A 57180-nucleotide genomic window follows, 5' to 3' on the forward strand; every position below is an offset into this window, starting at 1 on the left:
ACTCATTGACCATCAGAACGGTAATGGGCTCGCCTAACACTTCGCCCCTCCCAGATTCAGGTAATCAGGCATCCACCGGATTACCAGTCTGTTGAGACTGAGGTTTGCGCAAACTGGCACCAGTTGCAAGACCAGACCCCGGCAAAATGGCGTTGGTGATCCGCCAAAGCGTGATGTCTGCCCGTTGCTGGCCGAGAATGTGGATTTCGCTTTCTTCAAGGCAGAGCTCTCCCTTGGTTTTGCTGGAACGCATGACAACCGGGCCGGTCACGCCGGTGACGGATCGGGCGATGACCGGAGTTCCGCCATCAGCCGCAGGATGTCGGCGAAGAGTTGCCTTGGGATAGCGACCTCCGCCATGGTATTGCTCGCAGGTGCCGCGCTGGTTGTAGAAGGCGACAACGTTCTCAGGCGGTCTCGACAGGTTGGTGACGATGAAGCCGATGCTGGGAACAAGCTCGCCCGGATGCCACTCGACCCTGGCGACGACGCGGTGTGGTGTCGTCCAGCTTGCCGCCTGATAACGGAAGTTGGCGTAATACCGGCGCACATAAAGAGGAGGACGTCCGACCGGACGGGGCAGCAGATGGCCGATCCAACCCTGCGGGATGCGCGGCAGCGGATACCCGCTCCGGTTGCCCCCTCCTGTATTTGTTGACTCTTAAAATTATGTAGAGCTAATATGAATGTGCTACTGTCTAGGGCAAGTCCCCTAGCTTCATCTGCTAGACTTGCTCGCTTCAGATTTAGTTGAAATTCTGCAACTAGCAGAACCAAACCCCATAAGCTCATGAGGATAGATGGGAGATGCAAGTCCTCTCCTTTACTGTGTTGAGCGCAGGATTGTTAAGAGTGCTGCTGATCCCTGACCAGCCTGTTCACGGCAGTTCTTATACGAACGATCTTTGCCCTTGTGAAATTCGTGAAAAGCTTCCTCTCGAGGACCCAACCGCCGAAGTCGATGTCGCGATCGTCCTTGCGGTCGATATGTCGGGCTCCATCAACCAGATAGAGGCCACGCTACAACGCGAGAGCTATGCGGCTGCTTTGGAGTCACCGACCGTGTTGAAGGTGATCAAAGAGGGTATGCACGGCAAGATCGCTGTCACTTTTGTCGAATGGTCGAGCCGCGGCTCCTTAAAAACGCGGGTGGATTGGACCGTTCTTTCTGAGGCGAATGATGCGTCGGTTGTCGCGGAAGCAATTCGGAAAAGGTCGGAAGGCCTACACCGAGATCCGCACGGTGCAAAAACATCGATCTCATACGCCATTGATGTGTCTGTTGATGCCTTTGACAAACTTCCTGTCCCGACGTTGCGCAGGGTCATCGATATCTCAGGCGACGGAACAAACAATGACGGATCTTCACTTGAAGAAAGCCGCCTGAGAGCGCTTCAGAAGGCCATCGTCATCAACGGTCTCCCGATGGGCGCGGAAATGGAAAATGGCGAGACCACCGCGGAATATTACGAGCGGCACGTTATCGGGGGGCCCGGCTCGTTTATCATTCCAGCCGACAGCTCGGCTGAATTTCAATGGGCCATAATCAACAAGCTAATTCGAGAAGTAAGTTCCATCTCCGGAGAGAAACGCTCTTAGAACGATCGCACCGATACGCGCGGGAAGGCTCCCTATAAATCTGTCGAAGAAATCTTCGGTGACGAGGCCGGAGTTGGAATGATGGACAGAGTGTTAGAAGGACCTAGGCGGCACGTATAGGCAGATCATGGCGGGCAAGACACGTGCGAACGTCAAGACCGACAAACTGCGTGGGCGCGCTATCGTCCGCGGTGGTGCCGGCACAGCTGCCCGGACGATAGGTCTCTTCGGTGGCATTCTCACCTATGCGGTCGAACTCGGTATCATCGAGCAGAACCCGGTGCATGGCGTTCGCAAGCCGACGGACCAGGTCAACGCCCGCCGTCTCAGCGAACAGGAGTATCGCATACTCGGCGATATTCTGCGGAAGGCGGTCGAGGACCGGCAATACGAGACCACTGCAGAAATCATCCGGGTGATCGCGCTGACTGGGTGCCGGCGCAGCGAGATCATTGGTTTGCAGTGTGGCGAAGTCGATCCTGAAGGAAGTTGCCTGCGTCTGACCGACAGCAAGGAGGGCGCGTCGGTGCGTCCAATCGGTCTGCCTGTGCTGGAGTATCTCGAGAGCCGCCGCAACGAGGAACAAGATGCCGAGGACTATGTCTTTCCCGGCTGGGAGGATGACACGCCATTCGGAGCCTTCCCCAGACAGTGGACGAAGCTGTTCAAAGCTACCGATCTAGCCGGCATTACGCCGCATGTCCTGCGGCACAGCTTCGCCAGCATCGGCAACGACCTTGGGTTCACCGAAGCAACCATTGCAGCCTTGGTTGGGCATTCACGCGGGACGATAACGAGCCGCTACATCCATACCGTGGACACCGCGCTCATCATGGCGGCCGACAGCATCGCTGGCTACATTCAGGGCCTGCTGGACGGCGTCGCATTCACCCACACCGTCTATGCGCTCGATCGGGACTCGAGGAAATCGGCCCTTGCTCACTTCCTGGGACAGAGCAACCCCGCGATGTCCAATGTGACGCCACTTTCAACTGCCGTGACCGACGGCAGCAGCGCGCTGCAAGGTTGACCAGCGTTAACCCAACCAACGCCACAGCGGCAGATCAGCTTGACGGGGGCCCTCACAAGTCGATGTCCCCTTCTGGCGCCAGCTTTGTCGCCTAGCTGGAGGGCCAACTAGGGAATGAGAGGCTGTTGATCCGAGGCGTTCCACGACTAGATCGATCCTCTCTGATGTCCTCGTATTCTCGACTTACTATCAGGTTCATTCGCGGCATGATCGATGACGCCATTGCGGGCGCTGATCATCCCTCCCACTTGCACCTTTTCCGCTGTAGGTGAGCAACGGCGATCCCCGCCTCGGCGTTGGGTCAGGCGCGGTTCTTAACACGCGCCGTACCGCTCTTGCGGTTCTTGGTGTCGGATGAGCGTCGCTAGGTTCACGCCACGACGACTTCCCCTTCGAGGGAAGTTCCGCGGCGGCACACCTTTCGGGCTCGGAATACCGGACAAGGCCTTCCTCGTCGACGTGTCGTCGACCGAGGAGCCAAAGCTATTGTCGAGGCTATGGAAGATCAAGGCCAATGCCGAGCGACGTCAAATGGAGTCGAGTAGCCTGGTACGCGACCGTCATTGCCAACTGGACGAAGCTCCGGGAAGGCGCAGTTCGCTCATTTCCGAGTTGCAGCCGGAACGGCTCTCTCGTCCGTCTAGCAAGCTGACGAACTGAACTGCGCGTTGTCGCCAACGAACGCACTTCGCTGCCTCCTGGACGGGTAAGTCAGTGCGATCTCGTCAACATGCCAGGACCCGCTCCCCGACCGCTCCGACCAGGCCTCAAGACCGTCTTTGGCAACAGTTGGGCGACATTGGATCCGCGCCGCAATAATAATCGGACACATACTTGCGCACTGTTGTACAACGGTGCTGTAGCAATCGTATTGCTGTCATCGACGGAGGGGTGCTGGAAGATGGTGGTGAAAGTTCTTGCCCTTGTGGCGGCGTCGTTATTTTCGACGGCAGTTGAGGCTGGCGAGCACCGGCTTGGCAACTGGAATGTGCAGACACTGGTGCATTCGGCCGATACGGCGACGGTGTTTCCAGATGATTACCACCGGACGGCCGCCGACTTCGCGGACCTGCGCAAATGGCGTGATCTCATTGCGGCGGATGTGATGTTCCTGCAGGAGGTGACCAGCCCCGCCGCCATCAATGAAGTCTTCCCGGTAGCCGATGGATGGACGCATTGTATCAGCGGGCAATACGCCGTGCTCGAGCACATGAACCAGTCGGGGCCGGTCTGTACGCGAGTGGGCGAAACGCCGCACATGCCGGTCGCCGCCGAACGGCAGCAGTTCACGGCGATTGCGCTGAAGGAGAGTGCGGGTCTAGTCCTCGACATGGTCGCCGATTTGCCAGAATTGAATGTCAAATCCGACGACAACGGAACTATCCGTGACGTGCGGTGGGGCCTCGATGTCATCCTGCGGGACGGTGCCAGCCGCTTGCGCGTGCTGGTCGTGCATTTGAAGTCGGGCTGTTTCGATGACCGGGTCGACCGGAAATTCTTCACCAGGGATCCTGCGCTGGACCCGCCCGCCAAGTTCGCCTGTGACACGCTAGGGCGGCAGATGTTTCCCCTGCACAAGTGGATCAGGGCGCGCGAGGATGCCGGCGAGGCTTGGATGATTGTCGGCGACTTCAACCGTCGCCTTGATTTAGGTGGAGGCAGGACGCAGGACGAAGTGTGGACCGCTCTGACGGCATTCGCGCCGAATAGAGACGGTCTCGATCAGGACAATCGGCCCGATACGTTGATGATGCGTCAGCCGTACAAGGAAGCATCGCTGTGCTGGCTGGAGAAGCGCAACGCCATGCCGGCCAGCCTGGCCGAGCAGGACGAGTACTTCTTCGCGCCGATCGAGTTTTTCCTATATGGGGCAAAGGTCGGCGCCTTGGTGACGCCGGCAAGCGGCGGACAAGTGCCGTGGCCGAATGCGCAGCCGAAAGATAACGTCCGGCTGTCCGATCATTGCCCGGACGTGTTGAATCTCAAGCTGGAATAACAGGATCCACATGCAGATTCTGTCGTGCCAGAGCCCACTTGTGATGTCGCGACGCCAGCCAAGCGGCGCGTCCAGCTTGCGACGTCGCGTCCCCTCGGGCTTGACTAGATAGATGAATGCGTACCGAGGGGATGGATACGCTGGCGCCGGTCAGACATTCTAACTCAGGAGACCGCGCTTCTCCTGCTGCACGATCCACGAACCGACCCGGAGCGCATTGGCTACCACTGTCAACATCGGATTCAATCCAAAGCCTGTGGGCATGAAGCTAGAGTCCACGACGAAAACGTTGCGCGCCTCATGCAGGCGACAATGCGAGTCGAGGACGGACCGCTCGGATTTCACGTCGTCGTCAGGCCCCATTCGGCAGGTCCCCATCTGGTGGTCACCGATGAGATCGACGATCGCGGGCGAGGCCCCGAACGTCTCAATGATCTTCTTGTTGCCGTTGCTCCTGAACTTCGCGACGGATTTCTCGAACATCGGGAGGGCCAATTCGTACATCCTCCACTCATTGGGGCCAAGATCCCGCGTGACTCGGGCGGTGGGGATGCCGTACTCGTCGACGTGCTTGGGATCGAGGTCAACGCGGTTGCGAGGCATGGGTAAATCGTCGGCCGTTAGCCTCAGCTCCATGGACCGCGCGTATGTCTCGATTTCCTTGAGCGGCTGGAGCGCCGCGCCTCGTTGCGAGTCGAAGTAGGCGGCGGCGTTTTCGAGCGGGTTCTTCTTGGCCGTGCTCGTTAGAGTCCCGGCCTTGATCCAGTTCTTGGTAACGGGCTCTTGGAGGAAATAGGGCTCATAGCTGGTCACGTTGCCGGTTGCTCCGAATTCACCGTGGACCATGCCCTGAAACGCTTTGTCGAGGGTGATCTTTACGCCAAGCCCGAAGAGGTGGAAGGTGGCGTTCCTCCCCAGTTGATCGCCCCGGTTGCCCAACCCTTCGGGTGGACCCGACAAGCGCAGCAGGCGCGCGGTCTGGATCGCCCCGCACGACACGATCACGTTGTCAGCCAACTGCTCTTTGAGCACTGGGTTGTCGGGGTCGCTGATGTCGAGATAGCGCACTCCCGTTCCCCGGCCAGCCGCCTTGTCGAACATGACCTCAATGGCCTTGGCGTTGCAGTGAATCTGCACCTTGCCCTCAGACCGAAGCGCGTCCAGTTCCCTGAGCGTTGTGACGCGGGTGCCGAACTTCGGCGCCTCCTCCTTGCCCCAGCAGATGTACTCGCCACAGAAGCCGCACATGTTGCATGCGTTTCGCTTGGCTTCGCTCCAGATCTGGTCCGCCTTCTGCTGCCAGAATTCAGGCCGGTCGTTGGAGGTCCATGTCGCCAGTGCCGCGGCAATCTTCTCGCGGGTCTGGTAGGGGGCGCTGCCGGGTTGAACGATGGCGCAGGGCAGGGGCACAGGCCACATGCCAGCGTGATGCATGCCCAGCTTGGCGAAGTGTCCGACCGGCGTGATCGGGTAGGCTCCGCAGGGCAGTGGCGTCGTGTCGAACCAATGTTGCTTGTCGCCGAAATATGCCGGGTGATTAAAACCCTTGTACCAAGCGCTCTGCTCAACCGCGTTGTTCATCTCGCCCCGGTCGCCGCTGACGCCCATCAGCGCCTCTGCGACCCTGTAATACGGCAGCATGTCGCCGTACCCGATGGGCCAGTCCGGCACCGCGTAGCCCTCTTGCGCGAGCTGCGCCAGTTGCTTCGTTTCCGAGAAGTGCGTGTTCAGCAGGAAGTCCAGGGGCATTGGGCGGTAGGACCAAGTGCCCCAGATCGTGGACCCTCCACCAAGAACCGAGCCCGTCCAGCCGTTGACGAACGGCTTGGCAGTATCCTTCTCGAAACGGCGAAAGGTTGTGTAGTCGCCGCGCAACCTTCGCTTCGGGTCGGGCTTGCGAAGGCGAAAGTACTCCTCTATATGGGCCGACGAGTTGAACCCAGGCTCATCCTGCGGATGACCTGGCATAGCCTCAAACTCCTTCGTGATGTCACGTCCCTGTTCTAGCAGTGTGACACTGTAGCCCGCCTTGGCGAGGAGCCACGCGATGGTTCCGCCGCCGCCGCCGGACCCCACCACCACGAAGTTCGGTTTCTCGGTCATTGCTGTCTCCGTTAGAGCAGAGCGGTTACCTTGGCGTCGAACTGAGCGACAGCTTCCTGAACCTGTTCGGGATTGTAGACGTTGTGCCGATGACGGTGCTCTCCTGCCTCGATCAGCACCGCGCGCTGCCACAATTCTCCTTGCTCATCGACAGGCAAGAACGGACTTTCCAAGTCGAGCAGACAGATCGCAATGTCCTTGGCGAAGCGCTTGATGAAGTCAGACGATTTAACAGCTTCCGTGGGTGGCCAGGCCGCTAGTTCATCGGCGAGCAGATTCTTCGCGAACTGGAGCCAGCTCGCGTCGTCGGGAAACACGCGCTGGGTCTGCGCCTTCATTAGCAGTGGCCAGCACGCCGCGTAGAATTCCGATCTCGCGCGCGGCAGCTTGAGCTTAGTCTTCGGATCTACCGTCGCGATCACGAAGTTCTCGGAATCGACAGGCGCGAAGGCAGCCGCTTCATCGAGCTTGTGCTGCGCCCGCCAGTCTGCAGGATGGTGGAGGCTCGGTTCAAACCAGAGGGGAGCAGTCGCGATCTTGTTCCATCGGACACGCAGGGCCTCGTTTGAATCAGACTCTATAAGGAGATCGAGGCGCTCAACAGCGCGAAGCGACTCGATCGACAGCGTCGGCCCGGACCCGCGCCAAGGAAGATCCGGCGCATTGGGCGGAACGTATTTCTGACCATCTTTGACCCAGCTTTCCAGCGGGAACAGCTGCCGCGCGAGTTTGGTAAGAGTGTCACGAACTTCTGCGTCGGAAATCATTCCCATAGAATGTTCACCTTGGCACGATATGCCTATCCGAGGTTGATTGGAATATATGCTCTTGCAAACTCGGGATATCGATGGGGTCATCCCCGGCGCGAATATTGACCGTACTAATGCAAGATTGTGGTCAACAAATCAATGCGTTACCCTCTACTCGTGCGGGGTCAGGCTTCGGTGCTGACTCACAGTCATACGATGCACGATCCCGCTCCTTCGATCTGATTGCGACCCCAGAGAACCGGAAAGTATATTAGCTGTCTACCCGAAAGATTTGTCATCCACAGTGCAATCAACGCTCTGGGGCTGTTGACTGGATAAGACTGACCCGTTTAATCGCATTCGCGGCGCCTTTTCGCACCGCACGTTGCGTGCTCGGATCTAACGAAGTGGCCGCCTCCCTCAAACGATGCGCCTGAATTCTCGCGCGGGAATCCGTCCCACCTGATCCTCGAACTCCACAGGCGCTGTCTTTTGACGCTCTGTTCTCGCGCTCAGTATGTCAGAGAAAAGCGTGCAAAACGTCAGAGTGCCGATAGTCTCGCCCCATTACGTTAGTGCGGGCCCGGCATGTCTCGCGATAGTCTTCCGTCAAGTTACTATGGAAGGCATAGCTCATGAGTTCAATGATTTAAGATGTCAGGATAGCTGGCGTTTCATCAGTTCCAGGCTAACATAGAGGAAGTTTCCGGTTCCACGGGCCAGGTCGAGGACGCGCGTCGTGCAGAGCTTATGGTGATAAGTCTTCACTGCAGCCAACGCTGCCGGATGATTTCCGGCATCCCGCAGTTCCTTCACCTGTCCTTGCACAGCCTCCCAATCGGCACGTAGGGGCTCAATCAATTCACTTACCGCGCGCTTTTGCCTTGAGTTCTGGCGAGCTTTCGGACGGGTTTGCAGCCAATTTTGCAGATCGCCGATCTGTTACCCACAGGGACTTTTTCCTCGCCACCAAATCGTCACGATCGCCCTCAGCGGTCGCTCGGCTATGCATGGCAGCTATGGCGTAGTCGGCTCTGTTGGTTCGATAGTCTTCTTTTTGGACAGTCATCGTTTTCTCCCAGTTTCATAGCCCCTCTTTTTGCCCTGGCGGGGAGATTAACTGCCGGTGCATTACGCGAGTCAATCGATGAAACGACCACTCCGCAGTCGCGAGGGCGGGAAGCAAGCCGACAATTTTAACGTTGGAGCGGCTTACAGAGTGCAACACAGCCGCCCTTCGTCGGGCTGCGTTGATCGCGTCCATGTTGCCCTTCAGCTCGCCGATCTTGGCTTCACCTGCCTTGATGTCTGTGTTGTCCATCATGCTGCCAACCGGCAAGCCAAGCCAAAACACGCCATCCACGTCATGGCGGGCCGTCCTGTGTTGTACGGCCATTATCGGGCCAGGTCGGAACTCGTTCGGAAAAGTTCGGCTTCCAAATGGCTGCAGGACGTGCCCGCTTATACGCTGGACGAAACCAGCACGGGCTTGATGTCGGCTGGGCGAGTAGCGCAGCCCGACAAAACGCTGATGGCTACAAACGCACATAACTTGATTTTCATGCTTCCCCAAAATGCGCGCGGCGAGCATGCGTTGAGGGCGGGACGAAGTCTATGTGCCTTGACGGGATGCCGAATATATTCCTATTTTGCGGGATGCCGCACCGTCGCCGCCATGAACAGATTTCCGAGTATCATCTTGCCAAGATCGAACGGCAGGCTTGGCTACTGACGAAGGAACTGCGGGTCGCGCAGTTGTCCCTAAGGCCGTTCTGTCCGCACTACGACGCCATCGACAATTTGCATCGGGCCCTAAAGCGGGCGCTCAACTTGCTGCATGACCGCCCGGCGGATTACGAAGAACCGCATTTCGCGCCCATGTCGCGAGGGTGAAGAACTAGCCTGTCAGTTTAGTGAAGTCGTGGCGCCGCGCGCGAACATGTGCCAGCAAATTCGTTTCGTTTACGACCCCTGATTGAAAGAGATTCAGCGTGGTCGAGGCCAGAATCTGACCGTCTATCGGGGTGCTGTACCATTTGGCGTCGGCAGTTACCTGGTCGACAACTCGCTGGCAGATCGCCCGATCTTTAGGTCTAAGAAACTGACTGTTCAGTGCTCGTAGCATCTCGAAGCCTTGAAACGGGGAGTCACCTGTCTCCCGCGCGATACCCATGCGTGGTCTCCGAGCATGGACCCTAAACGCATTCAGACAGAAAATTGCCATTCGTTTGAGTGGTACCGATGTCGCGTGGATAAGCGGCGGTCCGCGAGCTAATCCACCATGTCGCGCAGCGGCTTCTTGCGCTTTGGCGTCCTGTACTTCTCGACCAGCCTGACCTTGTCGATCTCGATCGTCACCAGCGGTCCCAGATCGACGGTCACCCTGCCGCCTTCCTCGTCTATGCGCGTGATCTGTCCGGTAAGCTCGATCTGCTGCCCCTTCTTCGCCTTGGTATGATCGATGATCGAATGCGGAAAGCTATAGCTCGGAATCGAGACGTTTACGCAGCGCTGAGTGACCCGTTTGCGAAGGCGGCCGGGATCGGCACCTCGTCACGAATGGAAATTCCGCGCGCCGTTCCATGAGTCTGGTGCGCTCGGCGCCTTACTCAAGATATTGCTAATTATGAATGAGCCCGCTTCCTCCAATCGATGGATGAAGCCGTTCGTGGGCCGGTGCTACTTTGATGCATCGCGCGACTTACCCGACAAGAGCTGGCTCCAGAGGCAAAATATGAGCAAGACGACTCTCATTGCTATCGCAATCCTCGCGATCAGTGTCGGCTGTGCCGAAGCCAAGGACCGTAAGGTCGAAACCGCGCCCCTCGGCACGTACGCCAATTCGAAGAACCTGCCGGTTTGTACCGCGGCAAGCTCACTCTTCGAAGTCCTCGGTGATAAATGTTTTCTCGTCACAGGTTCGATGATCTATGGCGACATCGCTGAACTCTCCCGGACAATTACTTTGAGTTGGTAGCCTAAGCAACAACCTCCCAGCGCGGCCTCCAGTCTCCGGTATGAAGTTGCGTCGCAGGGGCTGCCTTCGCCCGGATATCGACCCGGTCTTCGCGCGTCGCCAATACCGGCGCAATCCCCAGTCACGACGGGCCTCTCCAAAATTCCCGTCCGCACCTGCGGTCGAGCGTGTCGCGCCAACACAGCAGCGCCTCTGCATCGTTTGGGCAACCCAACGCATAGCTTCCGGTCCGGAAACTCGCTTACGCGTCTCATCGTCCATTCGGCAGTGGAAAATTAGGCCGATTTGGCAGTGCTCAGAATCGCGTAGCTGTCCTGCGATCCGCTCGGAGAAGATGGCGAGTGGTTGCGGGCAACTGCGCCTCAAGCTGGCTGGCGACCGCCGTCTGCAGCCCGCTGCTGCGGAGCAGCGCTGACGCTGCGTTCGTCCGGACCCGTCGCAAGACCGCTTGATTGTATCCGGCCTGGAGACAGACAAACGCCGGCGCAACCTCACCCTGAAACCAAAAGACAATATCGATGACCTCCAACAGCTATGCTCCCAAGGGTTCAAGCGCCTGCAAACATTCACCATGCCAATTTCGCCATCGCCGCTTCGATAATGACGGCGCCATCAATTTCATGGAGCAAGCTTTGCCGCCAAGGGGGGTTCTGCCCGATGGCGGCGACCAAGCTCGTGCATACCTCGATCACCACACCAAGACCCTGTACCTCCTACTCAGGGGAGAGATACACGTTGGCCTCCTTGGCAGCCGCCTCAAAGGCTTCACGCACCTCTTGGGGGGAGGCGCTGCCCTGGAACGCATCGACGCAGGATTGGACCGCCTTGGTCCACTTCGGGCCCTTTGTGTCCCACCCCATGAGTTCCTCGGCGGCTCCCTCGACGTGGCTGACCCCATTGCGAATGCCCGGACGTTTCGTCTTCACGTAGACCGGTGGAGAGAACCAGGGAGGACCCATAAGGGGGAACTTAGAGCGCCAAGAGCCCGCCGACCAACCCCGCTTTAGCCGCAGCTAAGGGAACGATGTAGGCCCTCGCGGGTTTAGAGGTGGCAGCGGGATTCTTCGTGGATGTGCAGCCGCTGTGGGGGGTCCGTCGCCTCTCCCTCACCGGCGGCGGGCTCCTTTCGCGAAGGCGGTGTTGGTCAGAGAACCTTTACCGCAGTTCAAGTTAGCTACTTGTCATTGGGGGAGTAATGTCCCCTCCTCTTTTGCAGCAGCCAGGAATGCCTTGCGGGCCTCCTCGGGTTCCATCTCATCGAAAATCACGGCCATGCAAACGCGCACCGCGAGATCCCAGCAAGGGCCACGCTTGGTCCACTTCATCAGCTCCTCGCCGGCTGTCTCGGCGTTGTTGACATTGTGGATGATCCCGGGACGCTCGGTCTTGACGGGGACCGGAGGGTTGAACCAGTGGCGAGCCAGGGTTTCCTCTCTATAAACCGGCTCAGCGATTAGGACGGCTAACCATTTGTTAGGGATGGTCTGAGTCCGTGACGGGTGTTTCCAAACGTTCATCGACGTTTATCCGAGCGGTCGGTACGAAGCCGGTATGCATCATCTTCCGGTGGGTGTCGCCCTAGTCATTTCGCTTGTTGTCGGTCTAGCCATTGCGGCGATCGCCTCAAAGGACCATTCGGAAATCTGCGGCATCCGATGCTTATTCGTCCTCGGCGAGAGCGTTAATGTGAGGGCTGTCACGCCAAGGCGGGAATATCGAGAATGAATGGCAGCACACGGTCGCCATTGCCAGGTCACGACAAGCGAAGTTGGCTGACAGCTATTCGCGACCGTCGAAAGGCACGTAGAGGCCCATGGCAGTTGCTGCCTCGAGGATCGCCTTGGTTAGTTCTTCGTCGGAGGCCACCAAACAAGGCGCAGCCTCCCGAGCTTCGCGTAGTGCCGCTTTGATCGAGACCGTGTCGCGACGGTCCGCCCTGTTGAGGAGTACAGTGATTGCTTGCTCTAGAAGCGGACCGACCCTTTGCGCGACGCTCATCCGGCCCTCCCCAGGGACACGCCGAAGGGGAATCTACTCACTTCCTGACCGACATCAACGCCATGTACGAATCGTACGAATTGGCACGGTGCTAGGCCGCAACAGTCAGCAATTTTTAGCTCGAGTTTCTGATCGGTGATCGGATAATTGGCTCGCGCGCAGACCCCCTCCGACCATAGAGCGCGCTTCGATCCGCCTTTCGTCCACAACCTTGGGTCGAATCGTCCCCGACGTATACCGGAGGGAAGAACCTGCCATCAGGCTATTCGCGAAGGTCGAACGCGACGAACATGCCAAAGGTTGGGGCAAGATCGACAATAAGCTCCACCAGCTCGCAGTCACTTTCCGCCAGATGTAGCCCGTCTCGGCGCACCGCTGCGATAGTCTCTTTGACGGAGATGATGATTTGGCCGCGCCGGGCTCGTAAAATCAGCTCTTCAACAAGCTCATTGGCAGTCACTTTGATAGGTCGGCAGTTCGTCCAAACGTTCATACCAGGCCTCCCACCTCAGCGAAACATTCATGACCCTCTGTCGAGAAAAATCAAGAAGAATGTTTGATAAGTTCTGAGTGAGAATCAGGGGAGAAGCCACGAAGCGAGCCTCTATACTCTTTGACCTGACGCTCAGCCAGCCGGCTAGGGACCTTCTTCCGTCGGGCCCTGTTTGGCCCGATCAATAGCCGCAAGTAATGACTGCAGGGTTGGCGGCAGTTCTGGTTCGACCTCCAGATTTAAGAATGTTTGTACGTGATGACGATAGCCTTCGGAACGGATCAGTTTCCGAAACGCTTCGGAGACAGACTGATGGTCTGCTTTGTTGCTCGTTGTCATGTTCGGGAAGTCCGTCCCAATGAGCCGCAACTCGCCCGCAACGAATGGGTTCCATCAGGAGGTCGGAATATTTGGTAGAAATTTCTGAGCGGGAGATCGGATAACTGGCTCGCGCGAAGACCCCCCGTTGCTCGAGCGCATTACCTTCACCAACTACTTCGCGCGCGAGATTGCGTTGCCGGTCCGTGTCGACTTCGATGCCGATTTCCGAGACATGTTCGCGGTGCGCGGCACCACGCGTAGCCATCACGGTCGTGCCCATGACGCGCTGATTGGTGAGGCAAGCGTCACATTTCGGTACGAAGGGCTTGATAATGTGGCGCGCCAGTCGGTCATTGCGGAGCCGGATCAGGTGCATTCCAGTTACGCCGAGTTCCGCATTGTCGTGCCGAGCCGTGACCGCAGGATCCTCCATCTGGATGGTCGGTCACGGCGAAGAGATTCCGTCCAGTGACCGGTTTCGCGCCGCCGCTGGGCGAGCGCGATGTGCGATTTCGCTCAAAGCGCCGGCAAGGCGCCACCGTTTTCAGTTCCGGACGCGTGTTCAATGACTGGCTGGCCCGCACACGTGCCGACATCGCGCTCCTGACAACCGACCTCGCGACGGGACCATACCCGTATGCCGGCATTCCATGGTTCTCAACCGCCTTTGGTCGCGACGGAGTCATTTCCGCCTTGCAGATGCTCTGGCTCAATCCCGAGCTTGCCCGTGGCGTGCTGGCGTTTCTCGCCCGCTGCCAATCGACCGAGACGTCCGTCTTCGGAGACGCGGACCCAGGCAAGATCATGCACGAAACGCGCAAGGGCGAGATGGCCGTGCTTCGCGAGTTGCCGTTCGGCCGACAGGACCGGAGATGAGGACTTTGTCGATCGCATTTGGGAATCACTGGGTGCTGCCACGGCTTGGATGGAAAAAGTCGGAGCCCGCAATGGGGAGGGGTTCGTTACCTACAGCAGGGCAGCGGATACGGGCCTCTTCAATCAGGGCTGGAAGGACAGTGCCGATGCGATCTTTCCATACCGACGGCACTGTTCCCAAGGGACCGATCGCCTTAGTCGAGGTGCAAGGTTACGTCTTCGCAGCATACCAACCGCGCTGAACGCTCGCACCTACCAAGCCGGACAGCGCTACTGGTCGCTGCATGTTGCACAGGAGCGGAAGAAGCTCGAACGCCGAGGCTTTACCCCACCAGATCGACGCCGAGATCAGCCGCTATGCGACGGCGATCAGCCGCATCCTTCGCTCTCAAAAGCAATATGGCTCAACACCGGATAGTGCCACATGAGCAAGGGAGCGAGCATATCCGTCCGCGAAGCGGAACGGAGTGGGGGTGTGGGGCCTCAGGCCCCGCGTTTTCCTTCTGTTGGCGCTAACGCCGCGCGCGCGATGGCATTTCGAGGCAGTGGAGCGCATGCCGGATGACGGGTTCCTCGCGAGCACCAGGCCGCGCACCATGAGCCGCGCTCGCCGTCTGTCGACCTGGTTGCCGCCGTGCTTGAGCGCGAGTGGTGGCGGTGGCCTGAAGGTCGCGACGAATGAACCGCCGGCCCAGTTCAATCCGCGCGACGTCCTTCAAAGCTGGGGGGATCGATCTTCACCAAGCGGTCTGCGGCCTCGACCGCAGTTAGTATCCTCCTGCACAGCGCGAGATTTTCGGCCAGCATTTCTTCGGTGCGTTGAAGCGCGAGCTCGGTCCGGTGGATGCGCTGCCTGGCATTGGCAACTTCCGATGTCAAAAGATCGGCCGCCATCCCGTGGCCGTGGGGTTCCATAGTGTCCATGGGTTTCTAATACATGGGGGGCGATATCGTTCCCTGATGTCGGGCGAAACGGCGGGCCGCAGAAAAGCGCGATGGGCCGAATGACCAATGCGCTCCCTGTCAAAACAGCGGACGCTGAGGAAGATCACAAGGGAAGCACTAAGGCGCAACTCAACCTCAAAGCGAACGGTCCGTTTTTTTGGAACTTTGTGGGCTGGTCGACAAATTGCACGAGGTTCCCTGATATGACAGGCACTCTGACCCCGTCCTTCCCAGTCAGGCGAATGTCGCTGTCGTCTCGACGGACCAAAACCATCACCTTTCGGACCGATCACGTGACGATTCGCGACGGCATGAAAAAGATGACGGCGGCACCCGCTACCGAGTGCCGTGTCGGTGCTGCAGGCCCCAGGCCGAAGCAAGGGGAAGGCCGGTTTTCTGCTTGTGGGGGAAAAGCGCCCTTTATTCCCCTGCCCAATACCGAGCAGGTGCGCGACAAACGCAGGCGTAATGAATGCGAGCAGTTCCACACGAGCAGACCGACCCCACCAGCGCCGCATCCTCGCGACGACTCGGACCGTCTCGAAATGCACGAGCACTGTTTAAACCATCAGGACGGTGGAGAGGGCGAGAGCAGTAGCTATTCTGAAATCTCCAACGATGGTCGGCAAACCGATAATGGAAGCGAGCAGTCAGTCGGCGCCAGAATGGTTGTCGCCCACCTAAGTCGAAGAAATTCTGGAGGAGGAACAAGGCGTCCAAAGGATGGGGTCAATCACCGCCCAGCATACGGCTACGAGGTGTGGTTCAGGGGATTTAGCCGTAGTGCCAGTGCGGCTTTGGCTCGGTGCCGGTGAACATGACGCCGATGCGGTCTTCGCGACGCCAACGAACCACCGCCTTGTAGGCGATGCCGTCGGTCGGCACATAGAGCAGGAATTCGTCGGGGACGCGAGCGTCGATCGAGGCCTTCAGTTCGGCGCCGCCGGCATGCATGTTGCGCACCGTGCACGTGACCTCGGAATGGGTCATGCCGGTCAGGATTGTTGCGCCCTTGAAGACGCGCTGCCTGCGTTGGCGCCTCTGTTCGTCTTCAGCCATTTCGCCTAATTCCCGGCGTCTGTTGCTTCGTGTAGCTTTTGGTCTGCCAGATAATTGAGCTTGGCTGATGAACATAGCGTTATCGTCAGAGGCGGCGTGACATGCGGGATCGGTTGTGGAAGTACGTTTCAGGAGCATGCCGGCCTCCTACCAAAGGGCTTGCCAAAGCGGCCGGCGACCCCAATGGGTCAAGCCGGGGATCAGAGCCCGCGTGAAGCACCTTGCGGCAAGGAAGAGCTTCGCTGCAGGCTTTTTATGGAGAACTAGCTGCGGCGTCCGACTAGAATGAGCCTTATGTTCCAATCAACGGAACCGTGACGGTTGTCGCATAATTAATCGGATACCGGTCGAAATACGGGAACTCGATCACGAACGCATATTTGGCGGTCAGATGTGCCATTCGAAAGCCGCCGCTGGGGGCGTCGATTGCTATTGTTACGTCGACGTCGCTCAATCCCAAACTCAGCAATTTTGCCGTGGCTATCGCTTTTATCTCTGCTTCGGTCAGCGAATTCTTCATTTGCAGCGCACGTGAGGACGTTTCCAGCGTGTAGCGAACACTCGACATGGCATTCAGAGCCCAGCCGAATGCGAAGATGCCGATCAAAAGCGTTATCAGAATAGGCGCGATCAGCGCGAACTCCAATGCGGCTCCGCCTGATGCCCCACGTATGAAGGCTCTCGCTTTAGCGGACACGAATCACCTGTTTGTGGCTGAGCTCGCGCGAGAAGGAAAAATCGCCAAAACTGAAGGGCGGGAACCAGATGGCTGTCGCCTGTATTTCGACGAAAACCGCGGGAGCTTTCAAACTGTCGCACAGGACAGATGGATCGACCACGGTGATCCCCCACATATATTTCCGGCTCAGCGTCACCTGCGCGTCATCGGGATGATTTTCCCAGCTCGAAAGGGCGACGGCTTTGGTGGCCGCGTCGTCGGCTGCGCCTTGCATCACGAGGTTCGCCGCCGTTTTGACGCCTGCACGCATCGACAGCGCGCTTGACACGAAAGACCAGCCGTTAATGACGCCAAGAAGTACCAGGCAAAGGATCGGCACAATCAGCGCAAACTCTACCGCAGCAACACCCGAATCGCTCCGGAAGATCCGGACGGATCGCCGTTCCACGAAGATTACTCCACAAGCCGAACGGATTGCGTCGCCGGAATGTCGCGCATTCCGAGGCTCGTGCAATCCTGGCTGATGCTCGTGTTGCCGGACCACTGCAAGGTACCGGCGACGACCTGCGTGCAACCACCCTTGCCAGAAAAATTGCCGAGATAGTTGACGTCCTGTGTTGGAAAATACAGAGCGCCGGTCAAAAGCGAGTCCGCCGTGCCATTGAACGTGTTCGATCCCGTCAGGTTACCTCTGTCGCCGTAAAACAGGACACCGGAATACGTGCCCGACGTCGGTGCGCTAAGCTTGATGGTGGCGTTGCCGTTCATGCTGACGCCCGCGCTGCCGGCCAGATAGATGATGACTCCGTCGCCGGAAACATTGGCGTTCGCGTTCGCTTTGAAATCACCGCCTTGAATGACGTACACGCCGGGCGCGAGCGCAACATTGCCGCTCAAGCTCAGCCCGCTGCAGTATGTCCCGGGGTTCAGGGTCGACAATTTCGAGTTTTGACAGGGAGTTGTGGCTGGTGGCGCCGGCAGGTCGGCAAAGGGATCACCAGCGGGTAAGGCCTGGGTTATCGGGCTGGCGCAAACAGTCGTCACGGGGTTGTTCAACGAAACACCGCCGGCCGATATCAGGCAGTCGGCCTGAAGGTTTGCCGATCCCTGAAGCTTGATCGCATCGGCGGCAATGGAATTGGACATCACGGAGCAGCCCGTCATTTTTATGGTCGAACTGCCGGAAAACAGTGCCGCTCTCGGGGCGGAGCGATTGAGCGACAAAGCGCAGGCCTTTGAGGCGTCAGTGATAAAAGCCACCGCTCTTGCCCGTGCGCCGATCGCGTTTTGCGTGAATATCGATGTAAAAAACCGATCGAGGGTCTGATGGACGATGACCTCGACGGCCTTTTGGGCGACATTCGGGCCAGAGGACGGTGGCGTGAAGATTTCGATTGTGCCTGTTGACGGGTCCCAGCCGTTGGTCGTCGCTGACAGTGTCGCGGCGGAGACAATCGTTGGCTTGTCAGATCCCGAAACCTTTTCCAAAGCGCCAGCATAGGCTGCCGCATCCGCCACCGCCTGTAATTTCAGGCTGCTAAAATACCAGTAGGAGGTCTCGATACCGAGACCCGCTGCGCCGACGACAATCGGCAAAGATAGGGCAAAAATAGTAGCAACGTTGCCGCTCGTCCCGACGCCTCGTCGCAAACACCGAACCAACCGCCTCGATATAATGCGCCCCATTTCCATGGGGTATTTAACGAAAAGATGGATGAAGGAATGGCTAAGAATTTCGCTCCATTTGATATATCCGCTCCTTGGCGCGGCCGGCACAAGCTCCCGCGGCCGCACTCGGCGACCACGCTGCTGGTCGCTGGCCCTATCTTCAACCGGCGGCGCCAGTCGCGTATCGGGTTAGCGTTTCCAGTCTCAATGATTGACTTTGCGAGTGTTTCGCCCTCGTGGGTAGGCTAACGGCCATAGCCGCGACAAATGAAATCAGATTTGCGCCAGCGCAAAGCGTGCACGGCAAGCAGGCCTCACCTGCACGCGCTCCACTTTGACAAGCCTAGGCGCCAATTGCACGGCGCTTCCAGGAGTTCCACCTGGAGCTATGTGCGCTCTCGCGCGAAACAGCGCGCCCCCTTGCCAGGCCTTCGAAGCAATCCGTCGCTGAGAACACGCGCGACTCACGAGCGTTTCAATGGAGGGAGCTGCTTGCCGCGCTCGATGTTGGAGATACTTTCCAGTTGCGGCCGATGCGATCGGCCATTGGTTTGGACGCGTACATGCCGTTCGCAGGCGGCTTGTGGGCGCGACGTGAACGGAAAAGAAACGTTTCCAACATTAGATTCCGCGATTCGAATGAATCTCGCTTGTTCGGCATAGTCGCAACGCGGTGCTGGGCTAGTCGTGCCAACAAATCAATTAGCGCCCTGGCGGAACTGAGCCCGATGAACAGCTTGACGATACGCCGCCGCATACTCGCCAGTTTCGCGGCCGTTCTGGTTGTCATGTCGGTTATGGCCATCATTACATACGTTTGGTTTCTCCAGACGGAGCAAGAAGCGACCAGCGTGGAAAAGGAAACTCTTCCGGACCTCTATCACAGCACCCAGATCATGATGGGACAGATGGATGCCCATAGTCTTCTCCAGGAATATGCTCTTCAGGACAATCCTGCCGACAAGCGGGCTTTCGAGGCTACCATCAAGGCGAACCGCGACGCCCTGCAACGGTCGATGGACGAGTATGAAGAGACCATTGAGTCCGATTTGGACAAGCAGAACTACGCTGTCGTCAAGGACCTCGCCGATCAATTCCGCCAAGCCGAAGCCGCCGTACTGGATGCCAGTCGTGCCGCGTTGGCGAAGGGAGAGATCCCCAACGAGCGCCCGGCCATCAAGAACAATGTGGAGCCGATCTTTCGGAAATTGCAATCGGCTCTGCAAGCCATGGTCGAGGACCATAGAGGAGAGGCAAACAGCTCGACCCAAAAGATAGGTTCGATCGTCCGCACAGCGAAGTTGGGCCTGATTGCCGGGTTCCTCGTAGCACTCGGTTTGGCCCTTTTGTGCGGCTATCTTCTATTCCGTGCCGTTAGTGTCCCGCTTGGCCGATTGGTCGATCTCGTCCGTGTAATGCGCCTGGGCGACTTCAGCGGGCGCCTCGATTTGAAGCGCAAGGACGAGTTTGACACGCTGGCTGAGGGCTTCAACACCATGGCCGATGATCTCACCACGCTGATAGGCCAGGTTCAGAAATCCAGCATTCAAGTCAACACATCGATAACCGAGGTGGCCGCCACTTCAAAGGAACAGCAGGCAACCGCAAATGAGATCGCGGCCACTACGACCGAAATCCGAGCGACCGCCAAGGAAATCTCGGCAACCTCCAATGAGCTCGTACGAACGATGAGCGAAGTTTCTGCGGTCGCCGAGCAAACTGCCACGCTCGCCACCGGCGGACAAGCAGGGCTGGCACGCATGGAGGCAACCATGCAGCACGTCATGGAAGCCGCCACCGCGATTAATTCCAAACTTGCGATTCTGAGCGAGAAGGCCGGCAATATCAATCAGGTGGTGACCACGATCACCAAGGTTGCCGACCAGACCAACCTTCTTTCGCTAAACGCCGCAATCGAGGCTGAGAAGGCGGGGCAATATGGGCGAGGCTTTGCGGTCGTGGCAACGGAGATCCGGCGGCTTGCCGACCAAACCGCCGTCTCGACATACGACATCGAGCAGATGGTCAAGGAAATTCAATCCGCCGTCGCAGCCGGTGTCATGGGCATGGACAAATTCTCCGAGGAGGTCCGACGTGGCATGCAAGATGTGCAGCAGGTCGGCGGCCAACTCTACGAGATTATTCAGCAGGTCCAGGGCTTGGTGCCACGCTTCGAAGTCGCCAATGAAGGAATGCAGGCCCAGGCAACGGGCGCAGCGCAGATCAGTGAGACGCTGACACAATTGAGCGAAGCCGCTCAGCAAACGGTTGAATCCCTCCAGCAATCCACGCTCGCGATCGACGAACTCAATCAGGTTTCGGGCGGGTTACGCAGCAGCATTTCCCGTTTCAAACTGCGGGCGCTACGAGAGGTGCCTGCGAGCTAGGACGACAATGCTATTCCTCGGGTTCTGTATAGGTAGCGACCGGTATGTGCTGGACATGGAGCAGGTTGAAGAGATCCTGCCTTACATCGGCGTGAGAACGCTGCCGGGCGCGCCGAACGGCGTAGTAGGCCTAATCAACTGCCGGGGCTTACCCGTTCCCATGATCGATCTCAGCCTGCTTGCGCTTGGCCGCCCCTCGGTGCTGGTGCTGAGCACACGAATCGTTCTGATACGCTATCCAACCAAGGATGGTGAGAACCACCTGTTTGCGCTTGTTGCTGAACGAGCGACCGATATGCTCGAGCGGGATCCTTCTGACTTCGCGCCGTCCGGGATGGAGGCGGGAACTCCGCCCTACTTGGGCCCCGTGGCGTCCGACGATAGAGGACTTGTCCAGTGGGTCAGGGCCGAAGCGCTGCTATCGGACGACATTCGCGAAACGTTGTTCCGTCAGGTCGCGATGAGTTCATGATGTTTGGTGCGGTCGAACAGCTACTGAGGGAAACGATTGGACTGGACAGCGGCACTGTCGGTCTGTCGGTGATCCGTCACGCGCTCCGGGAGCGGATGTCAGCCTGCCAGATCAGTGAGCTTCAAGATTATTGGCAATTGCTGGCTGGCTGCCCATCCGAGCTCCAGGAACTGATCAACGCGGTTGTCGTACCGGAGACATGGTTCTTCCGAGATCGTGAAGCTTTCACTGCAATGACGCGTCATGCACGGGCGCGCATGCGGCCGGGTCAACCCGTAATGCTCTTGAGCCTACCATGTTCGACAGGCGAAGAGCCCTATTCGATGGCGATGGCCATGTTCGATGCTGGTTTCGGAGCACAGGATTTCAAGATTGACGCAGTCGACGTGAGCACGGGCAACCTCACGGCCGCGGAGCGCGCCGTCTACGGGCGCAACTCATTTCGCGGCGATTTTCTCGAATTCAGAGGACGCTATCTCGAAGCGGCCGAAGGCGGACTACGGCCTGAGGTGCGGGTCCTGAAGCAAGTCCGGTTCAGGCTTGGCAACCTGTTTGATCCTGCGGCCTCGTATGGGCCGGCACCGTACGACATTATTTTTTGCCGCAACCTGCTGATCTATTTCAACCGAAACCTGCAAGACCGCGCGCTGGTTTGTCTGAAGACCCTCCTCGCGCCAGATGGCCTGCTGCTCGTCGGTCCAGCGGAATCAGGCCTTCCGATTCTGCACGGCTTTGCTTCAGCGCGATTACCCATGGCATTTGCGTTCACGAACGTGGAGCCGGCTAAGGCGCCCCAGACGGTTGCACCCTCCAAGTCGCGCTTCGGTCCGGCCACCCCTGCTCCTATCTCTGACGTCAGCAAAGTGCTGAGCCCGATCCGGCCGGCCTCCAGTAATGCAGCGAAAGTGGAGCGCTCCGTCCACCCGTCCGAGCGGGCGGCCCAAAGCCTCGCTTCTGTAGAACGCACCGCCAATGCCGGACGAGTTGCGGAAGCAAAGGAACTCGCGCTGACGCATCTCGGGGAATACGGTCCCTCGCCGGAAATCTTCTATCTGCTCGGGCTAGCTCAGGATGCAGAAGATGCGCGTTCCGAGGCGATCCAGAACTATCGCAAGGCCCTCTATCTCGAACCCCGCCATCAAGAAGCCCTCGCGCATCTTGCGCTGCTGCTTCGCAAGCAGGGTGACATCGCCGGTGCCGAGGCCCTCACCGGGCGGCTCGGTCGGATTGGGAAAAGGAGCGGCACTTGACGTCAGCTGAGCCCGGTAGCGTATCATCGGTGCCGGACATCGCCATCGGCGACTGCTGGCGGCAAATAGGCGTTCGTGGTGACAGATCGTGCCCTGAACTGGAGCAGCATCTCCACTGCCGGAACTGCCCGACCTATAAGGAAATCGCACGGAACCTCCTGAACCGTCCGCTGCCGCCCGGCTATCGCGACGAGTGGGCCCGACATTTTGCCCAGGCAAGGACCGATGAAGCAGTCGGGAATGCCGAGGGCAGTGCATTTCAGACGGTCGTTGTCTTTCGTCTCGGCGAGGAATGGCTGGCGCTTCCGGTTGGCTGCTTCCAAGAAGTGGCCGAGCTGCGTAGCATTCATTCGCTGCCACATCGCAGGAACAGTGCGGTTCTCGGCATTGTCAATGTTCGAGGCGAATTGCTGGTTTGCGTTTCGTTGACCAAACTGCTCGGAGTAGACGACCGCAAAACGCGGGTACAGGACACGCGGACCAAGGCATTTCCGCGTCTTATCGTCGTCGGCAACAGCGACAAGCGCGTTGCTTTTGCTGTGGACGAAATGCACGGCATTTATCGATTCAAACAGAGCGACCAGCTTGCCGTGCCTGCTACCGTTGGCAAGGCGTCCTCGACCATGACGGCAGCCATGGTCTCGTGGCGAAGGGGCGCGGTCGGTTGTCTGGACGAGGCGCTGCTGCTGGCCATGCTCGATCGAGCTATCGCATGAGCGGCGCGGACTACAGCCAATTTTCGATGCTCGACCTCTTTCGGGCCGAATTGGAGACGCAGTCGCAGGCCCTGACGTCCGGTCTGCTAGCGCTCGAACGCGATCCCGTGTCCGCCCAGAGTCTCGACGCTTGCATGCGGGCTGCCCATTCGCTGAAGGGGGCGGCCCGGATCGTCGATCTGACGCCGGCGGTGGAAGTTGCGCACGCGATGGAAGAGTGCCTGGTCGCCGCACAGCGGGGTCGTCTCAGCCTGAGTCGCGAGCACATCGATACACTTTTGAAAGGCGTCGATCTCCTCGGATCCATATCCAGTGAGCCTGCCTCGGCCGATGAGAGCGCCAAACTGGAAATAGCCGGTTTTCTGCTGGCGCTTGAGCAGGCATCCTCCCCATCGACAGCCAAGGTGCTTACAGTATCAGAGACGGAGCTCGCCGGCTCAAATGCTGCCCCGCAGGAGGCGCCGTGGGCCTCTTCGGCGAAGGAAACGGGCGTCCTCGCTCGATCGGAACCACTTCTTCAACCTTATGGCGGCGTCGGTTCCGACCGTATGGTGCGGGTGACGGCCGATAGTCTGAACCGCTTACTAGGGCTTGCCGGTGAGTCCCTGATGGAGGCTCGTCGCCTCAGGCCGTTTACGGGCGGCCTACTTCGACTGAAACGGATTCAGTCGGATCTGGCCATTGCCTTCGACGTGCTAGGCGACGCACTGGCCGAGATTCCTAAGGACGATCGGGCGGTGCAAGCACTGGCAGAGGCGCTGCAAAAACTTCGGCTGAGCCAGACGTTCCTCGCAGAGCGCCTTAACGAATTGGACTCGATTGACCGCAGAGCCACTGACCTTGCGAATCGACTCTATGACGAAACGCTGGCGAGCCGGATGCGCCCCTTCGAGGATGGCGTCCGGCACTACTCAAGGACGGTGCGCGACCTTGGCCGAACCTTGGGGAAGAACGTGCGGTTAGACATCGTCGGGGGCTCAACTGGCATCGATCGCGACATCCTGGACCAACTCGAGGCACCACTCGGCCATCTCCTCCGCAATGCTGTCGACCATGGGCTCGAAACGACCGACGAACGTATAGCAGCCGGCAAATCTGAAGAAGGTGTCATCAGGCTCGAAGCACGGCACAATGCGGGCCTGCTGCAGATAATCGTAGCGGACGACGGAAGGGGAATCGATCTGAACAAGCTGCGCGAGACGATCGTGGCGCGCGGCCTGACGACAGAGGAGACCGTCGGCAGACTTGCCGAAGCGGAATTGCTCGAATTTCTGTTTCTGCCAGGCTTTTCGATGAAAGCGACGGTTAGCAACATCTCCGGACGCGGCGTGGGGCTCGATGCCGTACAGGCGATGGCCAAGCAGGTCCGAGGCCTCGCAACCGTCTCCTCAGAGTTCGGCTTCGGAACCCGATTTCAACTACAGCTGCCGTTGACCTTGTCGGTGCTCCGCACGCTGCTCGTCGACATTGACGGAGAGCCATACGCCTTCCCGCTCGCAGGCATCGCCAGCACGATAAAGTTGCCGCGCACGCGCATCGAACTGCTCGAAGGCCGGCCGCATTTCCGCTTCGAGGATCGACAGATCGGACTAGTCACCGCGCACCAGGTTCTTGACCGCGCTGAGCCGCAAGCAGACGCCGATGAACTTTCAGTCGTTCTGATTAATGGTAATCGCGGTGAAACCCACGGGTTGATTGTCGATCGCTTCCTGGGCGAGCGCGAGTTGGTGGTCCGGCCGCTAGATCCTCGCTTTGCCAAGGTCAAGGACATCAGCGCGGCGGCGTTGATGGAAGATGGTTCGCCCGTGCTTATCGTTGATGTCGACGATCTGATCCGATCAGTAGACAAGCTCGCGTCATCCGGCGGCCTACGCACCTTGCGGCGTGGTACTACCAGCCCCGATCTTAGGAGGCGCAAGCGCGTTCTGGTGGTCGACGATTCTTTGACGGTACGTGAGCTCGAACGCAAGCTGCTGGACAATAACGGCTATGAGGTCGAGGTGGCGATTGATGGTATGGATGGATGGAACGCCATACGGTCTGAACCATTCGATCTTGTTATCACCGATGTTGATATGCCGCGCATGGACGGCATCGAACTGGTGACCTTGATGAAGAAGGACAGCCGGCTCGGGAACACCCCGATCATGATCGTGTCGTACAAAGATCGCGAAGACGATCGCAGGCGAGGTCTGGACGCCGGCGCGGACTACTACCTGACTAAAGGAAGTTTCCACGACGAGACACTGCTCCATGCAGTCGTCGACCTGATCGGCCAGGCGACAGAATGAGGCGCAGCGTGTGTATCCATCAATGAGGATCGCTATCGTCAACGATATGCCTCTTGCGGTCGAGCTTCTGCGGCGATTGGTTGTATCAACCCCGGAACATCAGGTGGCCTGGATCGCCGTTAACGGGCGTGAGGCAGTAGAGGCCTGCCAACGAGACCTCCCGGACCTGATCCTCATGGACCTGGTGATGCCGGAAATGGATGGCGTCGAGGCTACGCGCAGGATCATGGCGAAGACGCCATGCCTGATTCTGCTGGTCACGGCGAGCATTGAGGCCAACATTCCTGGTGTCTATGAAGCAATGGGGTATGGTGCGCTTGACGCGGTCGACATCCCCTCGATCGGCTCTGACGGCCCGGGGTCCGGACGGTCCGCACAGCTTATTATCAAGAAGATAACGACGATCAGCAAACTCGTACGTGACGCGCCGTCTTCAAATTGGGGCACACGGACATTGCCCCCGTCTGTGTCATCGGCACAGCACCTTATCGCCATCGGCGCGTCTGCGGGCGGGCCGGCAGCTGTTGCCGCGATCCTCGGCGCATTTCCGAGCAATTTCACGGCCGCAATAGTTCTCGTACAGCATCTCGATGCGCAGTTCGTACCCGGTCTTGCAAACTGGCTCGGCCAGCATGCGGCACTTCCAATCCGTCCTGCACGCGAAGGAGATGAGCCCGAGGCCGGCACCGTTCTAATTGCGGCCACGGCTGATCATCTCGTCTTCAAGTCAGCCCACAAGCTCGGCTATACCCCGAAGCCGCACGACAACGTCTACCGTCCCTCCGTAGATGTATTCCTTGAGAGCGCCGCGCAGTGGTGGCCGGGTGTCGTGATCGGTGTCTTGCTCACGGGCATGGGTAGAGATGGTGCCCAAGGGCTCAAGCTGCTACGCGACAAAGGGCATTTGACAATCGCTCAAGACAGCGCGTCGAGTGCGGTCTATGGGATGCCCAAAGCCGCCGCTGCCATCGGTGCCGCTGTCGAGATCCTACCACTTGACTCAATCGCCCCGCGCCTAATCGAGGCGTGCGGCCGATCTTGCTGAAAGGTTATTCTATGACGGGCAAATCCAATCTCGTCTCACCCCTGGCAGACAATTACTCGTCAATGGTTCTGCTGGTGGATGACCAGATAATGATCTGTGAAGCGGTCCGGCGCGCGCTCGCAAACCAGCCGGACATAGATTTCCACTTCTGCACTGATCCGCTCAAAGCGACTACAGTTGCCGACGAAGTGAAGCCAACGGTCATCCTGCAGGATCTTGTCATGCCGGGCGTTGATGGGCTGGACCTGGTACGGCAATACCGAAAGAATTCCTCGACGCATTCTGTCCCCGTCATCGTGCTGTCAAGTAAAGAAGATCCGGCCATCAAGGGCGAGGCATTCGAGGCCGGAGCGAACGACTATTTGGTCAAACTGCCGGACCGTATCGAGTTGGTCGCTCGTGTCCGTTATCACTCCCGGGCCTATCTTGACCACGTTCAGCGAGAGGAGGCATACAGGGCCCTGCGAGAAAGCCAGCGGCAATTAATGCGCGCGAATCTCGAGCTGGAACGTCTCACACGGATTGACGGTCTCACAGGTCTGGGAAACCGGCGCTACTTCGATGAATATCTCGCGGCGGAATGGAAGCGCGCGGTCCGCACGAAGAGCCCGCTGTCGTTGTTTATGATCGATGCCGATCACTTCAAGCGCTACAACGACACCTATGGCCACATGGCAGGCGACGAGGTGCTGAAGCAGGTCGCCAGTGTAATCCAAAGCAGTTGCAACCGCTCGACCGATCTCGCGGCGCGCTACGGCGGCGAAGAGTTCGTCGTGGTGGTGGTCGATATTTTGCAGGCGCAGTCGGGCGCTATGGCCGAGCGGCTCGTGCAGAGCGTGCGAGCCTTGAGCATTCCCCACGGTTCTGAGCGGGTCACAATCAGCGTCGGTGTTGCAACCATGGTGCCTGATGAGAACCACACGCCAAATGACCTCATCAAGGCGGCCGATCTGGCGCTCTTCCGCGCCAAGTCGGAAGGACGGGACCGTGTCGTGTATTACGACTAAAGGTAAGGGTGCTTTACGGACGGGCTTACAGCTCGTGGAGTTTAAAGGCTTGGTGATTGCCGAACGGGACCCCTCGATTGTCAACCGGGCAAGCGAAACCGTTCAAAGTCAGTTCCATTTCTGGATAACTGCTGTTCCGCGGACCGGAACCTCAAACACGAGTTCGTTTTCGACGGCTACGCCTCCGACGCTTATGCGCCTGCTCCAGTCTAATCTAGGACATCCCTCGCCCCTTTTGGCGCGAAATAGACTTGCGCAACGCGCCCGCCCGGATTACGCCCACCGATCTCCTTGCGTGAAGGTGATCCTCACGTCAGGGTATCGGACGCCGCAGCCGATGCGGGAGGCTGGTGCGATGGAGGACCACTGCTGGCGAACCCTTACGATCACACGCTGCTTGTCAATTGATCAACCGCCTGCTCAGCACGCGGGAGCGTCTTCGAGATAGGGGAGCCGCTTGAGAGCAGTGACTAACGAGCCGGAGGAGTGTGCCCGGCACGAGTAGGGGGTCGGGCGGAGCATCGTGCCGGGCCTGGGCAATCCCCAGCAAGCGCCGGCTCCATGCGCCTATCTCAAAAGGTGACCGTCACAACGACAGTATCCTTATAGGTGCCGGACGGCGGCGTCGACCATCCGCACCGCTATTTGAGACTGTAGTGCACCCTGCCAGAGATATGCTCGATATCAAAAGCCCGATGGCCAATGCGTTGCTTGCGAATGATCGCTGAATGCCAACCTGATTCTGTTTCATACCCGTCACCTCAACTGACAATAGTGCAGGCTAGATGGGGATACGGCGCGAAACAAGGGAGCGCCTCTTCTTTGGTTCGGCCGATCGCTTCTAGTCAGCAGCCGCGGGCCAGCCGCATCGCCTGCAAAGCCAAATCGTACGTGATAGGCTGATCGCGCAGCCATGGTCCGAACTCGCCATGAGGCACTGACGCCTTGACCGCGAGCATCCTCTTGCCGAGTGCGATCAGTTCCTCGCGGCTGCGCTGGCGCTTGGTGAAGCCCTGCCGGCCTTTTTCAGCCTCGCTGGCGTCCGCCTTGGCCATCCCAGGACCGAATAGTCTCCTTTGCGTTAGCGAGCTCTCCCGGAGGCGCCGGTAAGGATCCCAGCTAGCGCATGCCCCTGATGAAGGCGGCCGCGCAGCTCATTGACGATCGCCATGTATGCGCCGAGCGGGATCGCGTCGAAAACCTCGAGCACGGCGGCCATGCCCTGCTCCACTAGGTCCGGACCGGCCAGCAGCAAGTCAGAGACGGCCGTCAGGCTGCTTTCTTCGGTGAGCGCGTGGTTCGCCGCGGCCCTCAGCCAGGACACACAGGACCAACCGTGCATGCTCAGCGCCATGATTGTCGATCAGCCGGCGGATGGAGCCGACGGCGCGCGTCTGGCCTTCTTTCGGATAGCGGCCCTTGGGGACGATCTCTACGTGGAATTCGCCACAAATATGCGGGGTTGATGGTTCGACCTGGTGGATGGCAGAGATCAACTTCGGCCTCGCTAAGCGAAGTCGTGGGGTTCATGCGACAGCGGAATCAGGATATGCGACGAGCACCCCGTGCCGGGTCAACCTCGCCGTCGGGAAGTACCGATCGGTGCGGAACCAAGCGGATTCGCGCTTGTCGGCAGCGGACGCCGGCGGTGGCGATCAGCACCCGAGCAGGCTCCTCATTAGCGAGACAAACGTCCAGAGCGGAGGCCAATCTTGGCACGCGACTTCGCCAGCCTGAACGACCGCTCTCCTCGGCTTAGTCAAGCATACCTGCGGAATGAAGCGCCTGGCCTGTGACAAATGAATCTCTGCTGGACCGCCGATGATATGGGGAGGCGCTCGCAAATCGCGCCCTACGCGCGGGTTGATCGGTTGATTAACATCAAAGCTTGAATATGAGAAATGCGCCAACTGTGACGGCGGTGGTCACCGTGGCTCGAGTGTCAGCAGATGTGGTAAGGTTGAGTGTCGGCGAGTAGCAGAGGTCCAGCAACAATGACTTTGAGGCGAACCAGAGCTTACGGCGCATCCGGCTTGGTTCTAGCGGTTTGCACTGTGTTTGCTTGGCAGAACGCCACTGCTGCTCACAATTGCGACGCAGCCGCGACGCCTGGCGTCAATTGGCACGAGTGTGACAAGAAGCTTCTCATCCTAGAAGGACAAGACCTGAGCGGGGCGAACCTGTTCGGTGTTGATTTCACTTCGACCGACCTCAGGAACAGCAATCTCGTTGCCGCAAATCTTGAGAAGGCAACGCTTGTGCGTGCTTCCCTGGCCGACTCGACCGCCAAAGGCGCCCGGTTCGACAGAATCGAGGCCTACAGGACCGACTTCAGCCGTATGGACGCGCAGGGCGCTGTGTTTGCGAGCGCGGAAATACAGCGCTCGAATTTCCAGGACGCCAATCTGACCAATGTTGATTTCACAAAGGCAGAATTGGGGCGTGCGCAGTTCCATGACGCCGATATCAGCGGCAGCCGCTTCTCGTTTGCCAATCTCGCACGGGCGGACTTCCGGGGAGCGACGTTCACCGCGCCGATAGACTTTGACCGCGCCTTTTTCTTTCTGACCCGTATCGAGGGCGTCGACCTTTCCAATTCGGTGGGTCTGTCCCAGTGGCAGCTCAACATGGCTTGCGGAGACGCCCGGACCGAGTTGCCTTCTGGCTTGACGAGGCCTGAAGATTGGCCCTGTCAATTCCAGCAGGAATAGTTGTCGGCAAGCGAACTGCGGCAATGCTGCGCCCGACAGGATGAAACTGAGAACCCCTATGTCATCGTTTGCGCTATATAACTTTTGCGACAGCCGGGAGCGGATGAATGGAATCGGGCCGTATTTCTCCCACTACCCACGCGGTCCGAGGCGGCAGAAATGGGGCCGAGCAGACCGTCCGCTGCCAGGGTACCCAGCACGCGAGCGGACATGTGAGAGCTCGGTGCGAAGGTCCGGGATCAGGCCCATTGCGGACGTACGTGTTGGTTCGCCTGTTGGCGCTGAAGCGCCCATTTGGGCCGCTAGCCGCACATGTGCGGCGGCTCAAAAAAGCCGATTGCGCCCTGAAGCAATGTCAGTCCGACCCAGACCAGCGTCCACACCGTTAGCGGAAGTGGATTCGACAGCGGATCTCGGCTGCCGAGAATTCCCGCCGCCACGAGTATGGCGAGAACCGCGAAGGCGAGCATGCTGATCCAAATGCGCGCGGCGCCGCCGAATTGACCAATTGGCAGGCGGGATGCCGAAATGCGTTCGAGCAGCCTGGGCGGGAGGACAGCCAGAACCAGAAAACTCGCGGCTACGGCCACCGCCCCGCCCACGACATAATATCCGGTCGGCAGGAGCATGACATAGCCGCGCTCGGAAGCATGGGCAAAGGCTGGGGTTGTGAAATGCGGCACGAGGGCAGCAGCTGATAATGCGATGCCCAACGCTCTCGCAGAGATGCTTTTATGTTCGCTGTCCGCCGCCATCCATCCGTCTTGCCACATGGCATTTGCGAAGGAAAGCGGACTACTGCTCGCGCAAGTGGAGGTGCCAAAGTGGGTGCCCGACTTCGTGCTAGCCCCCAAAGCCCGCTTGGTGAACAGGCCATATGATGCAGCTACGACTTCGAGTCGAGAGTTGCGTTGTGGACGACGTTCTCGTCCTCTGCCGTCTGCTGCAATACGTGGCAGCTGTGCCTGCGCCGGCCGGCGGCGCATTATCTTCGAGCGCCCACCGCCAGGCGCCCGGATCGTCGACGTGCAGAAGTTGTGGGCCGAACATCTAGCAATGGCCGGAACTCGCGGCGCTGTCGATTCTGTTTCGCGAACGCCTGGTGTATTTCTTCGAGAGTCGGCCGCGCTTATTTCGACATTATCTCGCGCAGCATCGAAGGCGTCGCCGGCCTGATCCTGGCCGGCGTCGCGGTCTGGCAGGTCGCTGCGCGCTGACCAGCGCCCGGATGGATTTCTGATTTGCGTCTGCCCATCCGGCCGGCGCATGGGCTGGCGGGAGAGGTTCGCTAGTTCAGGATCTGGGCAAGAAACAGTTTGCTGCGCTGGTGACGCGGATGTGAGAAGAATTCGGAGGGCGTGTTCATCTCGACGATCTCGCCCTGGTCCATGAAGACGACGCGGTCGGCGACCTGGCGGGCAAATCCCATCTCATGGGTGACGCACAGCATCGTCATGCCATCGTCGGCCAGCGCGACCATGGTGTCGAGCACTTCCTTGACCATTTCAGGATCGAGGGCGGAGGTCGGTTCGTCGAAGAGCATGATCTTCGGGCTCATGCAGAGCGCACGGGCGACGGCGACGCGCTGCTGCTGGCCGCCGGACAACTGGCCGGGATATTTATGCGCCTGGTCCGGGATCTTCACCCGCTCCAGATAGTGCATGGCGGTCTGCTCGGCTTGCCCGCGCCGCATCCTGCGCACCCAGATCGGCGCCAGTGTCAGGTTTTCCAGAATGGTCAAATGCGGGAACAGGTTGAAGTGCTGGAACACCATGCCGATGTCACTGCGGATTACGTCGATCTTCTTCAAATCGTTGCTGAGTTCGACACCTTCGACGACGATCTGTCCCTGCTGATGCTCCTCCAGCCGGTTGATGCAGCGGATCATCGTCGACTTGCCCGAGCCGGACGGACCGCAGATCACCAGCTTCTCGCCGCGATGGACGGTCAGGTTGATATTCTTCAGCACATGGAAGTTTCCGTACCACTTATTCATGCCGGTCATTTGGATAGCGGGCGGAGCGCTGCGATCGGGCATGGACGGAACGCGCGTTGGGGCGGACGATAACATCAAGGCATTTCCTACTGAGCGGTCGGGCCGCGCCGCTCCAGGAAGTCGGCGAAGCGGGCGAATGAGAAGGAGAGCGCGAAGAAGAGCGCCCCGATAAACAGGAACGTCTCGGCCGCCGGCGACGGCCAGTCCGGGTCTGCCAGCGCCGCCTTACCGGAGCTGATCAGGTCGAACAGGCCGACGACCAGGACCAGGCTGGTGTTCTTGATCATGACGATGATGGTGTTGGCCAGCGCCGGGATCGCCACCCGGATCGCCTGCGGCAGGATCACCAGATATTGCGTGCGCCAGAAGGGCAGGCCGAGCGCCGCCGCGGCCTCGTGTTGGCCATTCGGGATGGCCTGCAGGCCGCCGCGGATCACCTCGGCGAGATAGGCCGCCGCGAAGATGGTGAGGGCGACCAGCGCACGCACGAATTTGTCGGGCAACAAGGCTTCGGGCAGGAACAGCGGCATCATGATCGATGCCACGAACAGGATGGACAAGAGCGGCAGTCCGCGCACCGATTCTATCAGGACCACGGCGCCGATGCGTATCGCGGGCATGGTCGAGCGCCTGGCAAGCGCCAACAGGATGCCGACGGGGAAGGCGACGCCGATCGCAACGACGGTGAGGATGAGTGTCACCGGCAGGCCGCCCCAGGACGAGGTCGGAACCTCGGCTAGGCCGAAACCGCCGGCCATCAGCCAGAAGATCAAGACGAGCGCCGCCATCCAGAGCGCTGCCAGCCGCGGCGCCCAGCTGGCGGGCCGCACCGACCAGGCAAGCAGCGCCAGGATAAGCACGCAGACGATGGCGGGGCGCCAGCGTTCGTCGAGCGGATAGATGCCGAACAGCAACTGCCCGGACTTGGCGTAGATGAAGCTCCAGCACGCTCCGGCGGCCACCCGGCACGCGCGTGGACTGGGGTCGAACAGCACGGCGTCGATTATTAGCCAGCGCAGCATCGGCGGTACCGTGGCGACGAGCAGAACGCCGAACAACAGCGTCAGGACGGCATTGAGTGGCGTGCCGAACAGGAGCATGGCTGACCGCCGCAAGGCGCCGAAGCGGATCTGTCCTGGCATTGGCTCGGCCGGAAGGGAAAGAGACAGCGCCTTCATAGTTCAGCGCTCCACGATGGCGATGCGACGGTTGTACCAATTGGCCGCGCTCGACAGGCTCAGGTTGAGGGCGAGATAGACGCCGAGGATGATGAAGACGCCCTCGATCGAATGGCTGGACTTGCTGATGATGGTGTTCATGACCGCAAGGAAGTCCGGATAGCCGACCGCGATCGCCAGCGTCGAATTCTTGACGACGTTGATGTATTGGCTGTTGAGCGGCGGGACGATCACCCGCAGCATCTGCGGGATGATGATCAGACGCAATATTTTGCCGCGTGGCAGGCCGAGCGAATGACCTGCATCCCACTGACCGCGGCCGACCGAAAGCACGCCGCCACGCACGATCTCGGCGACGAAGCCGGTGGTGTAGATGGTCAGCCCGATGAGGATGGTGCTGAGTTCGGGCGTCAGGTTCTTGCCGCCTTTGAAGTTCGACCCAGTGAAGGTCGGCCAGTCGACGGAGAACTTCGCATCGGCAAGCCAGAGCCCGGCAATGCCAACCGCGAGGATCGCCGGCGCGGTCAGCGGTGGCAGCCATCCTCTTCTCGCCGCCGCCCAGCCAGCGGCCGCCAGTGCCAGGGCGAGAGCAATGACGAGCAATCCCGCGGTGGCGACGTCCATGCTGACGGCCGGCACCACAAAGCCGCGCATGGAGGCGTAAACGCCTGGCAGCGGATTGAGCGCTTCGCCGACCGGCGGCAGCACCTTCCACCACAGCGAGTAGAGAAAGATCAGAAGCACGATCGGCGGTGAATTGCGTGCAACCTCCACCCATACGCGGCAGGTGCCCGCCGCCAGGGGATTGCTGCTCAGCCGGGTGATGCCGACGACGAGGCCGAGCGCGGATGAAAAGACGATGACGACCGCGGAGATGAAGACCGTATTGGCGAGCCCAGTCGCGATCGCCCAGTAATAGGGGTCCCGCGACTTGTAAGTGAGGATTGCTTCGGAGATGACGATCCTTGACGGCATCGTCAGGAAATCGAAGCCGATCGGGATGCCGCGGGCCCTCAGATTGGCGAAGGTCGTGCTGACGAGCAGGGCAGCGAAAGCGGCAACCGCGGCCGCCAAGGCACACTGGATGATGATCGATCTGGTCTTGGCATCGCTCAGCATGTTGACCTCGAGGGTTCGCGGCGTTGGCAGGGAAGGGGAGCGCCGGGCCCGTTCCCCTCCATCATGCGGCTCAATCCCAGGGGAAAGGATAGTTGAGGCCCCCGTCCTTCCACAACGCGTTCAGACCGCGTTCGACCTTTAGCGGGCTGTCCTTGCCGAGATTGCGGTCCCAGATCTCGGCGTAGTTGCCCATTTGCTTGATGACGTTGTAGGCCCACTTGTCGTCCAATCCGAGCGGCTTGCCGAAGCCGGGTTCCTCACCGAGCACCCGTTTGACTTCCGGACTGCCCGACACAAGCTTTTCATCGATGTTCTGCGAGGTGATGCCGTTGGCCTCGGCCCAGAACAGCGCATTCAATGTCCAGCGCACGACGTCGAAGAGTTGATCGTCGCCGCGGGCGACCGCGACGCCATTGGGTTCGGCGGCTTTGCCGACCTTGATGATGTCGTAGTCGTCGGGGTTCTTGGCCACCGAAGCACGCTGTCCGGCTGCCGCAGTGCCGTCGGTGACGTATGAATCGCAGCGGCCGCCGAAGAAGGCGTCGCGCGCCTGAATGGTCGAGTCGTAATAGACTTTCTCCATCGCGATCCCGAACTCTTCCTCGGTTTCCTCGATCGCTTTCTCGGTCAGGCTGCCACCGCCTTGCAGGCAGACGGTCTTTCCGTCCAGCAGTTTGGGCTCGGTAATATTGTCGGCCTTGCGCACGAGCATGCCGTCCGTGTCGTAGAGATTGATCCAAACGAAGCGGACAACCGTATCGCGACTGTAGGTGATGGTGGATGTGCGCGACAGAACGTCGATCTCTCCGGTCTGCAGCGCAGGAAAACGCTGGCCTGCGTTAAGCGGCACGTAACGGATCTTCTCCTTGTCTCCGAGGATGGCGACCGCGAAAGTGCGGCAGATATCGGAATCGAAGCCGCGATAATACCCCTTCTCGTCGGGCCGGGAGAGACCGGGCACGCCCTGGCTGGCGCCGCAGCTGACATAGCCGCGTTCCTTGATCTTGTTGATAACCGCCTGCGCGCTGGCGTCCACGGCGCCCGAAGTCAGGCTGGCCAATCCTATCGCCAGACCCGTGAGCCATTTCAGAACTTGATGTTTCATAGTCATTCCCCTTCTCGTTGAGGTTCTAATCATTCGGCGGCCTTGGTGTCGGCTGCTGCGGTTCCGTTGCGCCGGGCTTCAGCAAAGAGTTCGAAGGCCTGGGAAAGGTCGGCCAGAAGATCTTCGAGCGCCTCAAGGCCGATCGACAGGCGCCAGACCGGGCCGGGCTTCAGCCAATCGAGGCTGGCGCGCCCTTTGCGCGGATCGCTGACGGCAATCAGCGAATGCACGCCGCCCCAGCTTGCGCCGAGCCTGAACAGCCGCAGCCTGCGCAGGACATCGGATTGCAGTGGCGCCAGTTCCGGCCGCAGCACGAAGGAGAACACGCCCGCCGATCCGGCGAAGTCACGCTTCCAGACCGCGTGGCCGGGATGGCCAGACTCCGCGGGATGCAAGATCTGCGCGACTTCCTGGCGTTCCGATAGCCAGGCGAGGATCTTCCGCGCGGTGGCGTCGGCATGACGCATGCGCACCGGCATGGTCATCAGGCCACGCTCGCACAGCGCGCAATCCTCCGGCGAGACCCCGTAGCCGAGGAAGCGCGCCGTGTCCTTCAGGCGTCGGAACAGCGCCTCGTCGCGCACTGAGACTGAACCCATCAGGAGATCGCCATGGCCGCCGGCGTGCTTGGAAAGCGCCTGCATGGAGATGTCGACGCCATGGGCGAGCGGCTTGAACAGCAGATGCGATGCCCAGGTGTTGTCGGCCGCGACGAGCGCGCCGGCCTTGTGGGCCGCGGCTGTGATGGCGGGCACATCCTGGACTTCGAAGGTGGCCGAGCCAGGCGATTCTACCCAAACCAGCCGCGTTCTGCCGTCGATCATCGCCGCGATGCTTGCGTCCAGCCTTGCATTGTAGGAAACCGCCTCGATCCCGAGGGGGCCAAGAAAACGCTCGGCCATGTCGCGCGCCGGGCCATAGAGCGTCTCCGGGATCAGAACCCTTTCGCCGCCACGGCAGACAGCCATGGTCGCCAGCGTCATGGCAGCCATGCCCGACGGGACGACGAGAGCCCGCAATCCGCCTTCCAGCACGGCGATGTGATCTTCGAGCTGCCGGCTGGTCGGTGTGCCGTAAAGTCCGTAGCTGAACCCGTCGTACAGGCGCTCGACGCGACGCTCGAACGACTCCAGATCGTCAAAGACAACGGTCGAGGCTCGCTCGACCGGCATCGCCACCGCCTGGAACGGTTCCTCGGAGCGCTTGGGAGGATGGACATGTGAAGTGTCGTCGCGTCGGTTCATGGGCGAAACTTAGCGGGCTCATCCATTGCCATCTATGACCGCAGCGATAAAGTTAATTCGCTTTTGATATGGCTGCACTATGAACCTGCGCGACGTCGATGTCTTCAGCGCGATCATGATCACGCGCGGCGCCGGCGCGGCGGCCGCGCTGCTCGACACCTCGCAGCCGGCCATCAGCCGTTCGCTAGCCAAGCTAGAGGCCGAGCTCGGCTTCAGGCTTTTCGACCGCATTCGTGGAAGGCTGGTGCCGACACGCGAAGGGGAGTTGTTCCATGCCGAGGTGAAAGCCAACCTGGTCGGGCTCGACCGGCTGAAGCTGCGGGCGGCCCAGATCAAGGAGGTCGGCACCGGTACCATCCGCGTCGCCTCCCTGTCGGCACTCGGGCATGGGCTGGTGCCGCGCGCCATCGTAGCGTTCTCGCACCGGCATCCGCAGGTGCGAATCAGCTATCAGGTCCGCACCTCCAATATCGTGCGCGACCTGGTCGCCTCTGGCAGTTTCGATATCGGGCTCGCGGCCGACGAGGTCGACACCAGCGGCGTGCTGCACAGCGTCTTCACCACACCGCGCGCCGTCTGCGTGATGCCGAAGAACCACCGGCTGGCGCGGAAGCAGATAATCACACCGGCCGATCTCGCCGACGAGGCCTTCCTGGCATTGTCGCCGGAAGATACGGCGCGGCTCGCGATGGACAAGATCCTGGCCGCGCATGGGGTGCGACCGCGCATCCTGATCGAAACGCCCTACGGCCTGACAATCGCCATCCTCGCAGCCAAGGGCATGGGGATCGGCTTGGTCAATCCCTCCGTCATTGCGGACGGCATGATCGGCAGCATTTTGGCCAGGCCATTCGAGCCAGCCGTCAATTTCCGCGCGCTACTCCTGCGCCCGCCGGACGGCATCAATTCGACCTTGATCACCGACTTCATTGCCGAACTCTATGCCGCTCGCAATATGCTATCGAGCGAGGCATAGGGGCGTTGTCACGGCAACCGCGTGTCAGGGATCGCTGCGATAGATGCTGGGGATGAACACTTCGCAGATCAGCTACAAACGGCATCGGTTCCCACCCGAGATCATCGCCCACGCGCTGTGGCTGTATTCTCGATTTCCGCTGAGCCTGCATCATGTCGAAGAAATGCTGCTGGAGCGCGGCATTGTCGTTTCCTACTAGACAATCCGTCGGTGGGGAAAGAAGTTCAGGCTGGACTACGCCCGGCACCTGCGCCGCAAGCAGCCCAGTTGAAATGATATCTGGCACCTCGACGAAGTCGCCATCACGATCGCCGGCAAGAAGCATTGGTTATGGCGGGCCGTCAACCAGGACGGCTATGTGCTCGACGAGATCGTCCAGACCCGGCGCAACACCAAGGCCGCCAAGCACTTGCTGACACGGCTGTTGAAAAGCAGGGCCAGGTGCCGAAGCGCATGATCACCGACAAGCTCGGCTCCTATGGAGCAGCGCGGCGTCAGGTCATGATGGACATCGAGCACCGGTCGCACAAGGGCTTGAACAACAGAGCGGAGACTTCGCATGTGCCACTGCGAAAACGAGAGCGGATGATGCAAGGTTTTCGATCACCGGGGAGCCTCCAGCGTTTCGTCTCGACCTTCTCTGCAGCCCGCAATCTCTTCGTCCCGCCCCGTTCAAAACGCGCCCCCTTTCAGATCCATCTTCACCGCCTGAATGCCGTGGCGTAATGGAAAGCTGCTGCCGGCGTGATCGCCTGAAATCATTCCCAAAAGTCACAACCACAGCCCATCTCCGTCTATGTGACATCACCGCCGACGCAGGTCCGCAGCAGTACTTGTGCAAGAGATCATCGATTCAGGGTGGCGGCATCGGCTTGTCACTGAGTGTGCGCAAGTACGCGATCAGGTCGACCCGTTCGGTCTCGTCCGAGACACCAGGTATCTCCATCTTAACGCCCGGCGTGGTGAGCATGGGCCCGAAGAGATATCTGTTCAGGTCCTCTTACCTCCACACGCCTTCCCAGCCGAGCAAAGCGTCGGAGTAACGCATTTTTGCCATGGATGCCTTATCGCGGCCGACGACGCTCCACAAGTTCGGTCCGTTTTGTTCCCTCCCAGTGGCTCGGCATTGTGGCAACGGTCACACGCGCGGGTGAAGTAGGTCCGGCCTTTCTCGACATCGGCAGAAGCCAACTTCGTTGAGATCGGGGCCGGTGTTGGCAAGACGACGCCGTGCGACATGAGATAGTCGGCAACTTCGCGTTGCCCCTGGCGTTTTGCCAGATGGAGTGGTGTCTTGCCGCCGGGCTCGACTGTGCGGTCATGCAGCGCGCGCCAGGGGTATCCGAGGCGCTGCAATTGCTACGCGGCTACCTCTGCACACTCGAAAAGCATCCACTCAACGGTTCTGTGGAAGCCCGTGAGATCATCCGCCGGCACATCTTCGATCTCGTTTTGCTCGCCATCACACCGCACGGCCCTTTGGGACAGACCAGTATGAGCGCGGTCGTCGCCGCGCGCCTGGCCGCCATAGTCGACTACATCACGGATTGACGGCAATCGTGGCATTCGCTCGCTCCGCGTCCGGCGGATTGGCGGCAGCGCCAGCTAAAGACGAGTAACGAAGGCCGCGGGGTGCGATTACCGATGAAGGCACGCCGTGATCAAAGACCCGATCCGGAGAAACGTCACTGCGAAGCACTTTCCGATACATCGGGCACGATGATGTAGCCTTGATCGATCAGTTGCAGCCTCGTTTCCTCGAAATGCCGCTTGAAGCCGCTCTTGATTTGCTCGGGTGGGTATCGCCAGCCATTCGCAAAGGCACGGCGCAAGAGATCGGAATAGACGCGGTCGCTGGCAAGCCTTACCGCTTCTATGGAGATTGGCGTTCCCACTGGCGTCGTTTCGCCGGAGAGACTTGGCGCGGTCGAAAGAGCCAGCACCAGTATGCCGGCGACTGCGGATGACTTTCTCATGGATGCCTCCTGACATTTTGCCTGGCCTGGACAGTGAACCGGGCAACGTGTTGTGGATCCGTGGATGCTAGGAGCGGCAACGACTTGGCGGGATCGTACAGATGGAGTGTTTTTGGTGTCGCATCTGTAGTATTTTCGCTGTGTCGCGAAATCGGTACGTTCCCGACCATACGCGCCGCGGATCGGAATGACGCAATGCTTGACGCAGTCGGCAATCCTCTGACCGGGCTTTCGGACCGGGAGCGGGTGGTCGCTGCGAAATTCGCCGAAGGCATGACCTATCGTGAGATCGGCGAGACGCTGTTCATCGCGCCGACCACCGTTCGAACCCATCTCTCGGTGGTCTATCGAAAGCTTGGCGTTCGCAGCAAAGTGGCGTTGGCAAGCCTGCTCTCGAGTGAGAGCCGGCAAGAGTCCGGACAAGCTCGTTTCGAGGGTCTGTCGCCCGGCGGCTTCGGGCCACCGGTCATCGCCGTCCTGCCCTTTGAAAATTTGAGCTCGGACGAGCGTTGGGGAAGGCTGGCCGACGGTTTGTCCGCCGATATTATTGTCGATCTCGCGCGTTACTCCGCCCTTGCGGTGATTGCCCGCCAGACGATGCTGATGTTCAAGGGAAGGCGCGATGATCTGCGCTCCATCGGTCGGGAGTTGAATGCCGACTATTTGCTCGAAGGGAGCCTTCAGGCTACCGGCGAGCAGTTCCGCATTTCGGTGCAGCTTGTCGATGTGAGGAGTGGTGCCGGTCTTTGGGCGGCGCGATACGATCAATCGGCCGACAATCTGTTTGCTACGCAAGACATGGTCACCGAGAACGTCGTCAATGTCCTTGTCAGCTGCTGCGGCAAGCTTGCCCACCTTGGACGGGATGTCATCCGGCGCAAGCCGCCCGCCAGCCTGGGTGCCTATGACTACTATCTGCTCGGCGTCGAACAGCACAATGTGTTCACCCGCACCTCGAACGTGGAAGCAATCCGTCTCTTGTCGCGCGCAGTCGAACTCGACCCGGGGCTGGCGCGAGCCTGGTTGACGTTGGGATTTTCTTACGCCGTCGAAGCCTGGTACGCGAGTAATCCATCCGTCTCGCTGGAACGCTGGTACTCGTGCATGGAACAAGCTCTTTTGCTCGATCCGGGAGACAGCATGGCCCGTCAGGGCATGGCCGACATTCGCGCGGCGCGAGGCGACTTGGGAGCCGCTGCCGAGGAACTCGATCGCGCTTTGGCCGCCGCTCCAAACGATGCCGATACGCTGGCGATGATTGCCGGAAGCCGAGCACTGGTGACAGGTGATCCGCAGCAGGGCTGCGTGTTGATCCAGAGGGCTCTACGTCTCAACCCGCTAGCTCCGCTCTGGTACTTCAGCATGCTTGGTCGCACGAATTTCGTGGTCGGGCGCTACCGGGAGAGCGTCGTGGCGTTCCAGCAGAGCCCGCCCGACTCGCCGGCCACCCTGTTGTTCCAGTCGATGGGACATGCGATGCTCGACGAAGTACCACAGGCCGCGAAGATCGCCGCCCGATTGGCGAGCGAATTCCCCGGCTTTACCGTCGAGGGGTTCATCAGAACCTATCCGGTCACCAATCCTCCCGCGCTTGTCGCCATCCGCGAAGGTGCACGGCGGGCCGGATTGAGATAGCTTCTCCGCTAGCGCTTGCGGCCGGAGCCAGTTCTTGGATTGCGCTCCATTTCTTGCCAGCTTTCATCGATGATGCAAAATCGCACTCGTCAGAAAGACAGTTTCTGAAGGCCGCCTGAAGAAGCACTGGAAATGTGGGTCAGGATCGCGACCTTATCGACCGTTCGTCTGTACGTCAGGATTTGGCGCTCCTTTCTCGTTCCAATCGGCGAGAGGGAAGGCAAAAAAACACCCAACCAAGTCGATTGACGCTCATTTAGGGCGTTCTCGAGGGCGGATGTTCGAACCAGCGGGACGCGCCATTTCGCGCCATTCGAGTCGCGCCTCCTAAGCCGACCTTCACGCACTGGCCGGAGTCGACCCTAAGCGGAAGCTCGCTTGCTCCGGGTCAATTCACGGCCATGACCCTTCGTCGACGTTCAAACCTTGCATTCTGAACGGCTGCTCAGGGTCATCAGTTCCGGCTCCGGAAGGACATTCTTGCGCCGCCATTTCCCGACATGTCTGGTCCTATTAAATTGGACCTTCAGGCTGAGGCCGAATCGACTCTTCTCGGACCCGTTTTCACGCGACCATGATGGGCTTTTGGTGTATGATTGTACTTTCATACAGGAGGGGGACGTGGACGTCGCCACCTGGCTTCGCGGTATCGGCCTGGGACAATACGAGAAGGCCTTCCGCGACAACGATATTAGTGAAGAGGTTCTTGCCCACCTGACGGCCGAGGATTTGACGGGAATCGGCGTGACCTCCGTCGGCCACCGGCGCAAGCTGCTCGATGCGATTGCCTCACTGGCCCTGGGTTCGAGGTCGGCGCCCATTGGCGCATCCGCATCGCTGAAGACGGCGCTGCCTTTATCCGCCCCGACAGAGGCAGAGCGGCGGCAGCTCACGGTGATGTTCGTCGACCTCGTCGGGTCGACCGAGCTAAGCCATCAGCTCGACCCCGAAGAGCTGCGGGCGGTGATGCGGAGTTACCGAAGCGCGGTAACCGAAGAAGTGGACCGTTTCGGGGGGCACGTCGCCAAGTTCTTGGGCGATGGCATTCTTGCATATTTCGGCTGGCCGAAGGCACAAGAGGACGCGGCTGAACGGGCGGTCAAGGCTGCCCTTCGCATTGTGGCGGCAGCTGGTGGAATCAAGACGCAAGAGGTTCCTCACCTTCGTGCACGCATCGGCATTGCCACAGGGTTGGTGGTCATCGGAAGCCTAGGGGGAGGGGAGGCAGAGCGCCCGGACGAGATCGTCGGGGAGACGCCGAACCTCGCAGCACGGCTGCAGCAGGCCGCAGGGCCGGACCAGGTTGTGATTTCCGAAACCACCCGGCACCTCGTCGGAGGGATTTTCGACCTGGAGGACCTGGGAAGGCAGCCGATCAAGGGGATCGGCCCCTCGGTAGCCCTCTGGCGGGTCCACGGCATCGGGCGCAGTGAAAGTCGGTTCGAGGGACTTCACGGCACGATGCTCACGCCGTTCGTCGGCCGAGGCCGCGAGATCGATCTGCTGCTCGAGCGCTGGGGGCGGGTCAGGCGAACGATGGGCCAGTTTGTCCTCGTAACCGGGGAGCCCGGGATCGGAAAATCGCGACTGGTGCGCTTTCTCGGGGATCGACTGAGAGGGGACCGGCTCCAGGAAATCCATTTCGACGCCTCGCCGTACTACGCGAACTCGGCGCTACGGCCCGTCATCTCGGAAATCCGGCGCTCCGCGGAGTTTGCAAGCATTGACCCGGGCGAAACACAGCTCAGGAAGCTCGAGCTTCTTCTGGGAAGGGCTTTGTCCGATACCAGCGGCGCCATCCCTGTCATCGCCGATCTGCTCGGCGTTCGAACCGGCGAGCAGCATTCGTTACGTGATCTGACCCCTCAGCAGAGGAAGGCCATGACGTTTGCAGCGCTGCTGAACTGGGTTGAGGGGCTCGCGACGCGGCATCCGCTGCTCGTGGTCGTCGAGGACGCACAATGGCTTGACCCGACGACGCTGGAACTGGTCGATCGGATCAACGATCGGATCGCCCAATTGCCAGTGCTGCTGCTCGTCACTTTCCGGCCGGAGTTCAAGCCGGCCTGGAGCGGCGCACACGTTGACTGGATCGTGCTCGAACGGCTCGATCCGATTGAGGCGGCCGCAGTGGCCGAGGCCGTTGCGGGCAAGCGTCTTCCGCAGGAAGTCTTGAACGAGATCGTCGCGCACACCGACGGCATTCCGCTGTTCATCGAGGAATTGACCAAGGCGATGCGCGATCTCAACGTCCTTGTCGACGCAGGAGATCACTTCGACCTTTTGGGATCTCTGCCTGCAGTCACGGTTCCCGTGACACTTCAGGACGCGCTGATGGCTCGGCTCGACCGCCTGCCGCCCTCCGCAAGGCATGCCGCGCAAGTCGGTGCCGTGATTGGGCGGGAGTTCGATCGTGCGCTGCTGGCGAGCGTGAGCGACATGCCTGCCGGTGAACTGGAGACGGCGCTCTCGGAACTGATCGGAGCCGAGCTAATCTTGAGCGGCGGCACCGCGGCCAGCCCGGCACACATCTTCAAGCACGCTCTCATTCAGGACGCCGCCTACGAATCGCTCCTCAAAAGGCGCCGCCGGGAACTGCACGGCGCGATTGCCGACGCGCTGGTCAACAGATTCAAGGACACGGCCACAGCTCATCCCGAACTCGTCGCCGGCCACTACGGCAGGGCCGGGCTCGTCGGGAAGGCAGTGCCATATTATCAGGCTGCGGCACGCACGGCGATCATGCGCTCGGCGACAAAGGAAGCGCTGGACCAGCTCGATAACGGTCTCTCGCTTCTCGAAACGCTGCCGGAAGGCTTGGAGCGCAACCGATTTGAACTCGGGCTCCGCCTTGCGCTCGGGGATGCGCTCCGGGCGGCTAGGGGCACGGCGGCGGTCGAAACGAGCACCGCTTATGCTCGCGCCCGATTCCTGGCAGGGCAAACGGGAGCGGAGCGCGAGAACCTCCGGGCCAGCTACGGCGAGTTTCTCTGTTACTACAATCGCGCGGAGCTCGATCGCGCGCGCGAAGTCGCCAACGAGCTGATGCGCGCGGCGGCGCGCGCATACGGCGAGGGTGGCCCAATCGGAGTGGACGCAGCCGGATTCGTTGCCCTTTGGATGGGCGATTTTGCCACCGCACGCTCTTTCCTGGAGCAGCGGGTCTCGACAAGGGCACCTGACCTGGACCCTCTGCTCGGTGCCGACATCGCCGACGCCGGACCGAACCTCTACCTTGCCCGGACGCTGCTCATTCTGGGCTACCCCGAGCAGGGGTACCGGCGGTGCCGGCAGGGTCTGGAAACTGCGGAGAAAACGCGCCAGCCCTTCGCGATCGTGTTGGCTCTCGCCAACACGTGCGTCTACTACCACTTGTGCAAAGACTGGCTCGCCCTTCGGCGCGACAGCGAGCGCCTGATTGCTCTCGCGTCCGAAAAGGCCATGCCTGCAATGTTGAACAAGGGACGGGGCTTTCGAGCTGCCGCACTCATCGCTGAAGGAAATGCAACCGAAGGCCTCGAGACCCTCAAATCCTGCTACGAGCACGACGTGAACGCCGGTTACCTGGTGATGATGCCGTACTACGAGTCCATTCTGGCTGAGGCTTACCTTAGTAGTGGCAACGTTGAAAATGCGCGACGCGTGCTGGACGACGCGTTCGAGCGTGCGACTTCGACCGGCGAGCGTTGGTTTGATGCCGAGCTGTACCGACTGAAAGGGGAGTTTGCTTTGCGCGAGCCTGGTCGCGACGGCGACTTGGCGGCGGAATCTTTCGACAAGTCGGTAGAGACTGCCGGGGCGCAGGCCGCCAAATGGTGGGAGTTGCGAGCTGCGACGCAGCTCGCACGCCTGTGGGCAGAGCGAGGCGCCGGGGAGAAAGCCCACAGTTTTCTGACACCCGTTCGCGACTGGTTCACCGAGGGTTTCGAAACCGCCGACGTCAGAGAGGCCGAGGCCCTGCTCAGCGAGCTGGAGCGTGCTACGCTATATGACACGCCCTCGGTTCGGCGGGAATAGCCTTGGCCGTTAGTTGGTGGAAGGGGCAGCGCGTTCAACGGGCGCGGTCGCGCCAATTGCAGTCATTCCAGAACACACGTTTGACTGCCTGCTACTGGCGCACCTTACTCGTTCCAGTGGACGAGGCGAACAGCAACAAACCATCCATCTCGGCCATTGGCGGCAGCCAGTTGGTAGAGTTTGACCCTAGAACGCCAGCGTGTGAGACCACCGCCGCCGGGGCGAGCGCATGCCGGGTCGGCACCCACCGGGTTCATCGGCGGGCGGGGGCGGGATGGTTTGTGGGGCCCCGCATCAATGCGCGTGACCCCTCGCTCACAGACTGGATGATCGCGTTGAAGACGGTGATCACTATTGAACAGAAGCCGCCGATACCAGGACGAAGCCGCGGGTCTTGTTCTCGTTGTCGGAGTCCTGGGTGTTCATGGCATCGAAAAGCTCAGATGTCTTCACCCACACTGGAGGGTATTTATACCGTGCGACATCAAGGATGAGGAAGCGGTCTGATTTCCCATCATAGGCTGCTAGCGGCGAGATATGGCCGCCCTTCTCCTGTCTGATTGCCTTGCGGAGGTAGTTGACGATCACGAAATGGTTCGACTGGCCGAGATGGGAACTCGCCAGCTTGCGGAACTCGTCGACTGAGCTGTCGGCGGCATGATGGACTTCTGCCTTGACCGGCTGCGTCGCAAGAATTCCACCGATCTGATCGAGGGTCATACCTTTCTTCGCCAAAACATCTCGGGCGAGAATGGCGTCCGTTCGTTCATCGAGGACATTGTCCTGCGTGAAAGTGCGATATGGCTCGTACTCCGGAACCGAAGGCGCCGGTACATTGAGCGCGTTCAGCACCATGACGATGCTGGCGACACCGCAATAGGACTGTGTCTTCTGCGTCAGAAAGTTGCTTGCGAGAGGGAAATAGGCCTCCCGTGCATCGCTTTCGACGAAGTAGTTTTCGCCAATATCAGAACTAAAGCCGGCCAGATTGTCAGGAAGCTTCAGGGTTTCGGCGCTTGCGCTGGTGACGAACAGCCCCAATGCGACCACTGCCCCATGAACGAAGTGCTTAGACATGGCAACGTCTCCGCTGGGTGATCGTGCCACTATACCAGAAGGACGGGCGTGTATCACCATCCCCGTTCAGGGTCGAAGGTCGGGTTCGAGAGGAGGGGCCGTATCCGGCGCGCCCGGCCGACAACTTCGTTCAAAGTTCGGGATCTCCTCATGGCCGGCTGCTCTCGCCGCCAAAACCATCCAAATCGCTCTGAACGACCGAGTTCGACCCTTTTTGGCGGTCGTTCAATTGCGAGCGTCGCATGACGCGATCTGACCCAACGCGGACACTAGAGATTGGCGGCAATCGCAATTCTTCTGTCGCATCCTGCAAATGAATGCGACGGTGGGCCTGCTTACTTCCACCGATGAATGGCACGGGGCCCGATCTCACCCCGGCCGAAAGCATCGAGAAGGAACAAGTCATGCCCACCACCAAGCGCCGCGCACTGATCCTCATCTCGTCCGGCCGCCAGCTGCCGCTGGCCGAACCGGCCGACATCAAGTCGATCTCGACCGGGTTCTTCCTGGTCGAGATGGCTCAAGTGCTCAAGGAGTTCGAGAACGACTACGAGTTCACCTTCGCCACCCCCGACGGCAACGCCCCGCAACTCGACATCAACGGTATGGCCCTGTCCGTGCAATCCATCGAGAAGACCGGCGCCAAGACCATCCCCCTCCGTATGCAGCAGCGCCGCCGCTCGTTCGATGTCAACAGCTTCCGGCAGCGCCACCCCGAGTTGGTCGCCCGCCGCGAACAGGATGTCCAGTTGCTGGAGCGCCACATCGGCCGGATCCCGGTCTCCGAACTATTGCCGAACAGCGAGCCTGAGCTCGCCGAGTACCGCCCCGAACTGATCCGCCGCCTCGACAAGCTGCCCGAGGGCACCTTCCACTCGCTGCAGGAACTCGTCCTGCGTCACCGCGACCCGGCCGATCCGTTCACTTTCGCCGACTTTGACTTCATCCACACCCCCGGCGGTCACGCCCCCATGGTCGACTTCCGTGACAACCTGTGGCTCGGCGAAACCCTCCACGTAGCCCGGGAGAACGGCGTCATCATCTCGCTGATCTGCCACGCGCCCGTGGCGGTGACCTCCACTCGGCAGCGCATCGACGCGCAGGGCCACCCCTACCTCGTCAGCGACAACCCGTTCCTCGCCGCCACCATCTCGACCGTCCCCACGATCGGCGAGCTGTTCGCGCTGCGGTTCCTCTACCCACGCGTCCCCGGCAAGAGGACCCGAACCTCCTACTTTGTCGACACGGCCGTCAAGGAAGCTGGCTTCAAACTTGCGACGTCCCTCAACATCGCCGCCCCGCTACTGGCCTACGAGCCGTCCGTGCGGCTGCTCACCGGCAACGGCCCGCAGGCCATCGACCAGCAGGCCGCCAAGCTGCGCAGCGTCCTCACCGGCACCCGAGCCGCCCGGCGCGCCAGCGGCAAGCAGTTGAGCGAGCAACCGTTACCGTCCACCCTGCCGATCACACAGTGGGCGACCCGGTAGAGCAGATGGATCACTGGATCGGTGGCGGATTCGGGTACGCTGTGATCGAACTGGGGTCGGGCTAGACGACGATAGGACAGCGGCGCTCATATGCCGCCATTACGGGCGAGTGAAAGGCCTGCCATGACACGGCTACCAATCGACAAATGCAAAGTCCCACAGGCCTTTTGGCGCGCGGTAGAGCGGGCTGGCATCTCACCGGCGGCATTGTTGAGGCAAGCTCGATTGCCTGCGACGCTCCACATTTCCGAAGACGCTTGGGTCAACACCGCCCAATACTTCGACCTCTGGCAAGCACTGGAGGAGCTGTCGGGCGACCCCGCCATCGGGCTGCATATCAATGTGGCGGCAGATACAACGGTCCATCCCCCCGCGACCATGTCGGCCTTCTTCGCCAAGGATTTCCGCGACGGCCTCAACCGTCTTGCCAGGTTCAAGCGGCTTTGCACACCGGAAGAGCTGCACGTTATAGAACGTGATGGTGAGGCTTTTGTGAGCTTCTCCTGGATCCACGCCGTTGGCCCGGAGCCTGACGTAGCGGTCGATGTGACGTTTGCAGCAATCCTTGAACTGGGACGACGCGGAACAGGTCGTCACATCGTCCCGCTGCGAGTAGAAATGACCCGGGCAGGCCCAACCACCAGTGCACACAGGGAGTACTTCGGAGCGCCAATAACCTTCGGGGCGCCCAAGAACCAGCTGGTGCTGCGTGCCTATGATCTGGACCGACCATTCGCTGGGCACAACCCCGAGCTGCTCGCCATCCTGACACCGGCACTGTTGGCCTCACTCGACGAGATCGATGCGCAAAGCTCGTTGCCAGAACAGGTGAAGATTGTCCTGAAGCGGCGGTTGGCCAGCGGCAAGCCCGAACTTGCGGATGTGGCCAACGTCCTGGGGATGAGCGAACGCACGCTGCAGCGCCGTATTTCTGAATCTGGGACGAGCTTCAGGCTGCTACTGGAGGCTTCGCGCCAGGAGGTTGGTCGCGAAATGCTGGCCAGTGGCGCGAACGCGACCGATGAGATTGCCTATCTCCTGGGGTATCAGGATACCAGCTCGTTCTATCGCGCCTTCCGCGAATGGGAAGGCGTCACCCCCGCACGGTGGCGCGAGCAGAACACCGAGGCCTCTCGCCTAAATTAGAGATTGGCGCCCATCGCCAGTTTTCTGTCGCAACCTGCAAATGAACTCGACAGGGGGCCTGCCTACCTCAAGAGAAGTGCCCAATGGCACCCAAATCATGAGGTAGTTTAATGTCGAAAATCTGGTTCATCACCGGTGCTAATCGCGGCTTCGGCCGAATTTGGACGGAGGCAGCGCTCGCGCGCGGCGATAAGGTTGTTGCCACCAGCCGCAGGCCTGATGCGCTTCAGGACCTCGTCGAAAATTATGGCGACGCAATCCTTCCGCTAGAGCTGGACGTGACCGATCGCAATAGGGCCATCGCCACGGTCGTAGAGGCACTGGATGCTTTCGGACGACTCGACGTGGTCGTCAACAACGCCGGCTACGGCTTGTTTGGCGCTGTCGAGGAAGTGTCTGACAAGCAGGTCCGAGACCAGATGGAAGTGAACTTCTTTGGTGTCCTGAACGTCACGCAAGCCGTGCTGCCGCAGTTCCGCAAGCAGGGCAGCGGCCACCTTATCCAGGTCACCAGTATGGGCGGTGTAATGGCATTTCCCAATCTAGGCGGCTACCACGCATCGAAGTGGGCGGTCGAAGGTCTCACGGAGTCGCTTGTGCAGGAGGTTTCGAAGTTCGGCATCAAGGTCACCTTGGTCGAGCCTGGCGGCTACGAGACTGACTGGGCCGGCGCTTCCGCTGTCCATGCAGCACCGCTTCCCCAATACGATTTCATCCGGCAAGACATGATGGCTATGGCCGAGCGGATGCCGGCGAATTTCGTGGGCAACCCCGCTGCGACCGGCCCTGCGATCCTCAAACTTGTTGACGCACCGGAGCCACCCTTGCGGCTACTTCTCGGAGTTGCGCCAACCCTGATGATTGGGGACATCTATGCCAAGCGCCTTCAGACTTGGAAGGATTGGGAGCATGTGACAATCGCCGCAACTGGCAAGTAGTGCCAAGCAGCACCAGCCGCACCTGCCAACTGGAAATAGGGACGCCGCGAGTTGCGGCGCCCTTCAATAACAGCGTAGTCCGCAATTGGCGCTGCCTGCTCGTTCCGCTCGACGAGACAGACGGCAGAGAACCACCCAACCAAGCCGTTTGACCCGCACTGGCGGCTGCTGAGTAGGCGAAGTCCGCATCGCCTCGATCGCGCTAAGAGCGGACATGCGCCTTAGTCTTTCGTGAGAGGCAGCCGCCCAGTGTCATGACTAGCTCTAGGCGTGCGACCAGGCGCCTACTTCCGAACGGCTCACGATGACGCTACCCGCCTCGATTTCGCGCTGCATCCGCTGTCCCAAAGTTTCAATATCGACCTCAAAGGCCGTCGCAACGCCCCGGCTCTGGATTTCCGGCAGCATCGTGACAATGAGTTCGGCGGTCTGGTGTGACCAGTCGAAGCCGCCATTGGTTCCCCCAACAACCGCCTCCATACGCATTGAGGGCGCGGTCAATCCAGCCGCGCGGAATGCCGCATCGAGCTTGATACCCATATTGGCCTCGATACCGCTGCGCCGGAACGTCTCGATGATCCATCGACAGCATTGGTCGTAGGTCGGCGCCGGCGGGCTGGATCGACAGCCGTCCCAATCCGGCTCATGGAAGACGATGGTCCCTCCAGGCCGGAGATGACGAGCGACGCCACGCAGCATGGCCACAGGATCGGCTTGAAACATCAAGATGTAGCGGCCGATCACGGCGTCGAACGGTCGGTCGAACGAAAGTGCCGCGGGATCGCCTTCACGGAAGCTGACATTCTGGATCGGATGCGCCGCCGCACGCCGCTCCGCCGCCGCCAGGGCCGCTGGAGCCCGATCTGCGCCGATGACCTGACCTTCGCTGCCAACCATCTCGGAAACCAGGAATGTAACATCACCCGCGCCACAGCCCACGTCGAGCACGCGCATCCCGGGGCTCATGCCCGCAGAGAGCAAGATTCTTCGCGTGATCGGGTTAATGATGTCCGCCTGATGGCTGAGACGCCTGATCTCGCGATCGGAATGGACGAGAATATACGGGACGTGAACGTCGGCACCAGCGCCACCGGCGACTTCCATGGCCTGCCTCCCCTCATACGACTGTTCCCCAAATGGGGCATCGTGCTGGTCGACGACTATGCGCCGATGCCGCAGCCAGTCAACGAGACTCGCTGTCCACCTCAGCGCGAATGTCGCTTCAGGGTCACGACCGCCGGTTCCGCTAAAGGTCAGCTTTCGGGCCGCCAAATCGCCCCGGGGAAGGGTGGGTTCGGGTCATCGGCGTGAATTCGCCCTCGACGAACGAACTTCCGCTCGGGGTCGTCTTTGCCCGTTGGCGCGCTGTCGCAAATTTGGGCGCCGCCGCATCACGATTGGACCCTCAATCTTTCGCCATTCAACTCTGCTTGACCCCCCTAGCAACCGCGGCGCAGTGTTGCCATGCGTGCGTAATATGCGCAGTCCAATTGGGGTCGTCCTTGGTGAGTGCAGCGGACGTCAATACGGGCAGCCATCGTGACATCAAGCGCCAAGGATCTCATCGCCAAGGGCTATATCGGCGAACTGTCCACCCATTCGCGCGGCTCGACAGTCGAGGTCGCGATCGCGCGGATCGACCACAAACAGGCCGACCACAAGAGCGCGCCGAAACCGGCCTGCGGCGCGACCGATGCCGATATGCTCGATTTCGGCACGGGTTTCGACTGTTTCGACCCGGCGAGCGAAACGGCTCACCGACCGCTCGCCAGTGAAGTAGCGGCAAACCGCGAAAGACTTGTCGAGGCGATGCGCGCCGGCGGCTTCAACAATTATGCCCGCGAATGGTGGCATTTCACGCTGGAAAACGAGCCGTTTCCAAGAGAACGCTTCAACTTTCCCGTCGGCGCCGAGTAGCTCCGCCGGCCACCGTGGGATGAAACCCTCGTTGACCCTGCGCGGCCATTGCCGAAGGGCTGGCGGTTTCTAATTATCGCCTCCGGGAGCCCAGGATCCCGAGTCACGCTGTGTGAGGAAAAACATTCCTCATTTAGAGTAAAATAGGCGAAAAATTGCTTCACTAGGCCAAAAAAGGCAACATTGAATGCATCTAAATTCTATCAAATCGGTAGATTTGGCGCGAGTTCAACGGAGGCGGAAATGACCAAACCTCATTTCAGGAAACTGCTCGGCGCGCTGGTCGCCACATCTGTCCAGTTCGGCACGCTCGGTTTCGCGTTTGCCGATACCACCATTCTCAATGTGTCCTATGACCCGACGCGTGAGCTCTACAAGCAATTCGACCAGGCCTTCGCCGCTCACTGGGAGGGCGAGACGGGCGAGACCGTCACCGTCCAGCAGTCGCATGGCGGATCCGGCGCCCAGGCGCGCGCCGTGATCGACGGCCTCGACGCCGACGTGGTGACGCTGGGGCTGCAAGGCGACATCGACGCGATCGTCTCGAAAACGAAGAAGATCAATCCCGCCTGGCGGACGAAGTTCGAGAACAATTCGGCTCCTTATACCTCGACCATCGTCCTCCTCGTCCGCAAGGGCAACCCGAAGGGCATTCACGATTTTGGCGATCTCACAAAGGACAGCGTCCAGGTGATCACGTCCAATCCCAAGACCTCCGGTGGTGGCCGGTGGGCCTACCTCGCGGCCTGGGCCTGGGCCAACACCAACGATGGCGGCGATGAAGCCAAGACCAAGGAATTCGTCGGCAACCTCTATTCCCATGTTCCGGTGCTTGACACCGGCGCGCGTGGCTCTACCGTGACCTTCGCGCAAAAGGGCCTTGGCGACGTGCTGATCGCCTGGGAAAACGAGGCCTATCTGGCGCTGGACGAGTTCGGCGCCGATCAGTTCGAAATCGTCATCCCGCCGACCTCGATCCTCGCCGAACCGCCGGTCGCCGTGGTCGACGCCAATGTCGATGCCAAGGGCACACGCAAAGTTGCCGAAGCCTATCTGGGCTATCTCTATTCCAAGGAAGGCCAGACGATCATCGCCAAGAACCACTACCGTCCGGCGAAGCCCGACCTGGTGCCTGCGGAGGATCTCGCCAAACTGCCGGAAATCAAGCGGATCAGCATCGACGATCCAATTTTCGGCGGATGGACGAAGGCGCAGCCTTACCATTTCGGCGACGGTGGTATATTCGACCAGATCTACAAGCCAGCGCAGTAAGATAAAATCTAGATCAGGACGACACCCGCCAAGGCGGGGTGGCGGTTCAGACAGCCGAGCGTCATTCCGGGTTTCGGATTGACGCTCGGCTTCTCGCTTGCCTACCTCACGCCATCATCCTCATCCCCTCTCAGGGTTGGTCTGGCGATCGGCGGCGCTCGGCTGGACCGATTTCTGGGCGATCGTCACCGATCGCCGCACCATCAACGCGCTTGAAATCAGCTTCGGTACCGCCTTCATTGCCGCCGCCGTCAACGTCGTCTTCGGCACGATCGTCGCCTGGGTGCTGGTGCGCTACAGCTTTCCCGGCCGCCGCATCGTCGATGCCATGGTCGACCTGCCCTTCGCGCTGCCGACGGCGGTTGCCGGCATCGCGCTGACCGCGCTCTACGCGCCGAATGGCTGGGTCGGCAGCCTATTGGCGCCGCTCGGCATCAAGGTCGCCTACACGCCGCTCGGCATCGTCATCGCGCTGATCTTCATCGGTCTGCCTTTCGTCGTGCGCACCGTCCAGCCAATCATGGAGGAGATCGACAAGGAGGTCGAGGAAGTGGCCGCCACCCTTGGCGCCAACCGCTTCCAGATCATCGCCCGGGTTCTGCTTCCGGGCCTCGCGCCAGCCATTGTCACCGGCTTCGCGCTGGCCTTCGCGCGCGGCGTCGGCGAGTACGGTTCCGTCATCTTCATCGCCGGCAACCTGCCGTTCAAATCCGAGATCGCGCCGCTTCTGATCGTCATCCGGCTGGAGGAATATAATTACGCCGCGGCGACCGCGATAGCGGCGATCATGCTGGCGCTCTCCTTCGTCATGCTGCTGGTCATCAACCTGGTGCAGACCTGGAGCCGTAAACGCTATGGCTGACCCGGAGATCAAATCCTACGCGCCGCACCACGAAAGCCGGTCGCCGGCGGTGACCGAGAGCCGGCCGGCGCAAGCCGTGCTGATGGTGGTGACGTTTGCGTTCCTCGCCATTTTCCTGCTCCTGCCGCTGATCATCGTCTTCAACGAAGCTTTCGCCAAAGGTATCGAGGCCTACACGCAGGCGCTGGGCGAACCGGACACGCGCTCGGCGATCCGCCTGACGCTTCTGGTCGCGGCGATCTCGGTGCCGCTCAACATCGTCTTCGGTATTTCCGCCGCCTGGGCGATCGCCAAGTTCGAGTTCAAGGGCAAGGCGTTTCTGACCACACTGATCGACCTGCCGTTTTCGGTCTCCCCGGTCATTTCCGGCCTGGTCTATGTACTCCTCTTCGGCGCGCAAGGCCTGCTCGGCGCCTGGCTCAAGGCGCATGGCATCGTCATCCTGTTTGCCGTGCCGGGTATCGTGCTGGCCACCGTCTTCGTCACCTTCCCCTTCGTCGCCCGCGAATTGATCCCGCTGATGCAGGAACAGGGCAATGGCGACGAGGAGGCTGCCCTGTCGCTCGGGGCCAACGGCTGGCAGGCGTTCTGGTACGTGACGTTGCCCAACGTCAAATGGGGATTGCTCTACGGCGTGTTGCTGTGCAATGCCCGTGCCATGGGCGAGTTCGGAGCGGTCTCGGTCGTGTCGGGCCACATACGCGGGCTAACCAACACCATGCCGCTGCATGTTGAAATCCTTTATAACGAGTACAATGCCGCCGCCGCCTTTGCCGTCGCTTCGCTGCTTGCCGGCCTGGCGCTCGTCACGCTGGTCTTGAAAACACTTCTCGAGATGCGCTACGGCGCCGAGATCGCCGCGACGCGCGGACACTGACAAATGCATGTCGCCCAAAAGTGTGTAGCGGTTTTTGGACAACGACATGCATCGACAAAAAGAGACGGTTGATGGAAGTTCGCGTTGTCAACGTGCGCAAGGAGTTTGAGCGGTTTCCGGCGCTTCACGACATCTCGCTCGACATCAAGTCCGGCGAGTTGATCGCGTTGCTCGGACCTTCCGGTTCCGGCAAGACGACGCTGCTCAGGCTGATCGCCGGGCTCGAGCGGCCGACACGCGGAAAGATCTTCTTCGGCGAAGAGGATGCCTCCCAAAAGTCGATTCAGGAGCGCAATGTCGGCTTCGTCTTCCAGCACTACGCGCTGTTTCGCCACATGACGGTCGCCGACAATATCGGCTTCGGCCTCAAGGTCCGGCACGGGCCGTCACGCCCGTCGGCGAAGGAAATCCGCCGCCGCGCTTCGGAACTTCTCAACCTCGTTCAGCTTTCCGGTTTGGAAAAACGCTATCCGGCACAGCTTTCGGGCGGCCAGCGCCAGCGCGTGGCGCTAGCCCGCGCCATGGCGATCGAACCGGCCGTGCTTTTGCTCGACGAACCGTTCGGCGCGCTCGATGCGCAGGTGCGCCGCGAACTGCGCCGCTGGCTGCGCGACATCCACGATACGACCGGCCACACCACCGTTTTCGTCACCCATGACCAGGAAGAGGCGCTGGAGCTTGCCGACCGCGTCGTGGTGATGAGCCAGGGCCGCATCGAGCAGGTCGGCACCGCCGACGAGATCTACGACACACCGAATTCGCCGTTCGTTTATGGCTTTATCGGCGAATCGAGCTCGATCCCCGTCAAGGTCGAGGACGGCCAGGTCTGGATCGCCGACCGCCCGATCGGGCTGTCCGCGCCGCAGGCGCCGCAAGGCGCAGCGACGCTGTTCTTTCGCCCGCACGACGTCGATCTGGTGGAAGAATGCAACGGCTGCATCGCCGGCACGGTCGCCGCCAGCCGCCGCGTTGCCGATACCAGGCGGGTCGAGCTCGAAATCGGCGGCGAGCGCCAGCGGGTCGAGATCGAGCTGCCCGTCGATCATCCGGCGGCGCAGAAAAGTCGCGTGGCTTTTAGGCCGCGGCGCTGGAAGCTTTTTCCGGCTGCTTGATTACGAGGCGATTACCAACTTGTGCACAACAAGACGTTTCGGCCCGCTCTTTCAACGCGCCTTAGCGAGAGCACAAGGGTCATCGGATTTTTCGGGAAAGCCGCAAAGCCGTAGTGCTCGTAGAAGGCTTTCGCTTCGTCCGATATGGCGTGAACAAGAAGGCCGCGAATCCCGAGGATCGTCGCGGCGTAACGCGTGCGCAGAACGGCGTCTTCCAACAGCGCGGCGCCTAACCCCTTGCCTTGCCAGCTTGTGTCCACGCTGCTCGAATGTCGCGCGGTCGACGTCGAGCAGCCTGATGGAGCAGGTCTGCACGGCCTTGCCGTTCAAGATGGCTTTGGTCACCGCGATCACGTTCCCGGCGGAAACTCGCCGTCGGTTGTCTCCCATCCCTGAAAGGCATCCACGTCATCGACCGGAGCAAGCGCTGCGTCAGCGGATAGTGGTGTCGATGCACGCGTCTTTCGCCACAGCGGCGCCAAGAGCCACCATTCCCGGCGCTTCTCCAATACTGACCTTCGCGCGCTACGGCTTGAGGCGATTCGGAGCTGACCTTCAAAACATATAGCGAAGTAAAGAAAACAGCGGTATTTTGACCGATTGAAATCTCCTTGGGGGTGCTCATGGCTCTAGATGTCATTGGTGCAGGCCTGGGTCGCACTGGCACATATTCGCTGAAGCTCGCGTTGGAGCATCTTGGGTTCGGGCCGTGTCATCACATGGCAGATGTCCACGCCAATCCCGAGCAGAAGGCGCTGTGGCGCGCCGCCGGACAGGGACAACTCCCGACCTGGGATGCGGCATATGCCGGCTATCTTTCCGCGGTCGATTGGCCAACGGCGCATTTTTGGCGCGAAGTGAGTGACCACTACCC

At 60.2% G+C, this 57180-nt stretch carries 50 protein-coding genes and 6 pseudogenes (1 of these 56 only partly in view); 28 read left to right on the top strand and 28 right to left on the bottom strand.

Features of this window, described 5'->3' with window-relative positions:
- Positions 1-343: 343 nt before the first annotated feature.
- Positions 344-595: pseudogene (locus NKH63_RS26620) on the bottom strand (transposase); the annotation flags it as partial.
- 212 nt (positions 596-807) lie between these two features.
- Between NKH63_RS26620 and NKH63_RS26625 the strand changes: the two are divergent.
- From NKH63_RS26625 to NKH63_RS26635, 3 genes and pseudogenes are all read left to right on the top strand, one after another.
- Positions 808-1599 carry a DUF1194 domain-containing protein gene (locus NKH63_RS26625; RefSeq protein WP_352919435.1) on the top strand — a complete coding sequence of 264 codons (792 nt, stop codon included), beginning with the start codon at positions 808-810 and terminating at the stop codon, positions 1597-1599.
- Positions 1600-1699: 100 nt separating this feature from the next.
- A pseudogene (locus tag NKH63_RS26630) lies at positions 1700-2629 on the top strand (tyrosine-type recombinase/integrase); the annotation flags it as partial.
- An 844-nt stretch (positions 2630-3473) separates the two neighbouring features.
- The gene (locus NKH63_RS26635) at positions 3474-4625 is read left to right on the top strand and encodes a hypothetical protein (RefSeq protein ID WP_352919438.1); all 1152 of its coding nucleotides are present in this window, start codon (positions 3474-3476) and stop codon (positions 4623-4625) included.
- A gap of 159 nt (positions 4626-4784) precedes the next feature.
- On the opposite strand, the gene NKH63_RS26640 is transcribed toward NKH63_RS26635, so the two are convergent.
- From NKH63_RS26640 to NKH63_RS26655, 4 genes are all read right to left on the bottom strand, one after another.
- Positions 4785-6728: a GMC oxidoreductase gene (locus NKH63_RS26640; RefSeq protein WP_352919439.1), complete on the bottom strand. Its 1944-nt coding sequence runs from the start codon at positions 6726-6728 to the stop codon at positions 4785-4787.
- 11 nt (positions 6729-6739) lie between these two features.
- Positions 6740-7501: a hypothetical protein gene (locus NKH63_RS26645; protein WP_352846821.1), complete on the bottom strand. Its 762-nt coding sequence runs from the start codon at positions 7499-7501 to the stop codon at positions 6740-6742.
- An 838-nt stretch (positions 7502-8339) separates the two neighbouring features.
- Positions 8340-8546: a hypothetical protein gene (locus tag NKH63_RS26650; protein ID WP_352919442.1), complete on the bottom strand. Its 207-nt coding sequence runs from the start codon at positions 8544-8546 to the stop codon at positions 8340-8342.
- 15 nt (positions 8547-8561) lie between these two features.
- Positions 8562-8801, bottom strand: coding sequence for a hypothetical protein (locus NKH63_RS26655; RefSeq protein WP_352919445.1), 240 nt, complete (start codon positions 8799-8801; stop codon positions 8562-8564).
- Positions 8802-9106: 305 nt separating this feature from the next.
- On the opposite strand from NKH63_RS26655, the gene NKH63_RS26660 reads away from it, so the two are divergent.
- On the top strand, positions 9107-9370 hold the full coding sequence (locus NKH63_RS26660) for a hypothetical protein (protein WP_352508194.1): 264 nt from the start codon (positions 9107-9109) through the stop codon (positions 9368-9370).
- Between the two features lie 4 nt (positions 9371-9374).
- Here the strand turns inward: NKH63_RS26660 and NKH63_RS26665 are convergent, their stop codons facing one another.
- On the bottom strand, positions 9375-9650 hold the full coding sequence (locus NKH63_RS26665) for a hypothetical protein (protein WP_352508193.1): 276 nt from the start codon (positions 9648-9650) through the stop codon (positions 9375-9377).
- A gap of 342 nt (positions 9651-9992) precedes the next feature.
- Here NKH63_RS26665 and NKH63_RS26670 point away from each other — a divergent pair, with 342 nt between their 5' ends.
- Complete coding sequence (locus NKH63_RS26670; protein ID WP_352919448.1) at positions 9993-10454, top strand: hypothetical protein; 462 nt, start codon at positions 9993-9995, stop codon at positions 10452-10454.
- A 713-nt stretch (positions 10455-11167) separates the two neighbouring features.
- Here NKH63_RS26670 and NKH63_RS26675 read toward each other — a convergent pair.
- The 4 genes from NKH63_RS26675 to NKH63_RS26690 all read right to left on the bottom strand — a co-directional run bounded on the left by NKH63_RS26675 (position 11168) and on the right by NKH63_RS26690 (position 12945).
- Positions 11168-11413, bottom strand: coding sequence for a DUF982 domain-containing protein (locus tag NKH63_RS26675; protein ID WP_352846830.1), 246 nt, complete (start codon positions 11411-11413; stop codon positions 11168-11170).
- A 222-nt stretch (positions 11414-11635) separates the two neighbouring features.
- Positions 11636-11971 (bottom strand): DUF982 domain-containing protein, encoded by a 336-nt coding sequence (locus NKH63_RS26680; RefSeq protein WP_352508190.1) that lies wholly within the window; start codon positions 11969-11971, stop codon positions 11636-11638.
- Between the two features lie 262 nt (positions 11972-12233).
- Positions 12234-12452, bottom strand: coding sequence for a hypothetical protein (locus NKH63_RS26685; RefSeq protein ID WP_352508188.1), 219 nt, complete (start codon positions 12450-12452; stop codon positions 12234-12236).
- A gap of 262 nt (positions 12453-12714) precedes the next feature.
- On the bottom strand, positions 12715-12945 hold the full coding sequence (locus tag NKH63_RS26690; protein ID WP_352508186.1) for a hypothetical protein: 231 nt from the start codon (positions 12943-12945) through the stop codon (positions 12715-12717).
- Between the two features lie 466 nt (positions 12946-13411).
- On the opposite strand from NKH63_RS26690, the pseudogene NKH63_RS31400 reads away from it, so the two are divergent.
- A pseudogene (locus tag NKH63_RS31400) lies at positions 13412-14375 on the top strand (glycogen debranching N-terminal domain-containing protein); the annotation flags it as partial.
- A gap of 463 nt (positions 14376-14838) precedes the next feature.
- On the opposite strand, the gene NKH63_RS26705 reads toward NKH63_RS31400, so the two are convergent.
- From NKH63_RS26705 to NKH63_RS26725, 5 genes are all read right to left on the bottom strand, one after another.
- Positions 14839-15036: a hypothetical protein gene (locus NKH63_RS26705; protein WP_352919454.1), complete on the bottom strand. Its 198-nt coding sequence runs from the start codon at positions 15034-15036 to the stop codon at positions 14839-14841.
- Between the two features lie 825 nt (positions 15037-15861).
- Positions 15862-16146, bottom strand: coding sequence for a PilZ domain-containing protein (locus NKH63_RS26710; RefSeq protein ID WP_023680838.1), 285 nt, complete (start codon positions 16144-16146; stop codon positions 15862-15864).
- 292 nt (positions 16147-16438) lie between these two features.
- Positions 16439-16792: a TadE/TadG family type IV pilus assembly protein gene (locus NKH63_RS26715; protein ID WP_352919457.1), complete on the bottom strand. Its 354-nt coding sequence runs from the start codon at positions 16790-16792 to the stop codon at positions 16439-16441.
- 40 nt (positions 16793-16832) lie between these two features.
- Positions 16833-17273: a TadE/TadG family type IV pilus assembly protein gene (locus NKH63_RS26720; protein ID WP_352919460.1), complete on the bottom strand. Its 441-nt coding sequence runs from the start codon at positions 17271-17273 to the stop codon at positions 16833-16835.
- A gap of 5 nt (positions 17274-17278) precedes the next feature.
- A complete protein-coding gene (locus NKH63_RS26725; RefSeq protein WP_352919568.1) occupies positions 17279-18517 on the bottom strand; it encodes a pilus assembly protein TadG-related protein in 1239 nt (412 codons plus the stop codon).
- A gap of 704 nt (positions 18518-19221) precedes the next feature.
- Here NKH63_RS26725 and NKH63_RS26730 point away from each other — a divergent pair.
- Genes NKH63_RS26730 through NKH63_RS26760 form a run of 7 tightly spaced genes read left to right on the top strand, consistent with a single transcriptional unit; the run spans position 19222 to position 27661 of the window.
- Complete coding sequence (locus NKH63_RS26730; RefSeq protein ID WP_352919463.1) at positions 19222-20880, top strand: methyl-accepting chemotaxis protein; 1659 nt, start codon at positions 19222-19224, stop codon at positions 20878-20880.
- A gap of 7 nt (positions 20881-20887) precedes the next feature.
- Positions 20888-21352, top strand: a complete 465-nt coding sequence (locus tag NKH63_RS26735) for a chemotaxis protein CheW (protein ID WP_352919465.1) — start codon at positions 20888-20890, stop codon at positions 21350-21352.
- Positions 21349-22602, top strand: a complete 1254-nt coding sequence (locus NKH63_RS26740) for a CheR family methyltransferase (protein ID WP_352720535.1) — start codon at positions 21349-21351, stop codon at positions 22600-22602. Before NKH63_RS26735 ends, NKH63_RS26740 begins: the two co-directional genes overlap by 4 nt.
- A complete protein-coding gene (locus NKH63_RS26745) occupies positions 22599-23318 on the top strand; it encodes a chemotaxis protein CheW (protein WP_352720533.1) in 720 nt (239 codons plus the stop codon). The genes NKH63_RS26740 and NKH63_RS26745 overlap by 4 nt, the downstream gene beginning before the upstream one ends.
- On the top strand, positions 23315-25609 hold the full coding sequence (locus NKH63_RS26750) for a hybrid sensor histidine kinase/response regulator (protein WP_352919468.1): 2295 nt from the start codon (positions 23315-23317) through the stop codon (positions 25607-25609). The genes NKH63_RS26745 and NKH63_RS26750 overlap by 4 nt, the downstream gene beginning before the upstream one ends.
- A gap of 22 nt (positions 25610-25631) precedes the next feature.
- On the top strand, positions 25632-26654 hold the full coding sequence (locus tag NKH63_RS26755) for a chemotaxis response regulator protein-glutamate methylesterase (protein WP_352517492.1): 1023 nt from the start codon (positions 25632-25634) through the stop codon (positions 26652-26654).
- A gap of 11 nt (positions 26655-26665) precedes the next feature.
- A complete protein-coding gene (locus NKH63_RS26760) occupies positions 26666-27661 on the top strand; it encodes a response regulator (protein ID WP_031195385.1) in 996 nt (331 codons plus the stop codon).
- Positions 27662-28506: 845 nt separating this feature from the next.
- Here NKH63_RS26760 and NKH63_RS26765 read toward each other — a convergent pair.
- Complete coding sequence (locus NKH63_RS26765; protein ID WP_352466276.1) at positions 28507-28716, bottom strand: hypothetical protein; 210 nt, start codon at positions 28714-28716, stop codon at positions 28507-28509.
- A 26-nt stretch (positions 28717-28742) separates the two neighbouring features.
- Positions 28743-29015, bottom strand: coding sequence for a PDZ domain-containing protein (locus NKH63_RS26770; RefSeq protein WP_352720527.1), 273 nt, complete (start codon positions 29013-29015; stop codon positions 28743-28745).
- A 640-nt stretch (positions 29016-29655) separates the two neighbouring features.
- Here NKH63_RS26770 and NKH63_RS26775 point away from each other — a divergent pair.
- Positions 29656-30372 (top strand): pentapeptide repeat-containing protein, encoded by a 717-nt coding sequence (locus NKH63_RS26775; protein ID WP_352919472.1) that lies wholly within the window; start codon positions 29656-29658, stop codon positions 30370-30372.
- Positions 30373-30674: 302 nt separating this feature from the next.
- On the opposite strand, the gene NKH63_RS26780 is transcribed toward NKH63_RS26775, so the two are convergent.
- From NKH63_RS26780 to NKH63_RS26805, 6 genes are all read right to left on the bottom strand, one after another.
- Positions 30675-31127 (bottom strand): hypothetical protein, encoded by a 453-nt coding sequence (locus tag NKH63_RS26780; protein WP_352919475.1) that lies wholly within the window; start codon positions 31125-31127, stop codon positions 30675-30677.
- Positions 31128-31660: 533 nt separating this feature from the next.
- On the bottom strand, positions 31661-32410 hold the full coding sequence (locus NKH63_RS26785) for an amino acid ABC transporter ATP-binding protein (protein WP_352720569.1): 750 nt from the start codon (positions 32408-32410) through the stop codon (positions 31661-31663).
- A 44-nt stretch (positions 32411-32454) separates the two neighbouring features.
- Complete coding sequence (locus NKH63_RS26790) at positions 32455-33546, bottom strand: amino acid ABC transporter permease (RefSeq protein WP_352919477.1); 1092 nt, start codon at positions 33544-33546, stop codon at positions 32455-32457.
- A 3-nt stretch (positions 33547-33549) separates the two neighbouring features.
- On the bottom strand, positions 33550-34665 hold the full coding sequence (locus tag NKH63_RS26795) for an amino acid ABC transporter permease (protein ID WP_352919480.1): 1116 nt from the start codon (positions 34663-34665) through the stop codon (positions 33550-33552).
- Positions 34666-34735: 70 nt separating this feature from the next.
- Positions 34736-35770: a transporter substrate-binding domain-containing protein gene (locus tag NKH63_RS26800; RefSeq protein WP_023680948.1), complete on the bottom strand. Its 1035-nt coding sequence runs from the start codon at positions 35768-35770 to the stop codon at positions 34736-34738.
- Between the two features lie 29 nt (positions 35771-35799).
- A complete protein-coding gene (locus tag NKH63_RS26805) occupies positions 35800-37014 on the bottom strand; it encodes a trans-sulfuration enzyme family protein (protein WP_352720519.1) in 1215 nt (404 codons plus the stop codon).
- Positions 37015-37093: 79 nt separating this feature from the next.
- On the opposite strand from NKH63_RS26805, the gene NKH63_RS26810 reads away from it, so the two are divergent.
- The gene (locus NKH63_RS26810; RefSeq protein ID WP_352919483.1) at positions 37094-37990 is read left to right on the top strand and encodes a LysR family transcriptional regulator; all 897 of its coding nucleotides are present in this window, start codon (positions 37094-37096) and stop codon (positions 37988-37990) included.
- 52 nt (positions 37991-38042) lie between these two features.
- Positions 38043-38716: pseudogene (locus tag NKH63_RS26815) on the top strand (IS6 family transposase).
- Between the two features lie 264 nt (positions 38717-38980).
- Here NKH63_RS26815 and NKH63_RS26820 read toward each other — a convergent pair.
- Positions 38981-39316, bottom strand: a complete 336-nt coding sequence (locus tag NKH63_RS26820; protein WP_352836705.1) for a hypothetical protein — start codon at positions 39314-39316, stop codon at positions 38981-38983.
- Here NKH63_RS26820 and NKH63_RS26825 point away from each other — a divergent pair.
- Positions 39221-39541: a hypothetical protein gene (locus NKH63_RS26825; RefSeq protein WP_352720575.1), complete on the top strand. Its 321-nt coding sequence runs from the start codon at positions 39221-39223 to the stop codon at positions 39539-39541. The two genes, NKH63_RS26820 and NKH63_RS26825, sit on opposite strands and share 96 nt — an antisense overlap.
- A gap of 134 nt (positions 39542-39675) precedes the next feature.
- Here NKH63_RS26825 and NKH63_RS26830 read toward each other — a convergent pair whose 3' ends face one another.
- A complete protein-coding gene (locus NKH63_RS26830; RefSeq protein ID WP_352720515.1) occupies positions 39676-39966 on the bottom strand; it encodes a hypothetical protein in 291 nt (96 codons plus the stop codon).
- A 195-nt stretch (positions 39967-40161) separates the two neighbouring features.
- Here NKH63_RS26830 and NKH63_RS26835 point away from each other — a divergent pair, with 195 nt between their 5' ends.
- The gene (locus NKH63_RS26835; RefSeq protein WP_352919572.1) at positions 40162-41601 is read left to right on the top strand and encodes a LuxR C-terminal-related transcriptional regulator; all 1440 of its coding nucleotides are present in this window, start codon (positions 40162-40164) and stop codon (positions 41599-41601) included.
- Between the two features lie 621 nt (positions 41602-42222).
- Positions 42223-45618, top strand: a complete 3396-nt coding sequence (locus NKH63_RS26840) for an AAA family ATPase (RefSeq protein ID WP_352919486.1) — start codon at positions 42223-42225, stop codon at positions 45616-45618.
- Between the two features lie 351 nt (positions 45619-45969).
- On the opposite strand, the gene NKH63_RS26845 is transcribed toward NKH63_RS26840, so the two are convergent.
- Entirely contained in the window at positions 45970-46695 is a 726-nt protein-coding gene (locus NKH63_RS26845; RefSeq protein ID WP_352720509.1) for a phytochelatin synthase family protein, read from the bottom strand.
- A gap of 404 nt (positions 46696-47099) precedes the next feature.
- Between NKH63_RS26845 and NKH63_RS26850 the strand changes: the two genes are divergently transcribed.
- The 3 genes from NKH63_RS26850 (at position 47100) to NKH63_RS26860 (ending at position 50266) form a co-directional block, all read left to right on the top strand.
- On the top strand, positions 47100-48182 hold the full coding sequence (locus tag NKH63_RS26850) for a type 1 glutamine amidotransferase family protein (RefSeq protein ID WP_352919488.1): 1083 nt from the start codon (positions 47100-47102) through the stop codon (positions 48180-48182).
- A 123-nt stretch (positions 48183-48305) separates the two neighbouring features.
- Positions 48306-49328 carry an AraC family transcriptional regulator gene (locus NKH63_RS26855; protein WP_352919490.1) on the top strand — a complete coding sequence of 341 codons (1023 nt, stop codon included), beginning with the start codon at positions 48306-48308 and terminating at the stop codon, positions 49326-49328.
- Between the two features lie 110 nt (positions 49329-49438).
- Complete coding sequence (locus tag NKH63_RS26860) at positions 49439-50266, top strand: SDR family NAD(P)-dependent oxidoreductase (RefSeq protein ID WP_352720503.1); 828 nt, start codon at positions 49439-49441, stop codon at positions 50264-50266.
- Between the two features lie 264 nt (positions 50267-50530).
- Here the strand turns inward: NKH63_RS26860 and NKH63_RS26865 are convergent, their stop codons facing one another.
- Positions 50531-51370, bottom strand: coding sequence for a class I SAM-dependent methyltransferase (locus tag NKH63_RS26865; protein WP_352720501.1), 840 nt, complete (start codon positions 51368-51370; stop codon positions 50531-50533).
- A 435-nt stretch (positions 51371-51805) separates the two neighbouring features.
- Here NKH63_RS26865 and NKH63_RS26870 point away from each other — a divergent pair, with 435 nt between their 5' ends.
- The 5 genes and pseudogenes from NKH63_RS26870 to NKH63_RS26890 all read left to right on the top strand — a co-directional run bounded on the left by NKH63_RS26870 (position 51806) and on the right by NKH63_RS26890 (position 56306).
- On the top strand, positions 51806-52183 hold the full coding sequence (locus NKH63_RS26870; RefSeq protein WP_352720499.1) for a M15 family metallopeptidase: 378 nt from the start codon (positions 51806-51808) through the stop codon (positions 52181-52183).
- 243 nt (positions 52184-52426) lie between these two features.
- The gene (locus NKH63_RS26875) at positions 52427-53455 is read left to right on the top strand and encodes a sulfate ABC transporter substrate-binding protein (RefSeq protein WP_352919494.1); all 1029 of its coding nucleotides are present in this window, start codon (positions 52427-52429) and stop codon (positions 53453-53455) included.
- Positions 53456-53467: 12 nt separating this feature from the next.
- Positions 53468-54317: pseudogene (gene cysT / locus NKH63_RS26880) on the top strand (sulfate ABC transporter permease subunit CysT).
- Positions 54310-55194, top strand: a complete 885-nt coding sequence (gene cysW, locus NKH63_RS26885; RefSeq protein ID WP_352919496.1) for a sulfate ABC transporter permease subunit CysW — start codon at positions 54310-54312, stop codon at positions 55192-55194. The pseudogene cysT and the gene cysW overlap by 8 nt, the downstream one beginning before the upstream one ends.
- 71 nt (positions 55195-55265) lie before the next feature.
- Positions 55266-56306, top strand: a complete 1041-nt coding sequence (locus NKH63_RS26890; RefSeq protein ID WP_352919499.1) for a sulfate/molybdate ABC transporter ATP-binding protein — start codon at positions 55266-55268, stop codon at positions 56304-56306.
- Between the two features lie 11 nt (positions 56307-56317).
- On the opposite strand, the pseudogene NKH63_RS26895 reads toward NKH63_RS26890, so the two are convergent.
- A pseudogene (locus tag NKH63_RS26895) lies at positions 56318-56569 on the bottom strand (GNAT family N-acetyltransferase); the annotation flags it as partial.
- A gap of 360 nt (positions 56570-56929) precedes the next feature.
- Between NKH63_RS26895 and NKH63_RS26900 the strand changes: the two are divergent.
- Positions 56930-57180: the 5' portion of a sulfotransferase family protein gene (locus NKH63_RS26900; RefSeq protein ID WP_352919502.1), read on the top strand. 352 nt of this gene lie beyond the right edge of the window; only the first 251 of its 603 coding nucleotides appear in the window; the start codon lies at positions 56930-56932; the stop codon falls past the right edge of the window.

This window comes from Mesorhizobium sp. M0960 (genome assembly GCF_040319055.1).
GTDB lineage: Bacteria > Pseudomonadota > Alphaproteobacteria > Rhizobiales > Rhizobiaceae > Mesorhizobium.

What these genes read in the sequence shown, in the direction of transcription:
- NKH63_RS26755 (WP_352517492.1), top strand. Translation starts at nt 25,632, where the DNA reads ATGAGGATCGCTATCGTCAACGATATGCCTCTTGCGGTCGAGCTTCTG.
- NKH63_RS26675 (WP_352846830.1), bottom strand. Translation starts at nt 11,413, where the DNA reads ATGGGTCCTCCCTGGTTCTCTCCACCGGTCTACGTGAAGACGAAACGT.
- NKH63_RS26850 (WP_352919488.1), top strand. Translation starts at nt 47,100, where the DNA reads ATGCCCACCACCAAGCGCCGCGCACTGATCCTCATCTCGTCCGGCCGC.
- NKH63_RS26705 (WP_352919454.1), bottom strand. Translation starts at nt 15,036, where the DNA reads ATGGCGGCCGATCTTTTGACATCGGAAGTTGCCAATGCCAGGCAGCGC.
- NKH63_RS26685 (WP_352508188.1), bottom strand. Translation starts at nt 12,452, where the DNA reads ATGAGCGTCGCGCAAAGGGTCGGTCCGCTTCTAGAGCAAGCAATCACT.
- NKH63_RS26650 (WP_352919442.1), bottom strand. Translation starts at nt 8,546, where the DNA reads ATGACTGTCCAAAAAGAAGACTATCGAACCAACAGAGCCGACTACGCC.
- NKH63_RS26835 (WP_352919572.1), top strand. Translation starts at nt 40,162, where the DNA reads ATGCTTGACGCAGTCGGCAATCCTCTGACCGGGCTTTCGGACCGGGAG.
- NKH63_RS26845 (WP_352720509.1), bottom strand. Translation starts at nt 46,695, where the DNA reads ATGTCTAAGCACTTCGTTCATGGGGCAGTGGTCGCATTGGGGCTGTTC.
- NKH63_RS26765 (WP_352466276.1), bottom strand. Translation starts at nt 28,716, where the DNA reads ATGGCCAAGGCGGACGCCAGCGAGGCTGAAAAAGGCCGGCAGGGCTTC.
- NKH63_RS26795 (WP_352919480.1), bottom strand. Translation starts at nt 34,665, where the DNA reads ATGCTGAGCGATGCCAAGACCAGATCGATCATCATCCAGTGTGCCTTG.
- NKH63_RS26770 (WP_352720527.1), bottom strand. Translation starts at nt 29,015, where the DNA reads ATGGCGCTGAGCATGCACGGTTGGTCCTGTGTGTCCTGGCTGAGGGCC.
- NKH63_RS26775 (WP_352919472.1), top strand. Translation starts at nt 29,656, where the DNA reads ATGACTTTGAGGCGAACCAGAGCTTACGGCGCATCCGGCTTGGTTCTA.
- NKH63_RS26710 (WP_023680838.1), bottom strand. Translation starts at nt 16,146, where the DNA reads ATGGCTGAAGACGAACAGAGGCGCCAACGCAGGCAGCGCGTCTTCAAG.
- NKH63_RS26830 (WP_352720515.1), bottom strand. Translation starts at nt 39,966, where the DNA reads ATGAGAAAGTCATCCGCAGTCGCCGGCATACTGGTGCTGGCTCTTTCG.
- NKH63_RS26725 (WP_352919568.1), bottom strand. Translation starts at nt 18,517, where the DNA reads ATGGAAATGGGGCGCATTATATCGAGGCGGTTGGTTCGGTGTTTGCGA.
- NKH63_RS26865 (WP_352720501.1), bottom strand. Translation starts at nt 51,370, where the DNA reads ATGGAAGTCGCCGGTGGCGCTGGTGCCGACGTTCACGTCCCGTATATT.
- NKH63_RS26730 (WP_352919463.1), top strand. Translation starts at nt 19,222, where the DNA reads ATGAACAGCTTGACGATACGCCGCCGCATACTCGCCAGTTTCGCGGCC.
- NKH63_RS26665 (WP_352508193.1), bottom strand. Translation starts at nt 9,650, where the DNA reads ATGGGTATCGCGCGGGAGACAGGTGACTCCCCGTTTCAAGGCTTCGAG.
- NKH63_RS26855 (WP_352919490.1), top strand. Translation starts at nt 48,306, where the DNA reads ATGACACGGCTACCAATCGACAAATGCAAAGTCCCACAGGCCTTTTGG.
- NKH63_RS26625 (WP_352919435.1), top strand. Translation starts at nt 808, where the DNA reads ATGCAAGTCCTCTCCTTTACTGTGTTGAGCGCAGGATTGTTAAGAGTG.
- NKH63_RS26680 (WP_352508190.1), bottom strand. Translation starts at nt 11,971, where the DNA reads ATGAACGTTTGGAAACACCCGTCACGGACTCAGACCATCCCTAACAAA.
- NKH63_RS26890 (WP_352919499.1), top strand. Translation starts at nt 55,266, where the DNA reads ATGGAAGTTCGCGTTGTCAACGTGCGCAAGGAGTTTGAGCGGTTTCCG.
- NKH63_RS26740 (WP_352720535.1), top strand. Translation starts at nt 21,349, where the DNA reads ATGATGTTTGGTGCGGTCGAACAGCTACTGAGGGAAACGATTGGACTG.
- NKH63_RS26645 (WP_352846821.1), bottom strand. Translation starts at nt 7,501, where the DNA reads ATGGGAATGATTTCCGACGCAGAAGTTCGTGACACTCTTACCAAACTC.
- NKH63_RS26780 (WP_352919475.1), bottom strand. Translation starts at nt 31,127, where the DNA reads ATGGCGGCGGACAGCGAACATAAAAGCATCTCTGCGAGAGCGTTGGGC.
- NKH63_RS26750 (WP_352919468.1), top strand. Translation starts at nt 23,315, where the DNA reads ATGAGCGGCGCGGACTACAGCCAATTTTCGATGCTCGACCTCTTTCGG.
- NKH63_RS26810 (WP_352919483.1), top strand. Translation starts at nt 37,094, where the DNA reads ATGAACCTGCGCGACGTCGATGTCTTCAGCGCGATCATGATCACGCGC.
- cysW (WP_352919496.1), top strand. Translation starts at nt 54,310, where the DNA reads ATGGCTGACCCGGAGATCAAATCCTACGCGCCGCACCACGAAAGCCGG.
- NKH63_RS26640 (WP_352919439.1), bottom strand. Translation starts at nt 6,728, where the DNA reads ATGACCGAGAAACCGAACTTCGTGGTGGTGGGGTCCGGCGGCGGCGGC.
- NKH63_RS26860 (WP_352720503.1), top strand. Translation starts at nt 49,439, where the DNA reads ATGTCGAAAATCTGGTTCATCACCGGTGCTAATCGCGGCTTCGGCCGA.
- NKH63_RS26785 (WP_352720569.1), bottom strand. Translation starts at nt 32,410, where the DNA reads ATGCCCGATCGCAGCGCTCCGCCCGCTATCCAAATGACCGGCATGAAT.
- NKH63_RS26800 (WP_023680948.1), bottom strand. Translation starts at nt 35,770, where the DNA reads ATGAAACATCAAGTTCTGAAATGGCTCACGGGTCTGGCGATAGGATTG.
- NKH63_RS26735 (WP_352919465.1), top strand. Translation starts at nt 20,888, where the DNA reads ATGCTATTCCTCGGGTTCTGTATAGGTAGCGACCGGTATGTGCTGGAC.
- NKH63_RS26660 (WP_352508194.1), top strand. Translation starts at nt 9,107, where the DNA reads ATGCCGAATATATTCCTATTTTGCGGGATGCCGCACCGTCGCCGCCAT.
- NKH63_RS26790 (WP_352919477.1), bottom strand. Translation starts at nt 33,546, where the DNA reads ATGAAGGCGCTGTCTCTTTCCCTTCCGGCCGAGCCAATGCCAGGACAG.
- NKH63_RS26655 (WP_352919445.1), bottom strand. Translation starts at nt 8,801, where the DNA reads ATGATGGACAACACAGACATCAAGGCAGGTGAAGCCAAGATCGGCGAG.
- NKH63_RS26875 (WP_352919494.1), top strand. Translation starts at nt 52,427, where the DNA reads ATGACCAAACCTCATTTCAGGAAACTGCTCGGCGCGCTGGTCGCCACA.
- NKH63_RS26690 (WP_352508186.1), bottom strand. Translation starts at nt 12,945, where the DNA reads ATGAACGTTTGGACGAACTGCCGACCTATCAAAGTGACTGCCAATGAG.
- NKH63_RS26760 (WP_031195385.1), top strand. Translation starts at nt 26,666, where the DNA reads ATGACGGGCAAATCCAATCTCGTCTCACCCCTGGCAGACAATTACTCG.
- NKH63_RS26805 (WP_352720519.1), bottom strand. Translation starts at nt 37,014, where the DNA reads ATGAACCGACGCGACGACACTTCACATGTCCATCCTCCCAAGCGCTCC.